This window comes from Kitasatospora sp. NPDC088264 (genome assembly GCF_040685715.1).
GTDB lineage: Bacteria > Actinomycetota > Actinomycetes > Streptomycetales > Streptomycetaceae > Kitasatospora.
This window is the reverse complement of sequence record NZ_JBFBIR010000067.1, coordinates 1-43,143: the sequence shown is the minus strand read 5'-3', so window position 1 is coordinate 43,143 and position 43,143 is coordinate 1. Positions and strand designations below refer to the sequence as shown.

47 protein-coding genes and 1 pseudogene are annotated in these 43,143 nt (G+C 72.5%); 27 read left to right on the top strand and 21 right to left on the bottom strand.

From position 1 onward, the window contains the following. The 7 genes and pseudogenes from AB0O82_RS33255 to AB0O82_RS33225 form a co-directional block, all read right to left on the bottom strand. Positions 1 to 107: pseudogene (locus tag AB0O82_RS33255) on the bottom strand (ABC transporter permease); the annotation flags it as partial. Between the two features lie 30 nt (positions 108 to 137). Continuing rightward, positions 138 to 4,565: an LPXTG cell wall anchor domain-containing protein gene (locus tag AB0O82_RS33250; RefSeq protein WP_363587892.1), complete on the bottom strand. Its 4,428-nt coding sequence runs from the start codon at positions 4,563 to 4,565 to the stop codon at positions 138 to 140. Between the two features lie 435 nt (positions 4,566 to 5,000). Next, positions 5,001 to 5,234, bottom strand: coding sequence for a hypothetical protein (locus AB0O82_RS33245; RefSeq protein WP_363587890.1), 234 nt, complete (start codon positions 5,232 to 5,234; stop codon positions 5,001 to 5,003). An 80-nt stretch (positions 5,235 to 5,314) separates the two neighbouring features. Then, complete coding sequence (locus AB0O82_RS33240) at positions 5,315 to 5,845, bottom strand: AAA family ATPase (RefSeq protein WP_363587888.1); 531 nt, start codon at positions 5,843 to 5,845, stop codon at positions 5,315 to 5,317. A gap of 30 nt (positions 5,846 to 5,875) precedes the next feature. Continuing rightward, positions 5,876 to 6,511: an AAA family ATPase gene (locus AB0O82_RS33235; RefSeq protein WP_363587886.1), complete on the bottom strand. Its 636-nt coding sequence runs from the start codon at positions 6,509 to 6,511 to the stop codon at positions 5,876 to 5,878. A 226-nt stretch (positions 6,512 to 6,737) separates the two neighbouring features. Beyond that, a complete protein-coding gene (locus AB0O82_RS33230) occupies positions 6,738 to 7,277 on the bottom strand; it encodes a DUF6328 family protein (protein WP_363587884.1) in 540 nt (179 codons plus the stop codon). Further along, a complete protein-coding gene (locus tag AB0O82_RS33225; protein ID WP_363587882.1) occupies positions 7,274 to 7,846 on the bottom strand; it encodes a MarR family transcriptional regulator in 573 nt (190 codons plus the stop codon). The genes AB0O82_RS33230 and AB0O82_RS33225 overlap by 4 nt, the downstream gene beginning before the upstream one ends. A gap of 48 nt (positions 7,847 to 7,894) precedes the next feature. Between AB0O82_RS33225 and AB0O82_RS33220 the strand changes: the two genes are divergently transcribed. The 6 genes from AB0O82_RS33220 (at position 7,895) to AB0O82_RS33195 (ending at position 13,996) form a co-directional block, all read left to right on the top strand. Beyond that, positions 7,895 to 8,797: an EamA family transporter gene (locus tag AB0O82_RS33220; protein ID WP_363587880.1), complete on the top strand. Its 903-nt coding sequence runs from the start codon at positions 7,895 to 7,897 to the stop codon at positions 8,795 to 8,797. A gap of 251 nt (positions 8,798 to 9,048) precedes the next feature. Then, entirely contained in the window at positions 9,049 to 9,945 is an 897-nt protein-coding gene (locus tag AB0O82_RS33215) for a neutral zinc metallopeptidase (protein WP_363587878.1), read from the top strand. Positions 9,946 to 10,091: 146 nt separating this feature from the next. Next, positions 10,092 to 10,466: a hypothetical protein gene (locus AB0O82_RS33210; protein WP_363587876.1), complete on the top strand. Its 375-nt coding sequence runs from the start codon at positions 10,092 to 10,094 to the stop codon at positions 10,464 to 10,466. Positions 10,467 to 10,778: 312 nt separating this feature from the next. Then, positions 10,779 to 11,873 (top strand): substrate-binding domain-containing protein, encoded by a 1,095-nt coding sequence (locus tag AB0O82_RS33205; RefSeq protein WP_363587874.1) that lies wholly within the window; start codon positions 10,779 to 10,781, stop codon positions 11,871 to 11,873. 57 nt (positions 11,874 to 11,930) lie between these two features. After that, on the top strand, positions 11,931 to 12,716 hold the full coding sequence (locus AB0O82_RS33200; protein ID WP_363587872.1) for an ATP-binding cassette domain-containing protein: 786 nt from the start codon (positions 11,931 to 11,933) through the stop codon (positions 12,714 to 12,716). After that, positions 12,713 to 13,996, top strand: a complete 1,284-nt coding sequence (locus AB0O82_RS33195; RefSeq protein WP_363587870.1) for a sugar ABC transporter permease — start codon at positions 12,713 to 12,715, stop codon at positions 13,994 to 13,996. The genes AB0O82_RS33200 and AB0O82_RS33195 overlap by 4 nt, the downstream gene beginning before the upstream one ends. A 128-nt stretch (positions 13,997 to 14,124) precedes the next feature. Here AB0O82_RS33195 and AB0O82_RS33190 read toward each other — a convergent pair whose 3' ends face one another. The 5 genes from AB0O82_RS33190 to AB0O82_RS33170 all read right to left on the bottom strand — a co-directional run bounded on the left by AB0O82_RS33190 (position 14,125) and on the right by AB0O82_RS33170 (position 17,152). After that, entirely contained in the window at positions 14,125 to 14,973 is an 849-nt protein-coding gene (locus AB0O82_RS33190) for a helix-turn-helix transcriptional regulator (protein ID WP_363587868.1), read from the bottom strand. A gap of 37 nt (positions 14,974 to 15,010) precedes the next feature. After that, complete coding sequence (locus AB0O82_RS33185) at positions 15,011 to 15,529, bottom strand: DUF6879 family protein (RefSeq protein WP_363587866.1); 519 nt, start codon at positions 15,527 to 15,529, stop codon at positions 15,011 to 15,013. Between the two features lie 344 nt (positions 15,530 to 15,873). Beyond that, entirely contained in the window at positions 15,874 to 16,443 is a 570-nt protein-coding gene (locus tag AB0O82_RS33180; protein WP_363587864.1) for a hypothetical protein, read from the bottom strand. Positions 16,444 to 16,457: 14 nt separating this feature from the next. Then, the gene (locus AB0O82_RS33175) at positions 16,458 to 16,700 is read right to left on the bottom strand and encodes an ATP-binding protein (protein ID WP_363587862.1); all 243 of its coding nucleotides are present in this window, start codon (positions 16,698 to 16,700) and stop codon (positions 16,458 to 16,460) included. A gap of 20 nt (positions 16,701 to 16,720) precedes the next feature. Further along, complete coding sequence (locus tag AB0O82_RS33170; RefSeq protein WP_363587860.1) at positions 16,721 to 17,152, bottom strand: ATP-binding protein; 432 nt, start codon at positions 17,150 to 17,152, stop codon at positions 16,721 to 16,723. Between the two features lie 308 nt (positions 17,153 to 17,460). On the opposite strand from AB0O82_RS33170, the gene AB0O82_RS33165 reads away from it, so the two are divergent. From AB0O82_RS33165 to AB0O82_RS33150, 4 genes are all read left to right on the top strand, one after another. Then, a complete protein-coding gene (locus AB0O82_RS33165) occupies positions 17,461 to 18,726 on the top strand; it encodes a helix-turn-helix transcriptional regulator (protein ID WP_363587858.1) in 1,266 nt (421 codons plus the stop codon). After that, positions 18,723 to 19,253 carry a GNAT family N-acetyltransferase gene (locus tag AB0O82_RS33160; RefSeq protein WP_363587856.1) on the top strand — a complete coding sequence of 177 codons (531 nt, stop codon included), beginning with the start codon at positions 18,723 to 18,725 and terminating at the stop codon, positions 19,251 to 19,253. The genes AB0O82_RS33165 and AB0O82_RS33160 overlap by 4 nt, the downstream gene beginning before the upstream one ends. 23 nt (positions 19,254 to 19,276) lie before the next feature. After that, the gene (locus AB0O82_RS33155) at positions 19,277 to 19,720 is read left to right on the top strand and encodes an ASCH domain-containing protein (protein WP_363587854.1); all 444 of its coding nucleotides are present in this window, start codon (positions 19,277 to 19,279) and stop codon (positions 19,718 to 19,720) included. Between the two features lie 263 nt (positions 19,721 to 19,983). Then, positions 19,984 to 20,808, top strand: a complete 825-nt coding sequence (locus tag AB0O82_RS33150; protein ID WP_363587852.1) for a S41 family peptidase — start codon at positions 19,984 to 19,986, stop codon at positions 20,806 to 20,808. A gap of 152 nt (positions 20,809 to 20,960) precedes the next feature. Here AB0O82_RS33150 and AB0O82_RS33145 read toward each other — a convergent pair whose 3' ends face one another. Continuing rightward, on the bottom strand, positions 20,961 to 22,598 hold the full coding sequence (locus AB0O82_RS33145) for an alkaline phosphatase D family protein (RefSeq protein ID WP_363587850.1): 1,638 nt from the start codon (positions 22,596 to 22,598) through the stop codon (positions 20,961 to 20,963). A gap of 509 nt (positions 22,599 to 23,107) precedes the next feature. Here AB0O82_RS33145 and AB0O82_RS33140 point away from each other — a divergent pair. After that, the gene (locus AB0O82_RS33140; protein ID WP_363587849.1) at positions 23,108 to 23,563 is read left to right on the top strand and encodes a hypothetical protein; all 456 of its coding nucleotides are present in this window, start codon (positions 23,108 to 23,110) and stop codon (positions 23,561 to 23,563) included. A gap of 119 nt (positions 23,564 to 23,682) precedes the next feature. Here the strand turns inward: AB0O82_RS33140 and AB0O82_RS33135 are convergent, their stop codons facing one another. Next, positions 23,683 to 24,678, bottom strand: coding sequence for a helix-turn-helix transcriptional regulator (locus tag AB0O82_RS33135; protein ID WP_363587847.1), 996 nt, complete (start codon positions 24,676 to 24,678; stop codon positions 23,683 to 23,685). Positions 24,679 to 24,852: 174 nt separating this feature from the next. Here AB0O82_RS33135 and AB0O82_RS33130 point away from each other — a divergent pair, with 174 nt between their 5' ends. From AB0O82_RS33130 to AB0O82_RS33090, 9 genes are all read left to right on the top strand, one after another. Beyond that, the gene (locus tag AB0O82_RS33130) at positions 24,853 to 25,167 is read left to right on the top strand and encodes a hypothetical protein (protein ID WP_363587845.1); all 315 of its coding nucleotides are present in this window, start codon (positions 24,853 to 24,855) and stop codon (positions 25,165 to 25,167) included. A 195-nt stretch (positions 25,168 to 25,362) separates the two neighbouring features. Next, complete coding sequence (locus AB0O82_RS33125) at positions 25,363 to 25,614, top strand: hypothetical protein (RefSeq protein ID WP_363587843.1); 252 nt, start codon at positions 25,363 to 25,365, stop codon at positions 25,612 to 25,614. Positions 25,615 to 25,798: 184 nt separating this feature from the next. Continuing rightward, a complete protein-coding gene (locus tag AB0O82_RS33120; RefSeq protein ID WP_363587841.1) occupies positions 25,799 to 27,565 on the top strand; it encodes a hypothetical protein in 1,767 nt (588 codons plus the stop codon). A 145-nt stretch (positions 27,566 to 27,710) separates the two neighbouring features. Next, positions 27,711 to 29,141: a transglycosylase family protein gene (locus tag AB0O82_RS33115; RefSeq protein ID WP_363587839.1), complete on the top strand. Its 1,431-nt coding sequence runs from the start codon at positions 27,711 to 27,713 to the stop codon at positions 29,139 to 29,141. Positions 29,142 to 29,467: 326 nt separating this feature from the next. Continuing rightward, positions 29,468 to 30,664 (top strand): Cmx/CmrA family chloramphenicol efflux MFS transporter, encoded by a 1,197-nt coding sequence (locus AB0O82_RS33110; RefSeq protein WP_363587896.1) that lies wholly within the window; start codon positions 29,468 to 29,470, stop codon positions 30,662 to 30,664. Positions 30,665 to 30,962: 298 nt separating this feature from the next. Further along, positions 30,963 to 31,832, top strand: coding sequence for a sphingomyelin phosphodiesterase (locus AB0O82_RS33105; protein WP_363587837.1), 870 nt, complete (start codon positions 30,963 to 30,965; stop codon positions 31,830 to 31,832). Between the two features lie 82 nt (positions 31,833 to 31,914). Then, the gene (locus AB0O82_RS33100; protein ID WP_363587835.1) at positions 31,915 to 33,078 is read left to right on the top strand and encodes a hypothetical protein; all 1,164 of its coding nucleotides are present in this window, start codon (positions 31,915 to 31,917) and stop codon (positions 33,076 to 33,078) included. A gap of 259 nt (positions 33,079 to 33,337) precedes the next feature. After that, positions 33,338 to 33,877, top strand: a complete 540-nt coding sequence (locus tag AB0O82_RS33095; protein WP_363587833.1) for a hypothetical protein — start codon at positions 33,338 to 33,340, stop codon at positions 33,875 to 33,877. 81 nt (positions 33,878 to 33,958) lie between these two features. Beyond that, positions 33,959 to 34,690, top strand: coding sequence for a 2OG-Fe(II) oxygenase (locus AB0O82_RS33090; RefSeq protein WP_363587831.1), 732 nt, complete (start codon positions 33,959 to 33,961; stop codon positions 34,688 to 34,690). Between the two features lie 13 nt (positions 34,691 to 34,703). Here the strand turns inward: AB0O82_RS33090 and AB0O82_RS33085 are convergent, their stop codons facing one another. Continuing rightward, a complete protein-coding gene (locus AB0O82_RS33085; RefSeq protein WP_363587829.1) occupies positions 34,704 to 35,276 on the bottom strand; it encodes an SMI1/KNR4 family protein in 573 nt (190 codons plus the stop codon). 163 nt (positions 35,277 to 35,439) lie between these two features. On the opposite strand from AB0O82_RS33085, the gene AB0O82_RS33080 reads away from it, so the two are divergent. Together AB0O82_RS33080 and AB0O82_RS33075 are read left to right on the top strand one after the other, a co-directional pair. Further along, positions 35,440 to 36,180 (top strand): hypothetical protein, encoded by a 741-nt coding sequence (locus tag AB0O82_RS33080; protein WP_363587827.1) that lies wholly within the window; start codon positions 35,440 to 35,442, stop codon positions 36,178 to 36,180. 132 nt (positions 36,181 to 36,312) lie between these two features. Beyond that, on the top strand, positions 36,313 to 36,639 hold the full coding sequence (locus tag AB0O82_RS33075) for a hypothetical protein (RefSeq protein ID WP_363587825.1): 327 nt from the start codon (positions 36,313 to 36,315) through the stop codon (positions 36,637 to 36,639). Positions 36,640 to 36,688: 49 nt separating this feature from the next. Here the strand turns inward: AB0O82_RS33075 and AB0O82_RS33070 are convergent, their stop codons facing one another. Next, a complete protein-coding gene (locus AB0O82_RS33070) occupies positions 36,689 to 37,432 on the bottom strand; it encodes a class I SAM-dependent methyltransferase (protein ID WP_363587823.1) in 744 nt (247 codons plus the stop codon). A 262-nt stretch (positions 37,433 to 37,694) separates the two neighbouring features. On the opposite strand from AB0O82_RS33070, the gene AB0O82_RS33065 reads away from it, so the two are divergent. Continuing rightward, complete coding sequence (locus tag AB0O82_RS33065) at positions 37,695 to 38,009, top strand: hypothetical protein (protein ID WP_363587821.1); 315 nt, start codon at positions 37,695 to 37,697, stop codon at positions 38,007 to 38,009. Here AB0O82_RS33065 and AB0O82_RS33060 read toward each other — a convergent pair. Continuing rightward, entirely contained in the window at positions 37,993 to 38,484 is a 492-nt protein-coding gene (locus AB0O82_RS33060) for a GPI anchored serine-threonine rich family protein (protein ID WP_363587819.1), read from the bottom strand. The two genes, AB0O82_RS33065 and AB0O82_RS33060, sit on opposite strands and share 17 nt — an antisense overlap. Positions 38,485 to 38,724: 240 nt before the next feature. Between AB0O82_RS33060 and AB0O82_RS33055 the strand changes: the two genes are divergently transcribed. Beyond that, positions 38,725 to 38,997 carry a hypothetical protein gene (locus AB0O82_RS33055; protein ID WP_363587817.1) on the top strand — a complete coding sequence of 91 codons (273 nt, stop codon included), beginning with the start codon at positions 38,725 to 38,727 and terminating at the stop codon, positions 38,995 to 38,997. A gap of 133 nt (positions 38,998 to 39,130) precedes the next feature. Here the strand turns inward: AB0O82_RS33055 and cynR are convergent, their stop codons facing one another. After that, positions 39,131 to 40,039 carry a transcriptional regulator CynR gene (gene cynR, locus AB0O82_RS33050; protein WP_363587815.1) on the bottom strand — a complete coding sequence of 303 codons (909 nt, stop codon included), beginning with the start codon at positions 40,037 to 40,039 and terminating at the stop codon, positions 39,131 to 39,133. A gap of 123 nt (positions 40,040 to 40,162) precedes the next feature. Between cynR and AB0O82_RS33045 the strand changes: the two genes are divergently transcribed. From AB0O82_RS33045 to AB0O82_RS33035, 3 genes are all read left to right on the top strand, one after another. Further along, positions 40,163 to 40,777, top strand: a complete 615-nt coding sequence (locus tag AB0O82_RS33045; RefSeq protein WP_363587813.1) for a carbonic anhydrase — start codon at positions 40,163 to 40,165, stop codon at positions 40,775 to 40,777. A gap of 90 nt (positions 40,778 to 40,867) precedes the next feature. Continuing rightward, on the top strand, positions 40,868 to 41,338 hold the full coding sequence (gene cynS / locus AB0O82_RS33040; RefSeq protein ID WP_350881326.1) for a cyanase: 471 nt from the start codon (positions 40,868 to 40,870) through the stop codon (positions 41,336 to 41,338). A gap of 77 nt (positions 41,339 to 41,415) precedes the next feature. Beyond that, a complete protein-coding gene (locus AB0O82_RS33035) occupies positions 41,416 to 41,916 on the top strand; it encodes a nucleoside deaminase (protein ID WP_363587894.1) in 501 nt (166 codons plus the stop codon). A gap of 126 nt (positions 41,917 to 42,042) precedes the next feature. Here the strand turns inward: AB0O82_RS33035 and AB0O82_RS33030 are convergent, their stop codons facing one another. The 3 genes from AB0O82_RS33030 to AB0O82_RS33020 form a co-directional block, all read right to left on the bottom strand. After that, positions 42,043 to 42,234, bottom strand: a complete 192-nt coding sequence (locus tag AB0O82_RS33030; protein WP_363587811.1) for a DUF397 domain-containing protein — start codon at positions 42,232 to 42,234, stop codon at positions 42,043 to 42,045. 69 nt (positions 42,235 to 42,303) lie between these two features. Continuing rightward, positions 42,304 to 42,516, bottom strand: coding sequence for a DUF397 domain-containing protein (locus AB0O82_RS33025; protein ID WP_363587809.1), 213 nt, complete (start codon positions 42,514 to 42,516; stop codon positions 42,304 to 42,306). Next, positions 42,500 to 43,143: DUF5753 domain-containing protein (locus AB0O82_RS33020; protein WP_363587807.1), on the bottom strand; the 644-nt coding region annotated here is incomplete at its 5' end. The genes AB0O82_RS33020 and AB0O82_RS33025, both read right to left, overlap by 17 nt.

Genomic DNA, 43,143 nt, shown 5'->3' with positions numbered 1-43,143 from the left:
GCCATCGGCAGGAAGATCATCGCGGTGGTGGCCGAGCGGCCGCGGAAGCGGTAGCGGGCCAGTGCGAAGGCGACCATGGTGCCGAGCACGGTGGCCGGAGCCCATGCTCCGGGGACCGCCGCCGTCAGCCGCCGTTGCTAGCCGCGACGACGGGTGCGGCGCGTCACCAGCGCCAGCCCACCGCCGAGGAGCAGGAGACTCCCCGCCAGCCCGGCCAGGTGGGTGTTCGCGCCGGTGCTCGGCAGGTGGCCGTGCGGCGGCTTCGCGGTCACCGTCGCGCTGGACGGCGGGGAGGTCACCGGCGGACCGGACGGCGGAGTGCCCGTCGCCGTCGAGGTATTGGTGATCTTCCCGCTGTTCAGGTCGGCCTGCGTGACGGTGTAGGTGGCGGTGCAGGTCACGGACGCGCCCGGTGCGAGCGAGGCGGCGCCGGCCGGGCAGGTCACCACGGGAGCGGTGCCGCTGCCGGAGAACGCCGTCTCGTTCACCGTCACGTCGGTCAGTGTGACGTTCCCGGTGTTGGTCACCAGGAAGCTGTAGTCGACGGTCTGACCCGCGGCCGTGACCGTGGTCGGGGAAGCCGACTTCACCACGGTGAGCGCCGGGGCCGGGGTGTTCGGGACGCTGGTCGAGGACGGCGGGGACGTCACGGGCGGGCCGGTGGGCGGAGTGCCCGTCGCTGTTGCCGTGTTGGCGACCTTGCCGCCGTCCAGGTCGGCCTGCGTGACGGTGTAGCTGGCGGTGCAGGTCACGGACGCGCCCGGTGCGAGCGAGGCCGCGCCCGCCGGGCAGGTCACCACGGGAGCGGTGCCGCTGCCGGAGAACGCCGTCTCGTTCACGGTGACGTTGGTCAGGGTGACGTTGCCGGTGTTGGTCACCAGGAAGGAGTAGTGCAGCACCTGGCCGACGGCGGTCAGTTCCGTCGCATCCACCGACTTGACGATGGTGAGCGCCGGGTTGGGGGTCGTCGTGACGGTTGCGCTGGAGGGCGGTGAGGTCACCGGGGGGCCGGTGGGCGGTGTGCCGGTGGCCGTCGCGGTGTCCGTGATGCTGCCTGCGTTGAGATCAGCCTGTGTGACGGTGTAGCTGGCGGTGCAGGTCACGGACGCGCCGGGCGCGAGGGAGGCGGCGCCTGCCGGGCAGGTGATCACGGGCGGGGTGCCGGTGCCGGAGAACGCGGTCTCGTTCACGGTGACGTTGGTCAGGGTCACGTTCCCGGTGTTCGTCACCAGGAAGCTGTAGTCCACGACCTGCCCGACGGTCGAAACCGTGGTCGGCGAGGCGGACTTGACGATGGTGAGCGCCGGGGCCGGGGTGTTCGGGACGCTGGTCGAGGACGGCGGGGACGTCACCGGCGGGCCGGTGGGCGGGGTACCTGTCGCCGTCGCCGTGTTGGTGACCTTCCCACTGTCGACATCCGCCTGCGTGACGGTGTAGCTGGCGGTGCAGGTCACGGACGCGCCGGGCGCGAGGGAGGCGGCGCCTGCCGGGCAGGTGATCACGGGCGGGGTGCCGGTGCCGGAGAACGCGGTCTCGTTCACGGTGACGTTGGTCAGGGTGACGTTGCCGGTGTTGGTCACCAGGAAGGAGTAGTGCAGCACCTGGCCGGCACCGGTCAGTTCCGTCGCATCCACCGACTTCAGGATGGTGAGCGCCGGGTTGGACGTCGCGGTGACGGTTGCACTGGAGGGCGGTGAGGTCACCGGCGGGCCGGTGGGCGGTGTGCCGGTGGCCGTCGCGGTGTCCGTGATGCTGCCCGCGTTGATGTCGGCCTGCGTCACCGCATAGCTCGCAGTACACGTCACCGACGCGCCGGGCGCCAGCGAGGCCGCGCCGGCCGGGCACGTCACCACCGGTGGGGTGCCGGTGCCGGAGAACGCGGTCTCGTTCACCGTCACGTTGGTGAGGGTGACGTTGCCGGTGTTGGTCACGAGGAAGCTGTAGTCCACGACCTGCCCGACGGTCGAAACCGTGGTCGGGGACGCGGTCTTCATGATCGTGATCGCCGGAGCCGGTGTCGCGGTGACGGTTGCGCTGGAGGGCGGTGAGGTCACCGGCGGGCCGGTGGGCGGAGTGCCCGTCGCCGTTGCCGTGTTGGTGATCGAGCCCGCGTTGATGTCGGCCTGCGTCACCGTGTAGGGGGCGGTGCAGGTCACCGACGCGCCGGGGGCGAGGGAGGCGGCGCCGGCCGGGCAGGTGATCACGGGCGGGGTGCCGGTGCCGGAGAACGCGGTCTCGTTCACCGTCACGTTGGTGAGGGTGACGTTGCCGGTGTTGGTGACCAGGAAGCTGTAGTCGACGGTCTGCCCGACGGCGGTGACCGTGGTCGGGGACGCGGTCTTCACGATCGTGAGCGAGGGCGTCGCGGGGACCGGGGTGTTGGTGAAGGTGCAGAGCACCATCGGGCTGTTCTTGCCCTCCACCGTGGGCGGGAACGGCAGGTTGAAGGTGGTCGCTCCGGTGCCCGAGGCGACCGGGGCGTTGCCGTTGGCGGTGTCGACGCAGTCGTAGGCGGTGGTGTAGTTGGCGAGGCTGCCGGAGGCGGCGGTCTCGGTCAGCGTGTAGGTGGTCCCCGACACGGCGATGACCGGGCCGGCGGGGGGTGTCTGGACGCCGGTGCTGGTGCCGGTCGTGGTGGCGGTGTTGCCCTGGGTGATGCCGCCGCCGGTGATCGCCAGGCCGAACTGGTCGTTCGAGGTGGTCGACTCGGCGAACCGGCCGACGATGTTCTTCTGCAGGGCCAGGGTCGGGTTGGTGGAGCAGGCGCCGAGGTCCACGGACAGGAAGGCGTTGTTGGAGTACGGCGTGGGCCCGGCCGTGATCGCGCCGGTGTTCGGGTTGAGCTGCTCCAGGTAGGTGGTGCTCCCCGAGGCGAACTCGATGTAGAGGTTTCCGGCGTTGTCGAAGGCCGCCCCGTTGAACGAGTTGCCGTTCGGGTTGGGCAGGGTGCTCAGCACCGTGTCGGTCAGCGGCACACCGGTGGCCGACCCCGTGGTGGGGATCGGCCCGGCCACCCGACCGATGGCGGCGTCGGTGCCGACGGAGGAGAGGACGTAGAGGTTGCCGGCCGCGTCGAAGGTGATGTCGCCGTTGGGGCCGGAGGCTCCGGTGACCGGCAGGTCGAACGTGGCGATCACGCCGGGGATCGCGGTGTTGGTGACGGTGTTGAAGCCGTAGAGGGTGGCCACGCCGGGTGTGGTCGCCGTGCCGGGTTCGAAGCTGGCGTAGTAGTAGATGCCGTTGGCCGGGTTCACCGCGCCGGCGACGAAGGAGTCGGTGGTGGCGCCGGCGGATCCGGTGTAGGTGGTCCAGGCCCCGGTGGCCGCGTTGTAGCCGTACACGTTGACGGACCCGGCGACGGTCGGGGTCTGGTCGACCACGTAGGCGGCGGTGCCGCCGTCGGTGATTCCGAGGGCGTTGGTGAAGCCCGACCCGGCGGGGAGCGTGCTGACCGTCGTCGCGGTCACGCTGGATCCGCCGACGGTGCCGGCGGCCAGGGCGAGCAGGGTGCCGGTCGCGGCGGTGGAGGAGCCGCGCTGGATGGCGTAGATCGTGTTGCCCGTGCAGTCCAGGGGGTCGCCGGGTGCCCGGGGCAAGCGGCCGAGCGGGGCGGCGCTGCTCGGGCCGGCCGGTCCGGCCGCTGCGGATGGCGTGGTCTCCGGGGACGGCGTGGTCTCCGGGGACGGGGCTCCTGGAGCGCTGCTCTGGCCGGTGGGCGTCGAGGCCGCTGACGGGTCGGCCTTCGCCGTCGTGGCGCCGGCGCCGGGATCCTTCCACTCCAGCACGACGAGGCCGTTGCCGCCGTCGCCGCTGTGGCCGCCGCCCTTGGCCGCGTCGGCGCCGGTGTTGGCGTCGGTATCGGCGCCGTTGACGTCCGTGATGGACGGCGCGAAGCCGCCGAAGGCCGCCCCGGTGACGTACTGGCGCTCGGTCACGTGAGGGGCAAGGCCTTGCGGCCCGTCTTCAGGACCGGCCCCGGCAGCACCGGCGCCGCTCGCGGTCGCGGTCTCAGTCGCGCTCGTGGCCGTGCCGCCGTCGGCTGCCAGCAGGGTGTCCGCGGGGGTGTGGGACTGGCCCGACCGGATGGTGGAGGCGCCGCCGTTGCGGGCCGCCGGGGAGTCTGCGGCGTCGTCGGGGTGCGAGCGCCCGCCCTGACCCGGTACCACCGTCAGTCGCTGTCCGGCCGTCACTTCCAGCAGCGCGGTCGCGTAGGCGCCGGCGGCGCCCGGCCGGTTCGCGTGCTCGCGGCCGGCCGCGGCGGTGTCGCCGTCGGCGGCCGCACCCGCGCCCCAGGCCTTCGCCCTGATCGAGGAGACCCCGGTGGGGACGGTGAAGTCCTGGTCGCTTCCGGTGTAGGCGAAGGACAGGCAGTCGGTGTAGCCGGCATCCGCCGGGCACGCCTGAGCCGCGTGCGCGGCGGGGGCGGCCAGCAGCGGGACGAGCGGCACCGGCGCCAGCATCAGCACGGCCGCGAGTACTCCGGACCAGCCGCGCCGATTCGGGGCGGCTCTCCCCGGTGCCTCGAAGGCTCGGGCCAAGCCCCAGCGGCGTCTGACTTCGGGCATCGGGGACTCCCCAGGGTGTTCACGGGACGCGTGGATGGCGGCATAAATACGCCATAAGGTGACGAAACGACTATGCCGTATACACCATCCGGGCCGATTCGGCACGCGGGGGAAGTCATCCCGGCGGCCCACAGGGACGGGCCGGCAATAGCGGACGGACCGTCAAGGTGCGGCCGTCGGAGTGACGGCCGGTACTGCGGCGATCGTGGCGGCCCCCGCCCGCCCCTGGGGCTCCACCCGCCGACGGACGGTCGGGCGCAGTGGGCCCGGCGAGGCCGCCTTGCGTGCGAGACCCGCTGGGCGCGCCCGTGTTGTGCGGAACTCACCTTCTGCCAGCAGGAGTTGATCCGACCGGATCGAGGAGCGCCGAGCATGGCGGAGGGCCGGGGCGGTACCCGGTGCCTCCCGAACGGCCTTGGCAGGGGCGGGCCCTGTTCACGGGACGAGCACCGGGCGCTCGCGCAGGCCGCCGGCGGCGAGGCGGGTGCGGGCGTCGGCGGCGCGGGCCAGGCGCAGGGTGAGGCGGCCGTCGGCGGTGATCCACGCGTTGGCCACGCGGATGCCGCGGATGCCGCGGATGCCGCGGATGCCGCGGATGCCGCGGATGCCGCGCAGGCCCGCCGGCCGGCTGCCGCCGGCCACCGCGACGAAGGCGCCGCGGCGGCGCACCGCGCCGAGGGTGGCGGCGCCGAGCGGGGCGGCGCAGTTGGCCGGCCGGGGCTGTTCGCAGCCGGAGAATTGATGGTTCGTCAGTCGCCGGGTCCGGTGGCGAAGGCGGCGATGTCGGCCAGCGGCGGGCGGTAGCCGTGGGTGGTGTCCACGTGCAGGTGCGGCGCCGGCAGGGACGGCGGGGTGAAGTCGTCCAGCAGGTTGCCCGGGCCGGGCGGGGCGGCGAGGAGCGTGCGGTCGGCGTGCGCGGCGCGGTGCGGGTGCGTCGTCAGGCGGGTGCGGATCCGGGCGCGGGCCACTGCCGGGTCCACCCGGCAGTGCACGATGCGCAGTTCGGCGTGTTCGGCCAGCGGGCTCAGGCCGGGCCGCCACAGCCGGTCCTGGTACGCGGCCTCCGCCACCACGCTCACCCCCGCGCGCACCAGGACCTCCAGGACGTCGAAGAACGCCGCGCGCACCGCCTCGTCGGGGTTCCCGGCCCGGGTGCCCGCGTGCACCAGGCCCTCCTTCAGCTCGTCCCGGCACACCGCCGGGCAGCCGAGGGCCTGTGCCAGCGCGTGGGCCAGCGTCGTCTTCCCGCTGCCCGGCCCGCCGCTCACCACGATCAGCATCTCGGACCCCTTTCGTCAGGCCAGGTCAGGTCAGGTCAGGGCGCGGAGCAGGCGGTCGGCGAGGGTGGGGTAGGGGCGGCAGTCCAGGACGGGCAGGTGGTGGGTGCGGGCCTGGTCGGCGAGCCAGTGGGAGTAGCGGGCGCTGACGGCGGCGCGGCGCTCCTGCGGGCCGCAGTCGGGTTCCCGCTGGGCGTAGTTGGCGCTGATGCCGGCCGCGTCGCCCTCGTGCAGGAACACGGCGCGCACGACGCGGCCCTGTCCGGCGGCCTCGGCGGCGGCGCGGGCGGCGGCGGCCGGGGTGAGGTAGTCGCCTTCGACGATCGCGGGCACGTCGACGGTGAGGCGGTTGCGCACCACGCCGAGCAGGGCGTCGTCCAGGGCGCGGGCGGTGGCGATCTGCAGTTCCAGGACGCGGTCGGCGGGCAGCGCGTCGGGGTCGTCGAGCCCGTCGAAGTGGTGCAGGCCGGGGTGGCCCTCGGCGGTGGTGGCGGCGTGCAGGGCGGCGGCGACGTCGTCGAACTCGACCACGAACGCGCCGCTGTGCCGGGCGAGTTCGGCGGCGGCGCGGCTCTTGCCGAGGCCGGAGGCGCCGCCGAGCAGCAGGACGTCCCAGGTGGGGGCGCTGCCGTTGCCGTCCCTGCTGCCGTTGTTGTCGTTGCTGTGCATCCGGGCACGGTACCCGCCGCGCGGGGTGGGGCGGTAAGCGGTTTCGGGGGCGGGCGGGCTCTGAGGGGTGAGGGAGATGTGGGACTTCCTCGCCTGGCCCCCGGCGCCCGACAGCCGGCCCCGGCCCGGTCCCGTCCGTCACCCGCGCCGCGCCCGCCCCCGGTGCGGCGCGGGTGACGGGAAGCGGGCGCACTGTCCCCGGTGGTGCCGGCCGCCGGGCGCCGGTTCAGTCGTCGTGCAGCGGGCGGCGCACTGCCCAGGGCAGGACGAACCACAGCCCGGCGAAGATCAGCGCGACGACGGAGGTGATGGCCAGGGCCGTGGCGGTCCCGAGCACGACGTCCAGGACGAGCAGCACGGCGCCGGTGAGCGCGCAGGCGAGCAGCATCAGGCCCAGCTGGGCGATGTGGGCGGAGACCTTGACGATCCGCGCCTTGCCGGGGTGGCGGAACAGCCCGCGGTGCAGCGCCACCGGGGTGGCGAACACGGCCGAGGAGATGACGGCCAGCAGCAGGGTGGTGACGTAGACGTCCTGCTGGCCGTCGGTGAGGGTGGCGAAGCGCGGGGTGAAGGCGACCCCGAGCAGGAACGCGAACACGATCTGCACGCCGGTCTGCAGCACCCGCAGCTCCTGCAGCAGTTCCACCAGCCGCCGGTCGGCCCGGGCCCCCGGGCTCTCCGGGCTGCCGGACGGCGACGGCTGGGGCGGCTGGGGCTGCGGTCCGGGCTCGGGTTCGGGCTGGGACGGCGGCGGAGTGCTGGTCATGCGTCACATTCTGCTGGCCCGCCGCCCGGTGCGGTGCCGTCCAGGCGGTGCTGCCAGACGGTGAGGAGGGTCTGCAGGGCGGCGGCCTCCTCGGGGGACAGGAGGGCGAGCAGGCGGTGCTCGTTGCGCATGTGGGCGGTGAACGCTTCGTCGATCAGCCGCAGGCCGGCGTCGGTGAGGGCGACGAGGCGCCCGCGCCGGTCGCCCTCGGCGAGGCGGCGGGTGACCAGCCCGGCGCGTTCGAGGCGGTCGATCCGTTTGGTCATCGCGCCGGTGGTGACCATGGTGTGGGCGGCGAGCTCCCCGGGGGCCCGCTCGTAGGGGGCGCCGGCCCGGCGCAGCGCGGCCAGGACGTCGAACTCGCCCTCGCCGAGGCCGTAGCGGGAGTAGACCAGGGCGAGTTCGCCGGTCAGCCGGGCGGCGAGGCGGTGCAGGCGGCCGATGACGGCCAGCGGGGAGACGTCGAGGTCGGGGCGTTCGCGCCGCCACTGGGCCTGGATCAGCGCCACGTGGTCGGCGTCCGCGCCCGGCGGGGAGGGCGTCCGGGGGTGCTGCTGGTGGTGCTCCATGGGGCCATCCTACCGCCAGTACCTTCCCGGGAAGGTATATTGCCTTCCATGGAAGCCAATCTGCGGTGGGTGCTGCTGGCCGCGGTCGCGCCGCTCGCCTGGGGCGCCAACTACTACGTCACCCACGCCTACCTGCCCGCCGACCGGCCCCTGTGGGGCGCGGCCCTGCGCGCCCTGCCCGCCGGACTGGTCCTGCTCGCCCTGTCCCGCCGCCGCCCGCACGGGCCCTGGTGGTGGCGCAGCGCCCTGCTCGGACTGCTGAACACCGCGGTGTTCTTCGTCCTGCTCTACCTCGCCTCCCAACTGCTGCCCACCAGCACCGCCGCCACCGTCATGGCCGCCTCCCCGCTGGCGATGCTGCTCACCGCCTGGGCGCTGGCCGGGCAGCGCCCGCACCGCGCCCACCTGGTCGGCGCGGTGGTGGGCCTGGGCGGGGTGGCGCTGACGCTGCTCGGCGCGGGCGGCACGGTCAGCGGGGCGGGGCTGGCGGCGTCGGTGGCGGCGATGCTGGTCTCCTGCGTCGGCTACGTGCTGGCCGCCCGCTGGCGCGAGGGCGCGGCCCCACTGGCCGTCACCTCCTGGCAGCTGACCGCCGGCGGCCTGATGCTGCTGCCCCTGGCCGCCGCCGTGGAGGGCGCGCCCCCGGCGATGGACGCCCGCACGCTCCCGGCCTTCGGCTACGTCGCCCTGGTGGCCACCGCCCTCGCCTTCGCCCTCTGGTTCGCGGGCCTGCGCCACCTGCCGGCCGGCACGGTCGGGCTGCTCGGCCTGCTCAACCCGCTCGCCGGCGTCCTGCTGGGCGCCGGCCTCGCGGGGGAGGGGCTCGGCGCGCGCCAGGTGTGCGGGCTGGCCCTGGTCCTGGCCGGCGTCCTGCTCGGCCGCCCCCGCGGGCCCGCCCGCCCTGCCGAAGCCTCAGTCGTGGCCAAATCTATGACCCGCGTCAAGAATTGACGGACCGACAGTCCAACAGTCGGGCCAGGTGATGGTCCAGGACGGCGCGCGCGGCCTCGGGGGAGCGGTGCCCGATCGCCGCGGCCACGGCCACGGCCGCAGTCGCCGCCCGGCCCCGCCCCGTCCTGACCGGCCCCTGGCGCCCGCGCCCCGCTGCGCCGCGCCGGCGCCCGCTGCCCGTAGGCTGGGCGGGCCGTCACCGGCACAGACCGTCACCAGTACTGACAAACACGACAGAAGCGGGCAGGGGCATGCAGTTCGACGACCAGGGCGACCTCGACACCTCGCAGGTGGACGACCGGCGCGGGATCCCGGGCGGGAAGGTCGCCATCGGCGGCGGGGCGGTGGGCCTGATCGTCGTACTGTTCGCGGTCGTCCTGGGCGTGGACCCCCAGTTGCTGGGCCTGTCCTCCGGCGGCGGCTCCACCACCTCCAGCGGCGCGCACACCGCCGGCGAGGTGCAGCAGGCCTGCAAGACCGGCGCGGACGCCAACCGGCGCCAGGACTGCCGGATCGTGGCGGTCACCAACAGCGTGCAGGAGTTCTGGCGCGCCGAACTGCCCAAGCGCACGGGCACCGCGTACCGCAACGCCGAGACGGTGCTGTTCACCGGTCAGGTCTCCACCGCCTGCGGCCCGGCGACCTCCGCCGTCGGCCCGTTCTACTGCCCCGGTGACCGGAAGGCCTACTTCGACCTCGGCTTCTTCAACGAGCTCTCGGCCCGCTTCGGCGCCAAGGGCGGGCCCTTCGCCGAGTCCTACGTCGTCGCCCACGAGTACGGCCACCACATCCAGAACCTCCTCGGCACCATGCAGAAGGTGGGCAGCGACCGCCAGGGCGCCAACAGCGCCTCCGTGAAGCTGGAACTCCAGGCCGACTGCTACGCCGGGGTGTGGGCGCACCACGCCACCACCACCCCGCAGCCCTCCACCGGGCGGCCGCTGATCGCCTCCCTCACCGACCAGGACATCGCCCAGGGCCTGGACGCGGCCGCGGCCGTCGGCGACGACCGGATCCAGAAGCAGGCCACCGGCCGGGTCAACCCGGAGAGCTGGACCCACGGCTCCTCCGACCAGCGCAAGACCTGGTTCACCACCGGTTACCGCACCGGCGACCTCGCCCAGTGCGACACCTTCGGCAAGCTCTAGCCCGGTGAGCCGGCGAACCGGCTCCCGGAGTGCGGCGGCGCGCCCCTGTCAGATGTCAGGGACCGCCGCCGCGCCCGCGTTCCTAGGCTGCTGAGCACCGGCCGGACCCCACGTCAGGCCGCTCACCAGCCAAGGGAGAACCATCCATGCGCAGGATCACCCACGCCGTCGCCGCCCTCGCCCTCGCGACCGCGGCCCTGACCACCCTGACCACCCTGGGCGCCGGCAGCGCCGGCGCCGCCGACGGCTCCTGGGCGGGCTGTCCGTACGGGGCGGTCTGCGTCTACCCGCAGAACCAGAACCCGGCCTCGGCCCCGAGCGAGGTGTACTGGAGCTACGGCGCGCACAACCTGAGCAACCAGTACGGCAACCACTGGGTCCTCAACAACCAGTCCGGCGGCGCCCACGCCCACCTGTGCCGGGGCTCGGGTGGCGGCAGCTGCGTCTACGACATCCCGGCGCAGAACGGCGTCTGGTACGACCTGGGCCCGATCAACTCGATCACCCTCGACCGCCCCTGACGCGTCGTTCCTGACGCACCGGTACCACCTCCGCACGGGGGCGCCCGCCGCACGGGGGACGGCGGGCGCCCCGCCTTCCTGACGCTCCGACAGGTTGATCGACTCTTGAACGGCGGGCCCCGCAACGGGCGCCGCCGTTCCGTCATTTGGAGCTTCCTCCAGGTTTCAACTCCCCGTCAGTGTTCATGAAGATAACGAGTAGAGGCGCATCGCCCGCAGTCTGAATTTACTTATTGACGTCATGTACGCGTTCAGGTTTAACTCCCCCCACCCCGCCGCAGAGCCGCGGCGACGTCAGGGAGAGGCACCCCCATGAACGCAGCACTGCGTCGCGTCCTCATCGCCACCACCGGCATCTCACTGGCCCTGTCCATGGCCGCCTGCGGCAAGGCGGGCGGCGACAAGAAGGACGCGGCCGCTTCCGGAGACGGCAAGTCCATCGGGCTGCTCCTACCCGAGAACGCCTCCTCCACCCGCTACGAATCCTTCGACCGCCCCTTCGTCGAGGCCAAGGTGGCCGCCCTGTGCGCGGACTGCAAGGTCCTGTACAACAACGCCGAGGGCAGCGCCGCCAAGCAGAAGCAGCAGTTCGACACCCTCCTCGCCCAGGGCGTGAAGGTGATCATCCTGGACCCCTTCAACGCCAAGTCCACCCAGGGCTGGGTCCAGGAGGCCGCCGCCAAGGGCGTCAAGGTCGTCGCCTACGACCGCCTGGCCACCGGACCGGTCGCCGCCTACGCCTCCTTCGACAACGAGAAGGTCGGCGAACTCCAGGGCCAGGCCCTCGTCGACGCCCTCGGCCCGCAGGCCGCCGACGCCAACGTCGCCATGATCAACGGCGACGAGGCCGACCCCAACGCCGCCGACTTCAAGACCGGCGCCCACAAGATCCTCGACGCCAAGGTCAAGAAGATCGTCTACGAGCAGTCCGGCCAGTGGGACGCCACCGTCGCCGGCCAGAAGATCGGCGCCGCCGTCACCCAGCTCGGCAAGAACGGCTTCCAGGCCGTCTACTCCGCCAACGACGGCATGGCCGGCGCCATCATCACCCAGCTCCAGGGCGCCGGCATCAAGGTCCCCGTCGGCGGCCAGGACGCCGGCCTCGACGCGATCCAGCGCATCGTCAACGGCGACCAGGCCTTCACCATCTACAAGGCCTACCGCCCGCTCGCCGACTCCGCCGCCGAACTGGCCGTCGCCCTCCTCAAGGGCAAGGACGTCAAGGCCGTCGCCACCGCCACCGTCGACAGCGCCACCGACAAGGCCATCCCCGCCAAGTTCCTGGACGCCAAGGTCGTCACCAAGGCCAACATCGCCACCACGGTCGTCGCCGACGGCCTCTACAAGGTCTCCGACATCTGCACCGCCGACTACGCCGCCGCCTGCGCCGCCGCCGGCCTCAAGTAGCCCGGCCCCGCCCAGCTCGACCCGGGTCCAAGTCCACCACCGCAGAAGAAGGTTCATGTGACAGGCGCACCCGTCCTCCAGCTGCGCTCGGTCTCCAAGCGCTTCGGTGCCGTCCAGGCCCTCACCGATGTCGGCCTCGACGTGCACACCGGTGAAGTCCTCGCCCTCGTCGGAGACAACGGCGCCGGCAAGTCCACCCTCGTCAAGACCATCGCGGGCGTCCACCCCGTCGACGAGGGCACCATCACCTGGCACGGCGAGCCCGTGCGCCTGACCCGCCCCCAGGACGCCCAGGCCCTCGGCATCGCCACCGTCTACCAGGACCTCGCCCTGTGCGACAACCTCGACGTCATCGCGAACCTGTTCCTCGGCCGCGAGAAACGCCGCCGAGGGCTCCTGGACGAGGTCGCCATGGAGCAGCACGCCCGCGAACTCCTCGACACCCTCGCCATCCGCATCCCCGACGTGCGCACCCCCGTCGCCGCGCTCTCCGGCGGCCAGCGCCAGGTCGTCGCCATCGCCCGCGCCCTGGTCGGCGAGCCCGCCCTCGTCATCCTGGACGAGCCCACCGCCGCCCTCGGCGTCGAACAGACCGCCCAGGTCCTCGACCTCGTCGAGCGGCTGCGCGAACGCGGCCTGGCCGTCGTCCTCGTCAGCCACAACATGGCCGACGTGCGGGCCGTCGCCGACACCGTCGCCGTCCTGCGGCTGGGCCGCAACAACGGCGTCTTCCCCGTCGCCGGCACCACCCAGGAGCAGATCGTCTCCGCCATCACCGGAGCCACCGACAACGCCCACGCCCGGCGCCAGGCCCGCCACACCGAGGAGGAGGACGCCGCATGACCACGCCCAGCACCCCCGCCGACACCCCCGCGGCCCCCGGCACCGACCCCGTGGCCCCCGGCGCCGACCCCCGCCTGCACACCCGGGCCGCCGGCCCCGCCGGCTACCTGGACGCCGCCCGCCGGCGCCTGGCCGCCGGCGAGCTCGGCTCCCTGCCCGTCGTCGTCGGCCTCATCCTGATCGCCGTCATCTTCCAGTCCGTCACCGGCCACTTCCTCCAGGCCGACAACCTCACCAACATCACCCGCTTCATCGCCGGCCCCGGCCTCATCGCGGTGGGCGTCGTCTTCGTCCTCATCCTCGGCGAGATCGACCTCTCCCTGGGCTCCGTCGCCGGCGCCAGCGCCGCCCTCGCCGCCGTCCTCGCCGTGCGCCAGGGCGTCGCCGAATGGCTCGCCGTGCTCGCCGCCCTCGCCGCGGCCACCGTCATGGGCCTGCTGCACGGCCTCTTCTTCGCCCGCGTCGGCGTCCCCGCCTTCGTCGTCACCCTCGCCGGCATGCTCACCTGGAGCGGTCTGCAGGAGTACGTCCTGGGCGACCTCGGCACCGTCAACAACCGCCACGGCGGCCTCATCGCCACCCTCGACACCACCTTCCTCGGCGATGGCGACATCGCCTACGCCTGGGCCCTGGCGGTCCTCGCCCCCGCCCTCTACCTGCTTGCCCACCTGCGCACCGCCCGCCGGCGCACCGCCGCCGGTCTCACCGCCCGCCCCACCGCCGACACCGTGGTGCGCACCGGCGCCCTGGCCGTGCTCACCCTCGCCACCGCCTACGCCCTCAACCAGGACCGCGGCCTGCCGCTGCCGCTGGTCGTGCTGGTGGGCGTCGTCGTCCTCACCGACTTCGTCCTGCGCCGCACCTCCTACGGGCGCCAGATCTTCGCGGTCGGCGGCGGCGTGGAGGCCGCCCGGCGCGCCGGCGTCAACGTGGCCCGGGTGCGGATCTCCGTCTTCATGCTGTCCGCGTTCCTGGCCGGCCTGGGCGGGTTGTTCTACGCCTCCCAGCAGGGCTCCGCCGACAAGCAACTGGGCGGCGGCAACGTCCTGATGAGCGCGATCGCCGCCGCCGTCATCGGCGGCACCAGCCTCTTCGGCGGCCGCGGCAAGACCTGGTCCGCGCTGCTGGGCATCCTGGTGATCCAGTCCATCACCACCGGCCTGGACATGGTCCACGCCGCCCAGGCCATCCAGTACATGATCACCGGCGCCGTCCTGCTCGCCGCCGTCGTCCTGGACTCCCTCTCCCGCCGCACCCGCACCACCGCCGCCCGCACCTAGCCAAGCCGAAAGACCCGGGCCCCCGTTTCCTGGCCTGGCGCCCCGCCGCATCGCGGGGCGCCAGGCCAGGAAACGCGCGGCCGCCCCGCCCGAGGAGCCCGGCGCCGGCGAGGCCCCCGCGCACGGATTCACCCGAGGGCGGCTATTGCCGACGTGATGAGCGCACGCGCCCGGGCACCGTAGACCGCGAGGCGCTGCAACTCGCCGAACGCCCGGGTGTAGTCAGCGATCTCGCGGGGCCGGGTGACGTTGACCTCAGCTGTCAACGTCTCCACGACAGCATGCCGATCGTCGTACAGGTAGAACGCTTCGAGGGGCCACATGCCGCGCTGTGCGGTGGACGGGATGACCCCCAGCGACAGCGATGCCAGCGGCATCACCGCCAGCAGATGGCCTAGTTGACCGGCCATGGTCTCCGCGTCACCGATCCGGGAGCGGAGCACCCATTCCTCCATCAGCACAGCGAACCTGTGCCTGCCCTCGTTCAGGAGCCGTCCTCTCGCCACCCGTGCGGCAACGGCGTCGGCCACGTCATCAGGGGTCCCCTGGAACTCCGTGATGGAGTGCATCAGGGCGGTTGCGTACCCGGGCGTCTGGAGGAAGCCGGGAACGACATTGGAGACGTACGTCCGGCACAACTCCGCCCGCTCGTGGAGCGTGTAGAAGTCCTCCTGCACCTGGCGCATCCCTGCGCGGTGCAGCCGACGCCACTCCATGTACATCGACTCGACCGCTCTCGACGTGGCGATCAGGTCGTCCGACTGGTCAGCCGCTGTGCAAGCAGTGCACCATGCCCGAATGTCGGAGTCAGACGGAGGGGTTCGCGCACTCTGGATGCGGGAGACCTTCGAAGGGTTCCACCCGCACCGGAACGCCAGCTGTCTACCCGTCAGGCCGGCATCCTTGCGGAGATCGACAAGGCGGTTGGCAAGGGCAAGACGCGCCGCTTGCGCGCTTGATGACGGAGACGTCGGCATAGGTCTGGCGGTCCGGTGCTCGCAGGGTAAGGGCGGGTCAGACGCTGTACTCGTCGTGCGGGGTGCCACGCTCCCACACAGCCTCGAACGCAGAGGAGACGAGATGAACCGTCGCGGAGTCCTCGGAGAAGGCGAACCCGGGCTCGGCCCAGTCGCCGTACCCCGTGAAGAAGTGGAACAGCACCAGCTTGTCGTCGATCAGCCAGAAGTCGTTCCCCGGCAGCGCGATGTTCGACGTCTGACTCCTCGGCAGCCACCGAACCAGTTCTCCGGCCGCCAGGTTCATCGGGGTAACCGCGTGCTCCCACCGGATGTAGTCGGTCACCGGCTCGGACACGATCCGGGCCCGCCGCATGACCACGCCACGACCGACCGTCTCGCGGACGAGTCCCAGCCACTCGGGCCACCACGACGCTTCGGGGTCCAGCTCGATCTCGCCGGTGCGGGCGAATCGATCGATCTCCTCCGCCTCGTCCTCGACCCACACGGTAGGCGAGCCTCCGCCGCCTGTGCTGGGGTCGATGCCCACAAAACCTAGTGCCATGACGATCTCCAACGTCTGTGGAGTTGCAGGGACGTGCACCACCGTCAGCCCTGCGAGTCAGAAGCACAACCCCGCATGCACGAAATTGCACGAACCCGGGCAGAGCCACACCTCTGACACCCCTCCACGCAAGAGGAGCCGGACTTGTCCAACGGCCGGCGGGCCCTTGGGCCTGTTGGATTCCAACAGGCCCAGAACGCACGAAAGGCCCCTAGAAACCGCCGTGTGGTGCCGAGGCGAGTGGAAGTGGAGGGTGTCGGCGGATGGCGGCCCTGAGGTCCGGCTGACCTGGACGAGCCGACCGCGCTGCGCAGGAAGTCGGCGGGCCCGACTTCCTGCGCACGGTGGGGTGTTGCTCAGGAGCGGGTGGTTCGGGCGGCGCGGTCTCGGCAGTGGGCGAGGGCGTGCTTGATGCGGATGTCTGCGGTGGGGGCGGCGACGAGGAGTTCGCCGGCGTCGACGAGGGCGGTCCAGTAGTGGGCGGGGTCGCCGACGGTAGGGCGGGGGCGGGCGGCGGTGAGGGAGAGGTAGGCGGCGGTGAGGTTCCCGGTGGTGAACCAGCGGGCCAGGCCGTGCTGGTGGCCGGCGCGGATGCCACCCATGGCGTCGATGGCGGCCAGGAAGAGGTCGACAACGGCGAGTTCGGTGGCGTCGAGGGGCTTGGGGATGTCGAAGACGCCGAGGGCTTCGAGGAGTTCGCCGGTGTCGGCCTCGGAGCCGGGGCGGGGGTTGGCGAGGAGGGCGTCGTAGCAGTCGTCGAGGCGGAGTTGGGTGTCGGTGAGGGGGATGCCGAGGGCCAGACAGACGGCGCGGGCGGAGGGCAGCGGCTTGCGGGTGCGGCGGGAGAGGAGGGCGTAGGTCTCGGCAGGGGTCCTGCCGCGGGAGAGGACGTGTCGGGCGAGGGCGGTCAGGGAGGGCTGGTGCATGGGGAGTCGGTCTTTCAGACGGTGGTGAGGGAGGAGGGGGCGATGCGGGCCCAGACGAACTTGCCGATGCTGCCAGGGCGGTTGGCGCAGCCCCAGTGTTCGGCGAGTTCGTCGACGAGGAACTGGCCGCGTCCGTGTTCGTCGTCCGGGGCGACCGCCCGGACGGTGAGTGGCTGGTGCTGGCGTCGTGGACCTCGATGCAGGTCGAGGCAGGTGGGGCGCCCGGCCACCAGCAGGACCTTCATGGTGTTTCCCACCGGATCGTGCTGCTGCCGGTTCACTGTGTGGTCCTGAGCTTGAGGTCGGCGTGGACGGTCTTGCCGTCGGACATGAGGGCGGCGCCCCAGTGGCCCCGGGTGAGCTTGTGTACGAGGTCGAGGCCCCGGCCGCCCTCGGCGTTCGGACCGGCGTCGACCCTCACAGGCAGGATCCGGCAGCCGTCGGTCACCCCGATCCGCACGTCCCTGCCGGTGATCGAGACGATCTCGACGCTCATCGTGAGCTGGCAGCCGGTCTTACTGGCGTTGCCGACGAGCTCGGAGACGATCAGTTCGGCGTCGTCGGCCAGGTCCTCCAAGCCCCACTTGACCAGCACTGTCCGGACCAGGTGGCGGGCTGTCGAAGCCGATTCGGGTCGGTAGGGCAGGTGGACGGCCTGCCGCCTCTCGCCGCCCACCAGGGCCGGGGTGGGGGCAATGGTCGTGTTCACGCCGCCTTCCATCGCCGAAGAGCGAGCAGACGGACAACGTGCGAGGGCCTACCAGTGGCGATCACGGCGCGACTCCGGAAAGAGAGCTGGTGATGGGAGGTTTGGCCGGCGCCAGGCCCACGTGGGAAGCGGCCCGGTGCCGGGCATCCGCCCCGAGGGGCGGGCGGCTTGCATCCAGTGAACGGTCATCACGAGACGGGTGGTGAGGCAAAGTCGGCGGCGTTCTGGTCGGATCCCAGCCGGAAAACTTGACCGTCCCATTGCCTGGTCGCCTGCACGGCAGGTGATGGCGCGGCTACGTTGACTCCATGGTGGTCAACGTCCAGCTCCGTCACCGGATGGCCGAACGCCGCATGACGAAGGTCGAGTTAGCCCGCGAAGTGAACCTGGAGATCGAGATCCTCACCGGGCGGCTCGGCACCGTATCAGAGCGCACAGTGCACAACTGGCTGAGCGGTTCGACCCGGTGGCCACCGGAGAAGATTCGCCGCGCGCTCAAGGCAGTATTCGGCTGTACGCCCGAAGAGCTGGGCTTCGTCCCGACCGGGAGGGCCCGCACCACACCGGAGGAAGACGTGAGGCGACGCGACTTCATAGCGGCGGCCGGCGGTACGGCGGTCACCGTACTCACCCCTACCCCTGCAGCGTCGGCAGGTAGCCGCATCGGCATCACCGACGTGCAGAACCTGCAACGGCGCTTTACTGAGGTCATCGCCAGCGACCACCGTCACGGCGGCCGGCTCAGCATCGAGTCCAAGGCCGCATCGCTCGCCGACGAGGCCCTCGAACTGCAGAAGAACGGCATCGCGACCCAGCGGATCCGGGCCCAGCTGTACGCCAGCGCGGCGGCCTTCATGTCCTCGGCGATGTGGGCCGCGATCGACGGCCGCCGCTTCGATGCCGCACTCGAACACCACCGGAAGGCCGCCTCCCTGGCTGCTATGTCCGGAGACTCCGGCATCCAGTTCCGGATCTGGTCCCACGCGGGAAGTATGTACCGGCATCTGGGACAGGTGGGCGACGCTCTGGCAGCCAACGACGTGGCCCGCAGCCTGCCGATCGCCCGCCGCGACCCGCTGTTCGCCTCCCTCGGGCACGCCCGCCACGCGGCCATCCACGGCCTGACAGGCGACTCCAACGCGGTCCGCCGTTCGCTCGGACACGCACAGGACGCTCTCGACCGGGTGGACCAGGCAGCCACCCGACCGGTGTGGATAACCGCCTTCTACGATCAGTCCGAGCTCGACTCCCTCGCCCTCGCCGCCCACCTGGCGGCCGGGAACTGGGAGGACGCCGAAGCACGAGCCCACCGCAGCATCGCCCAGCGGCGCGACGCCATGCGGCGGTCCATCGCGATCACCACCGTCCGCCTCGCCAGGGCCCAGCTCGGTCAGGGGGACCTGGAGCCTGCGGTCGCCACGGCGATGTCCGTGCCGACCGCAGGCTCCACCCACCCCCGTGTCAAGCGCATGCTGGCGGCCTTCGGCACCAACCTGCATGAGCGGGCGCCCGGCAGCACATCGGACAGGACCTGGACCGCGTACACTCACGACACTTGGAGGACCACCGCGTGACCGTCGAACTCCGCCACCACACTGCGTTGGCGCCCGAGGCCCGACAGGATCTGCTGGACGTCTACGCCGACGTGCGCGGCCCGCTGCTGCACCTGCCGAACTACCGTGTCGCCGCATTCACCGAACGCCTTGACCGGCATACCGCCGAGCCCGGCTTCGAACTCGTCCTCGGCTACGACGGTGAACTGCCGGTCGGATACGTCTACGGCAACACCGTCGAGGCCGGCGACCGGTACTGGAAGCGCATGACCGATCAGCTTCCCGACGGCTGGACCGACACGCCGACCCTGGCCATCAAGGAGATCGGCGTGCGCACGCCCTGGCGTGGCACCGGCACCGCCCGTCGCATCCACGACGCACTGCTGGCCAACCGCACCGAAGGCCGAGTCACGCTGATGGTGAACCCGCTCGCCGGGGACGGGAAGGTCCAGCGTCTCTACGAGACCTGGGGCTACCAGGCGTTCAACGCCCAGCAGCCATCACCGGAATCGCCTCGATTGACGGCGATGATCCGTCCGACCCGCTGAACTCCGCGACGGCGACCCTGCGCGTGAGGCCGTCGAGCACGGGCAAGCCCTCGCCGCCCGGCGATCGCGCGGGCGCCTGGCCGCCCTGCCCCTTCCCTCTTCGGCATGGAAGCGGAACACCACCCCATGCCGGACCAGGAACGCGTCATCAGGATCCGCCGCCCTATCTCGACCTGATCGCCGGCGGCACCAAGACCGTCGAGGTGCGCGTCGGCTACCCGAGCATGCGAAAGATCCATCCGGGGCAGCTGCTCGTCTTCGAGTCCGGGGACGCCCGCTACCGCACCCGGGTCACCGAGGTGGTGGAGTACCCGGGCTTCGACGCGATGCTCGACGCCGAGGACCTGGAGGCGATCGGATCCGAGGGGGTGAGCCGGGCCGAACTCCTCGCCGCCTATCGCGAGATCCACCCGCTGGAGAAGGAGCGGCTCGGCGTCCTCGCGATCCACCTGCGGCTCGCCCCGTAGCCGGGGAGCGACCGCGCTGCGCGGGAAGTCGGCGGGGCCGACTTCCTGTGCGCGGAACGGGTTTTCAGGTGCGGGTGGTGTGGGTGGCTTGGGTGCGGCAGTGGGTGAGGGCGGGTTTGAGGCGGGGGCCGGGGGAGGGGGTGGCGGTGAGGAGTTCGCTGAGAAACCGCTGGGCATCGGTTCGGCCTTGACCTACGATCGCGCGAATGATCACTCATGGAGCGATACTCGACACCGCCCTCGCCCGGATCACCGCTGGTTACGTGTTCCCCGAGAAGACGGCGGCCATGGAAGTGGCGATCCGGAACCGGCTGGCGGAAGGCGCTTATGAGGGCCTGGACGAGCGGGGGCTGTGCGAGCGGGTCACGGAGGACTTGCAGGGGGTGTGTCCGGACAAGCACCTGCGGCTGCTGTGGAGCGAGGAGCCGCAGTCGATGGACGAGGAGCCGGAGGACGTCGCCCGGGCCCGGTTCGAGCGGTACGCCCGGGAGAAGAACTACGGCATCCGGCGGGCAGAGCAGCTCGACGGCAACATCGGCTACCTCGATCTGCGCATGATTCCCCCGGCCGGGGTGGGCGGTCCCGCGATCGCCGCCGCGATGCAACTGGTCGCTTCCACCGAGGCGTTGGTCATCGACCTGCGGCAGTGCAGCGGCGGTTCACCGGAGGGTGTGCAGCTGTGGTGCAGCTACTTCTTCGCTGACGACGAGGTGCACCTCAACGACATCTACGACCGGGCTACCGACTCCACCCGCCAGTACTGGACCCTCGGGCACCTCGCCGCGCCGCGCTATTCGGACCGTCCGGTGGCGGTGCTGACCAGCGACTTCACGTTCTCCGGTGGGGAGGAGCTGTCGTACAACCTGAAGGTGCTCAAGCGTGCGACGCTGGTCGGGCAGACGACGCGTGGTGGCGCCCACCCGACGGCCCGTATTCCTGTCGCGCCGCATGTGACGGTGACCGTGCCGGCGGCCCGCTCGATCAACCCGGTCACCGGCACCAACTGGGAGGGCGTTGGCGTGGAGCCGGACGTGGCGGTTGCCGCTGAGGATGCGCTGGAGAAGGCACTGGAACACCTTCGCGCGTAGTCGAGTCCCCCGGCTGCTCAGTCCTGAGCAGCCGGGGGGCCTATCGAGGCAACTGGTGCGGCGCGGTCACGCTCAAGGCTCAGCCACCACGTGGTCCCGCCGCCCCCGTGAGCGGCGGGACCCAAGGGGTGGCGGGACCAGGGGGTGGCGGGTCAGGCGGGGCGGATGCCCGGGTTGCCGGCCTCGGTGACGAAGGAGGCGGCGGTGGTGACGGTGCCGCCGGGGCGGGTGATGTGGGAGACGGCCCGGTAGTCGGCGCGCACCTGGTGGCGGTCCAGGGTGAGCGTGGTGTAGCCGCGCCGCCCGTCGTAGAACTTCATGTGCGGGTTGGCCGACATCAGGTTCTGCCAGTTGGACGGCCGCTCCTCGCCGTCGCCGTCGCTGCTGATCGAGGTGCCGACGAACTCCACGCCCACGGTGCGCGAGTCCGGCTTGTCGAAGTCGCGCTTGACGTCCAGGGCGTAGGCGACGTGGACGTCACCGGTGAGCAGCACCAGGTTCTCCACCCCGGCCCGGTCGACGGCGGCCAGGAAGCGCTCGCGGGCGGCCGGGTAGCCGTCCCAGGCGTCCATGGAGAGCTTGGAGCGCTCGGCGGTGGTGTTCTTGCGGCGGGAGAAGACGACCTGCTGCGGCACGACGTTCCAGGTCGCCCGGGAGCGGCGCAGGCCCTCGGCGAACCAGCGCTCCTGGGCGGCGCCCATCAGGGTGCGCCGCGGGTCCTCGGACTCCGGGGTGGGGTACTGCCAGCCGTCGCCGTTGGCCTGGTCGTCGCGGTACTGGCGGGTGTCGAGGATGTCGAACTGCGCCAACTGCCCGAAGTGGACGCGCCGGTAGAGGGTGAGCTCGGTGCCGCGCGGCTGCGGCATCCGCAGCGGCATGTTCTCCCAGTACGCGCGGTAGGCGGCGGCGCGGCGGGCGATGAACGGCGCCGGGTCCTGGCCCTTCTCGGGGATGCCGGCCGCGTAGTTGTTCTCCACCTCGTGGTCGTCCCAGGTGACGTACCAGGGGTGGGCGGCGTGCGCGGCCTGGAGGTCGGGGTCGTTCTTGTAGAGGGAGTAGCGCAGCCGGTAGTCCTCCAGCGTGGCCGTCTCGTGGTCGAACAGCGCCGGCAGGGTGCGGTCGGTGTACTTGCGGTCGCCGCCCGCCGCGTCGATGCCGTACTCGTAGATGTAGTCGCCGACGTGGAACACCGCGGCCAGGTCCTCGTCGGCGAGGTGGCGGTAGGCGGTGAAGTAGCCGTCCTCGTAGGCCTGGCAGGACACCAGTCCGAAGCGGACGGCGTCCAGCCTGCGCCCGCGCTCCGGCGCGGTGCGGGTGCGCCCCACGGGGCTGCTCCAGGTGCCGACGGTGAAGCGGTACCAGTACACCCGGTCCGCGTCGAGGCCGTCGACGTCCACGTGCACCGCGTAGTTGAACTCGGCGTGCGCGCGGGCGCTGCCGCGCCGCACCACCTTACGGAACCGCTCGTCGCGGGCCAGCTCCCAGCCCACCCGCACCGAACCGGTGGGCGGCAGGCCGGCGCCGGGCTCCAGCGGGCGCGGCGCCAGGCGGGTCCACAGCACGACGGATCCGGGCAGCGGGTCGCCGGAGGCCACGCCGAGGGTGAACGGGTCGCCGGTGATGGCGCGCGGGCCGAACTCGGCGTCCTCGGCGTGCGCGGACGGCAGGTTGACGGTGAACGCCAGCGCGGCGGCGGCCGAGGTGACGGTGAGGAAGCGGCGCCGGTCCAGCCGCGCGGCGGCCTCGCGCAGCTGCTGGTCGGGGGAGGGGCGGTCGGCAGGGCGGGTCATGGGGTGAAGGCCTTTCGCTGCTCGGCGGTGTGCGAAGGAATTCGAGTGGACCGCGCCGTACGCCAGGGGTCGGAATTCCGGCAGCCGAGTGATCATCTGATGGGGGATCAGTGAAGGTCCGACAAATCCCCCGGATGGACGGAAACGGACGCGCGTAGCGCCACCCGCGCGACCGGTCCACTTGGCCCGCGGCCGCAGGCCCTCCCGCCCCCGACCGGGCCCGCCACCGGCCCCGGCCCGCCCGCAGGCCCCGCACCGCGGCCGCCCGGCAAAGCCCCGAACCCGTACGAGGGGACGGCTGCTCCGTACCCGGAACGGGCCGCGCGACGAGAGCCACCCCCACTGCACACAGGCGCTGGCAAAGTCAAGAAAAACCACCCGAACGGGGGGGTCCACTTCTACGCCGGAGGGCGGTCGTGATGTACAACACGCTGGCACCCCAAGCGAGTTGACTGATAGGAATCACCCCGGGGGACCCGACCATCAGCTCACACCTCTGGGAGGGAACCATGAAGAACCGCTTCGTACGTCGTGCGGGTGTTGTGGTGGCCGGCCTCGCCGTCCTGACAGTCGGCTTCGGCAGCACGGCGGCCATGGCGGCCGCCCCGGCCCCTGCCCTGGCCCCGGTCGCAGTGGTCCAGAACGTCACGCCCGCCATCACGGCCGTGCAGACCTGGACCTACGTCACCGGCCCGCTGGAGACCACGCTCACCCTCGACACGACCGCCCGCTCCGCGTCCATCGTGGTGTACGCGAACGTGCCGCTCCTCGGCAAGGTCAAGGTCGGCAGCGCCTCCGGCAGCCTGACCGAAGGCATCACCTTCCACCTGGGCCTGTCGCCGTTCGTCAACGGCACGCAGAGGTTCTACCTGGTCGGCGACGACGTGCACCTGTACTACGACTTCGACGCGCTCGGCAAGCACTACACGGGCGACGTCAAGCTCGGCACGCTCCCGCCGTTCTAGCAGCCCCGCTCCACACCTCCGGCGCCGCCCGCCGCCCCCGCGACCCGGGGGCGGCGGGCGGACCCACACCCGCACCAGCCGCCCGGCCCCCGCCACGGCCACCCGCGCGAACGCCGGCCCTACAACTGCTGCGGCAGCCAGCCGTTCTGCACCGCCCGCATCCCGAACTCGAAACGACTGCGCGCACCCAGGCGCTCCATCAGATCCGTCGCCACCCGCCGCGCCGTCCGCGACGAAACCCCCAGCCGCTTGGCGATCGCCTCGTCCGTCAGCCCCTGCGCCAGCAACCGCACCACCGTCGCCTCCTGCGCACTGAGCCCGCCCTCGTCCCGCACCGCCGACGGCCCCAGCTCCCGCGCCTGACCCCACACGTGCTCGAACAGCGCGCACAGCGCCACCAGCGTCCCGTGACCGGTCAGCACGACCGCCCCCGCACGGGTGTCCTCCCCGCTCACCGGGATCAGCGCCGTCGCCCGATCGAAGATGATCATCCGGGTCGGCAGCTCCGGCACCGTCCGCACCTCCCCGCCCAGCTCCGCCAACCAGCCCACGTACGCCACCGTCGGCTGGCTGTTGCGCACACTGTCCAGGTACACCGTCCGCATCCGCACCCCCCGGTCCAGCAGATCCCGGTCATGCGGCCGGGACGCCTCGATGCTCTCCGGAGAATGCCCGCCACCCGGCGCGAAGGTCATGATCTCCGCCGTCAGGCCACGGGCCAGCGACGCGATCCGGTCCCGGATCTGGTCCAGGCCCACCAACTGCTCCACCCCCGCGTGCGAGGCGGCCGGCCGCAGATCCGCGTACTCCGCGATCAACTGCGCGGCCGCCGCCCGGGACGCCTCGATCCGCAGCTGCTGCGCCGCCAGATCCGCCTGCTGGCGGGCCATCAGCAACTCCATGCCGACCTGCGGCGACACCGCACGCAGCTCGCCCTCCCGCTCGTAGGAGGGCCGGATCAGCGCCAGCTCGCTCAGCAGGTCCAGACAGCGCCGGACCTCCTCCTCGCTGCGCCCGAGCCGCTCCGCCAGCGCCCGCACCCCGTCGCCGGGATGCGCGAGCATGCTGCGGTAGACGCTCTCCGACACGGCATCCAGCCCGAGTGCGGTCAGCATGCCTCGTTACCCCCCGGTGTGTAAGGCCTGAATCGCCAATCGCTGCGTACGCGATCATCGCACGCGAGTGCGAGAGGGGGCCAGCAAGCGGTCCTGGACGGTTCCGGACACCGCCGGAACCGTCCAGGTTGATCCTCTATGCCGGGATGTCGACGGTTCGGCAGAGTCCGTTCCATGTACCTGATTCACGCCGAGATCCAGGCCCCGGCCCCGGCCTCGGGAGCAGCGCTCGCGCCCGACACCGCCGGGGTGCTGCTGGCGAGCGCGCGGCCCCAGGAGCGCATCGAACACGTCGCCGTGCACGAGGGCGCCGGGCCCGGCGCCGTCCTCGGCGTCTACCTGGTCGCCGGCCGGCTGAGCGCCGCCGAGACCGTCGTCGACGCGTTCTGCCGGCGCGCGGTCGAGACCGTCCCCGCGCTGCGCGGCTGGACGCTCACCCGCGTCGGCGCCCCGCTCGTCGCGCCGTTCTACGAGCGCCTGCTGGACTGATCCGGCCCGGCTGGACGGATCCGGACGCTGCCGCTTCCGTCCACCGGAGAACCCTTCCACCCGCCCTGAACTGCGACGAAGCTAGTACTCGCCAGCAGGGCCCACCGCCCGGAGGCAAACCGGCCGAGCGTCTACCGCGGGACGCGACACCGGACTCACCGCCACCCGTCCAGTTCTCGAAAGAGGTCAACTCCCATGCTTCGCACCCCGCTCGCCAAGGCCGCCGCGGTCGCCGCCCTCGCCCTCGCCGCCGCCCTGCCGATCGCCGGCCAGGCCTCGGCGAACACCATCTGGGACAGCCCCGCCCCGGCCCCGGCCGCCACGACGGCGAACACCATCTGGGACGCCCCGGCCCCCGCCCCGGCCGCCACGACGGCGAACACCATCTGGGACGCCCCGGCCCCCGCGCCGGCCACCGTGACCCCGGCGAACACCATCTGGGACTGACCCGCCCCGCGCCGGCCACCGCCGTGAACACCCTCCGGGACTGACCCGCCCCGCCGCCGCCCGAGGCCACCCGACCGCTGCTCCTGCAGGGTAGCTGTCCGCCTCCCTCCGGGCCACGCCCCCCGACTTCCCGTGCCCGCACCGGGCGCCCACCGCCGCTCTCACCCCGTCAGGACGTGTCGTCGTGCCCTCCGCGCTCTCCAAGCTCGCCCGCGTCACCCTCGCCGCCTCCATCGCCGCCTCCGGCGCGATAGCCGCCACGGCCGTCACCACCACCGCGGCCCACGCCGCCGCCTCGTCCACCGTCGGCGGCCAGATCACCCGGTCGGAGATCCTCTCCCGCGCCCAGTACTGGTTCAACCAGAACCCGGGCCTCACCTACAACCAGGGCGCGACCTTCCCCGACTCCAGCGGCCGCTACTACCGCAAGGACTGCTCCGGCTACGTCTCCATGGCCTGGCACCTGGGCTACAGCGCCACCACCCAGTCCATCGCCACCGACGAGAGCTACGAGATCCCGCGCAGCGACCTGCGCCCCGGGGACGTCCTCAACAGCTTCTACGACCACGTCCTGCTCTTCGAGAAGTGGGACGACCCCGGCCACACGACCTTCTCCTACTACTCCTTCGGCTCCACCCCGGTGAAGCACATCGCCGGCGCCTCCATCAACGCCGCGAAGTTCGACTCGCACCCCAACGGGGACTACAAGGCGCGGCGCTACAAGAACGTCGTCGAGGACGTCAGCACCTCCCCGTCCTCGCTGCCCTCCGGCACGCTGGTCAAGTCCCCGAACGGCGCCTCGGTCAAGGTCATCATCAACGGCGCGGGCCTGCCGGTCGCCGGCTCCGACGTCGCCGCCGACGGCTACGACCTGAGCAAGATCGTCCAGGTCGACGACGGTGCCTTCAACGCCCTGCCCACCGTGCCGCCGCCCGGCACCGTGGTCCACGACCAGGCCGGCGGCTCCTCCCGCTACGTCGTGGTCGGCGGCGCGGCACTGTTCATCTCCGGCGCGGACTGGACCGCCGACGGCTACAACACCCGCGCCGACATGGGCGTCCCGTCCAGCTGGCTGCAGGGCGCGATCAACACCGGCCCGGCCACCGGACTCGTCGTGATGGACCAGTCCGGCACCGACGCCGGCCGCTACGTCGTCGTCAACGGCACCGCCATGCACATCTCCGCCGCCGAGTGGACCGCCGACGGCTACAACACCCAGTCCCTGATGGGCGTGCCCAGCGACTGGCTGAAGGCCGCCATCGCCAAGCCCATGCCCAACGGCACCGTCCTGATGGACCAGTCCGGCACCGACCCCAGCCGCTACGTCGTCGTCAACGGCGCCGCCGTGCACATCTCCGCCTCCGAGTGGACCGCCGACGGCTACAACCTCCAGTCCCTGATGGGCGTGCCCGGCGAGTGGCTCAACACCACGGCCAAGAAGACCGTCCCGGACGGCACCCTGATCAAGGGCCAGGCCGGCACCGACCCGTCGATCTACGTGATGGCCAACAACTCCGCACTGCCGATGACCAGCGCCGAGTTCACCACCGTCTACGCCAACCAGCCGGTCCTGGGCGTCCCGGAGGAATGGGAGGCCGCCGAGGTCGCTCGCCCGCTCGCCAACGGCACCCTGATCACCGACGCCGCCGGCACCGACTCCACCGTCTACGTGATGGCCGGCGGCCTGGCCGTCCCGCTCACCTACGCCGACTTCACCGGCTACGGCTACGACAAGCTGCCGCTGCGCGGCGTTCCCGGCAGCTGGGAGCAGTCGGCCGCCGCCAAGAGCGCCCCCGCCGACGGCACCCTGCTCCAGTCCTCCGACGGCCCCACCGTCTGGCAGGTCGTCAACGGCGGCAGCAAGAAGGCGGCCGCACCCGGCTCCTACAACGCCGCCGACGTGGTGAAGGTCCCGACCGCGCTGACCGCCAAGCTCCCCACCGTCGCCTGACGCACCCACCCCGCCAGGGCGGCCCGGCCACCGCAGGCCGGGCCGCCCCGCGCCCGCACGCACCGCACCTGCACACACGTACCGCGCCCGCACGCACCCGCTCGTCCGACCAGCCAACCCGCATCTGCCCAGGGGGACTTCCGTCATGACCGCCGCCGCCCGCAAGACACCGGCCCTCGCCGCCGCCACCGTCCTGCTCGCCCTGGCCGCCCCGCTCGCCCTCGGCGGCCAGGCCTCCGCGGCCTCGGTGTCCACCTGGGACAAGGTCGCCCAGTGCGAGAGCGGCGGCAACTGGAGCATCGACACCAACAACGGCTACTTCGGCGGCCTCCAGTTCTCCCAGAGCACCTGGCTCGCCTACGGCGGCAGCCAGTACGCCCCCTACGCCAACCGGGCGACCAAGCAGCAGCAGATCCTGATCGCCGAGAAGGTCCTCGCCGGGCAGGGCCAGGGCGCCTGGCCGCACTGCGGCCCGGCGGCCAACCTGGGCGCCGACCACGCCAACCCCTACCCGGCCGGCACCTCCTACCCCGACCCGGCGTCGCTGCCCACCGGCACGCTCGTCAAGTCGCCCAACGGCTCCTCGGTCAAGATCCTGATCAGCGGCGCGGGCCTGCCGGTCGCCGGCTCCGACGTCGCCCCCGACGGCTACGACCTGAGCAAGATCGTCCTGGTGGACGACGCCCGCTTCAACGCCCTGCCCACCACCCCGCCCGAGGGCACCGTCGTCCACGACCAGGCCGGCGGCTCCTCCCGCTACGTCGTCGTCGCCGGCGCGGCGCTGTCCATCTCCGGCGCGGACTGGACGGCGGCCGGCTACAACACCCGCCCCGACATGGGCGTCCCCACCGCCTGGCTGCAGAACGCGCTCACCAACACCCTCCCGACCGGCCTCGTCGTCCACGACCAGGCCGGCGGCAACGCCCGCTACGTCGTCGTCTCCGGCGCCGCCCTGCCCATCTCCGGCGCCGAATGGACCGCCGACGGCTACAACACCCGCGCCGACATGGGCGTCCCCGGCGCCTGGCTCGCCTCCGCCACCCAGGCCACCGTCCCGAACGGCACCGTCGTCAACGGCCAGGCCGGCACCGACCCGTCGATGTACGTCATGGTCAACGGCACCGCCCTGCACATCTCCGGCAGCGAGTGGACCGCCGACGGCTACAACACCAAGACCCTGATGGGCGTGCCCGAGGCCTGGCTGCAGGGCGCCGTCGCCAAGCCCCTGAAGAACGGCACGGTCCTCACCGACGCCGCCGGCACCGACTCCACCGTCTACGTGATGGCCGGCGGCCTGGCGGTCTCCCTGACCTACGCCGACTTCACCGCCATGGGCTACGACAAGCAGCCGCTCATGGGCGTCCCCGGCACCTGGCTGGGCGCGGCCGCCGCCAAGAGCGCCCCCGCCGACGGCACCCTGCTGCTCTCGCCCGACAGCCCCACCGTCTGGCTGGTCGCGGGCGGCGGCAAGAAGGCCCTCACCGCAGCCGACTTCGGCCCCGGCAAGTACAGCCTCGCCGACGTGGTCAACGTCCCGACCGCGCTGACCGCCAAGCTCCCGACCGCCACCGCGTAACCCCGGCCCCCGACCACCCCGAGCCGCCCGGCCACACCCGCCGGGCGGCACGGGCGCGCCCCGGAGACGCCCGAAACCCGCGTGCCCCACCGGACACCGCTCCGGTAGCCTGCAGACCATGTCGAGCCCCGAGGCATCCAGGGTGGGGGCTTTCGGTCACGCGCCGTCAGCCCCCTGAACCCCCGAGCCGCGCACCCCGCCCTCCCGCCGCACCCCGCAGCCGGACGGGCACGCCCTCAGGCCCCGGGCGCTGACCGCGGTGACGAGACGCCGACCTCCCGCGCATCTCCTCACTCCGGAGCCCTCAGATGTCCCCGACACGCCCGATGCCCCTCCCGCTGTACCTCCTCGCCCTGGCCGTCTTCGCCATGGGCACCTCCGAGTTCATGCTCGCCGGCCTCCTGCCCGACCTCGCCGCCGACCTCGGCGTGAGCGTCGGGGCGGCCGGCCTGCTCGGCCCCGCCTTCGCCGCCGGAATGGCCCTCGGCGCCCCACTGATGGCCGCCCTCGCCCGCACCTGGCCCGCCCGCACCAGCCTCCTCGGCCTCCTCCTCGCCTTCGCCGCCGCCCACGCCGCGGGCGCCATCACCACCAGCCTCCCGCTCCTGTGCGCCACCCGCGTCGCCGCCGCCCTCGCCTGCGCAGGCTTCCTCGCCGTCGCCCTGACCACCGCCGCCACCCTGGTCGCCCCCGACCGCAAGGGCCGCGCCCTGGCCGTCCTGCTCTCCGGCACCACGCTCGCCACCATCGCCGGCGTCCCGGCAGGCGCCGCCCTCGGCACCCTGCTCGGCTGGCGCGCCACCTTCTGGGCCGTCGCCGCCCTCTGCCTGCCCGCCGCCGCCGGCCTCCTGCGCGGCATCCCGGCCGCACCCGCCCGACACGACAGCGCCCCGCATGACACCGCCCCGCATGACACCGCCGAACCGGCGCTGCGCACCGAACTCGCCCAACTGCGCCGCCCCCGTCTGCTCCTGGTCATGGCGCTCGGCGCCCTGGTGAACGCCGCGACCTTCGCCGGCTTCACCTTCCTCGCCCCCGTCGTCACCGACACCGCCGAACTGGGCCGGCTCTGGATCCCCGTCGCCCTGGTGCTCTTCGGCGCCGGCTCCCTGCTCGGCGTCACCACCGCCGGACGCCTCGCCGACCACCGCCCCCGCCTGCTCCTCGCGGCCGGCGGCCCGCTGCTGCTCGCCGGCTGGCCCGCCCTCGCCGTCCTGGCCGAGGAGCCGGCCGCGCTGCTGGCCCTGGTGTTCGTGCAGGGCGCGCTGTCGTTCGCACTGGGCACCACCCTGATCACCCGGGTCCTCTACGAGGCGGCCGCCGCCCCCACCATGGCCGGCTCGTACGCGACCGCGGCCCTCAACGTCGGCGCCGCCACCGGACCGCTGGTCGCCGCCCCCACCCTGGGATCCAGCGCCGGGCCGCTGGGCCCACTGTGGGCGAGCGCCCTGCTCGTCCTGCTCGCGCTGTTCGCCGCTGTCCCGCTGCGCGGGGTGGTCGCCCCCCGCCACGGCGGTGCGTAACAGGCCCCGGGCCGCACCTCGCGGCAGCTGCGCCGTGGGGAGTCGGCGTGGCCGACTCCCCACGGCGGCCGTACGCCCCGTCGGTGGGCACGGCCCCGGCGCGGCACCATCCGTGTACGCCCCTTCACGTCCTGCCGTGAGCCGGTGATGCCTCCCCGCGCCCCCGTTGCGTCCGCCGGGGCACCGGCGCGTCGACGCCGGCGGGCGCGGGCCGACCCCCTTGACTTGGGGGGCGGGGCGCCCCGGACCGGTTCCGCCGTGTGTGCGCCCCGCGCCCGCCGGTTCGGAGAGGACGGCCTTGAAGGTTCTGACGCACAACGTGATGTTCCTGTCCTGGCTGACGCAGAAGAGCGAGGGCGACTGGAACAATGCGGCGCGCTCGCGGCTGATCGCCGAGTCCGCGTACGTCGCGGACCACGACGTGCTGGTCTTCCAGGAACTCTTCGACCCCGGCCCCTCCGAGGAACTGATGCAGGGCCTGGAGGACCGGGGGTACCGCCACCGCACGCCGGTGGTCGGGGTGGACGAGTCGGGCTGGGCCGCCACGCACGGCCGGCAGATCTCCCCGCTGCACGCCCGCGGCGGGGTCGCGATCGTCAGCAGGTGGCCCATCCTGCGGATGGAGCAGTACGTCTACGAGGTGGCCTGCGGCTGGGACGCCGAGGCCGCCAAGGGCTTCGCCTACGCCGTACTGGAGGTCGCCGGCCGGCGCGTGCACGTGGTGGGCACCCACCTGCAGTCCGACGACGGCGCCTGCCTGACCGGCCAGGCGAGGATCATGCGCCGCTCCCAGCTGCGCGACATCGACGTCTTCCTGACGGACCGCCGCATCCCGGCGCACGAGCCGGTGATCGTCGCCGGGGACTTCAACACCGACCGCCACTCGCCCGACTTCCAGGACGTCCTGGGCTTCGGGAACCTCCACGAGGCGGGCCCCCGGACCGGCTGGAAGTACTCCTTCGACACCATCGCCAACGACGCCGCCCTGCACCGCCACCCGGCCGACCCCGCCGAGGACACGGACCACGTCCTGCTCCGCAAGGGCCACGCCCCGCCGTGCGACGCCTGGACGAGCGAGGTCCTGAAGACCGCCTCGCCGAGCTGGGAGGCGGGCGGCCGGGCCTTCACCGACTACAGCGACCACTACCCGGTGACCGCGGGCCGCTGAGCCCGGGCCGGCCCCCGGACGGCCGCCCGCGGACCGGCACGCCCGCCCGGCAAGCGCGAGCCGTCCGACAGGAGGAGCGGATATGAGCTACTCGGCACCACAGCAGTTCGGCGAACTCACCTTCGTCTTCAGCACCGGCGAGACCAGACCGCCCGAGGGCTACCACGCCCTGTGCAGCGTCATCCCCGACAACGCCCCGATGACCTGGGTGAGGGGGAGCACCGGCGGCTCGGCCGCGCTGGCCGAGCCCAAGCAGTGGCGCAAGGTCACCGACTCCGACGGGGTGCTGCGCGGCCTGGTGCCGGTGGCCCCTCCCGGGTACCGGGCGCTGAGCGCGCTGTGGTCCTCGGACACGGTCCACGGGCCCCATGACGTCCTGCGCGACCTCGGCGGCGCGGCCTTCGTCGCCCAGGGCGACCTGCGCTGCGTGAAGGAGGAGATCGGCGGACGCCCCTACGTGGCCGTCGGCGCCTGGCGCGGGCGCGGCGGCCTGGAGATCCCCGAGACCGTCCGCCCCGAGACGATCCCCGGCGGCACGGGCTGCCTGCTGACCCCCGGCATCGCGACCTGGATCTCCTACTTCGACGGCGACTACGAGGGGGAGGACCCCGGCGACGTCCACGTGCTGGACGTGCCGATGCGGCAGGTCCGGCAGGGGACGGCGAAGGGCCCGGCCGTCACGGACGGAGGCGACGTGCCCGAGCGGACCGAGCCGGTCGTCGACCGGGAGGTGCTCCTCCCGTGCACCGCCGTCCTCGACCGGGGCGCGTCCACGGAGTGGATCCTGCGCAACTCGCCGACGTACACGGTGCGGCGCAAGCGGTTCTACACCCGGGTCGCGGTCACCGACCTGCGGGAGGACCCGGGCCCGGGCACGGTCGGCGCCACCGTCCCGTGGGGGGTGGACGAGGCGCAGGCGCAGGCCTGCCGCGAAGCCGTCGGCCTGTCCGTGGGGTTCGAGGCGGGCGTCGAGACCGAGGGCTTCGGCGCCAGGGCGGGCGCCTCCCTCAGCCGCGAACTCGGCTACGACAGCACGCGTTTCGTCGCCGCCATGACCCAGGAGCGGCAGGAGGTCCGCGCCCCCGCGCCGGGCCTGCACCTCACCGCGCTGTACGTCGAGAGCCACCGCATCGAGGTCGTCCGCAACGACCCGGACCACACGCTCCCCTCGGACCGGGCGGGCCTGACGTTCAACGCCCACGCGTCCTGGACGGCGCCCACCTACCCGCCGCGCCCGGCCCGCTGAGGGGCCGGCGCCCCGCGGCGGCCGGCCCCGCTGCGCACCGGCCGGTGCGCCCCGACCGCCGCTGTCACCGCGCCGTTGACTGTTCATCAGATCTTGCGAACTCGTGGTCGTCGGCTGGTTGGGCCGGCCGGGCGGTGGCTACGCTCGGCCGTGTCGTCCGATGGGGGGCGGCACCCGTCGCGTGCCGCACGCGCCCGGCCCTCGTGGCCCTCGGGCGTCGGAGCGGAGCACGCGCGGGCGGTTCCCACGGGAGTGGATCATGAGCTCTGTTGGTCGCAAGACCGTCGCGGTGATGGCCGCGGCCTTGGCCTCGCTGGGCGCGGGGAGCGCGGTCACCGCGTCCGCGGCCGCCTCGCCGGCCCCGCCGTGCAGCGGGGCGGAGTGCCCCAGCCTCAAGCCGACCAGGCTCTCGGCCAGTCAGGCGAGCCTGAACGTCACCCAGATGCAGCTGGAGAACATCCACGCGATGGCCTCGGACGCGGTGACCGGGGAGCCCATCCGCGGCGCCCGGATCGTGTTCGCCACCGTGGGCGGCCGGACGCTGGGCGCGGCCTACACCGACTACGACGGCATCGCGGCGATCACCGCCCCCGAGAACCTGGGCCCCGGCACCCTGCAGGAACTGCTGGGCGGCTACGAGGCCGCGATGGTCGGCGACGGAGTCCACGCCCCGGCCGGCGCCCACGGGGCCATCACCATCGGCACCGACCAGGGCCCCGGCGTCCCGGGCAACCCGTGTGCCGTGTGCAGCGACCGCGGGCTCAAGCAGGACGTGGTCCCCGTGGACTGGAGCCGGTAGGGGCGCGGGTGCGGCACCGGCCGGTGCGGCCCCGGGCGTGAGCGCGCCCGGGGCCGCGGGACGATGAGAGGGCGGGACACCATGACGGAGCCGGACACCAGGACAGAGCCGGACATCATGACAGGGCCGCACACCGTGACGGAGCGGCCGTCGCCGGTGAGTACGGACGCGATCTGGCGGCTCCCGGTGACGGTCTGCCGCATCACCGGGCTCCTGGGCGAGCGGACGGCCGGCGCCCTGCTGGAACGCGCCGTCGCGCTCGCCCGCGCCGGCGACGCGTTGCAGCCCTCCCTGATCGGGGACCGGGAGCTGGTCCCCGGCTTCCGCCGCTCCCGTTCGTGCCGGGAGTTCGCCGCGCCCGAACTGCTGGCGGCCATCGACGAGGTGCTGGAGGCGGTCGAGCACACCCTGGGCGTCTCCTGCCGCAACACCGAGCCCGACTACACCCTCAACGTGCACAACGACGGCGACTTCTACCGGCCGCACCAGGACACCAGCGCCGAGTTCTCCCCCCGGCGCCTGCTCACCTTCGTCTACTACCTGCACGGCACGCCCCGGCCGTTCGGCGGCGGCGCACTGCGCGTGTTCGACGCCGCCCTGCCGCTGTACGGCGGGACGACGGGCGAGTGGGAGAAGCGCACCTGGCGGGACTGGGAGCCCGAGCACGACAGCATCGTGTTCTTCCGCCCCACCGCCTGGCACGAGGTGCGCCCGGTGAGGTGCCCGTCCCGGCGGCCCGAGGACAGCCGCTTCGCCGTCAACGGCTGGCTGTGCAGCCCCGATCCGGCGCGCCGGGGGAGCGGGGCGCTCTGACGGGGCTGCGCCCTCAGTCCTTCAGCATCACCAGCGGCAGGCCGCCGTTGCTCCACGCGCCGCCTGTCTCGTCGACCTGGTAGCGGTCGGCCTCCAGGTCGGCGGCGAAGGCCTCCAGGAACTCCCGCAGGCCGGCGGCCTCGTAGCCGGCCCGCCAGCCCTCGTGCGACCAGTCGATGATCTGGCCGCGGCGCTGCGGGGCGGGCGGGTCCAGGTCGATGCAGATCACGTCGCCGTTGCCGATGCCGATGAAGGGGATCCACCCGGCGGACCAGGCGACGTCCCGGCGGATCACGCTGTCCTCCTCCCGCTCGTCCCAGGGCGGATCCCCGGCGTCGGCGGACCGCTCGCGCCAGTCGTCCACCATCGCGTCGAGCGAGTGGAGCTCGGTGTGCAGACCGATCAGGACCCCCGGCAGGCCGTCGTGGCAGCGGTAGGAGTCCCGGACGTCCGGCGGGAGTTCCACCCCCATCGCGGCCTCCGCCGCCCGGATCTGCTCGTCGGTGGCGCCGGGCGGCATCGCGGCCGCCAACCTCGGGGCGATCCGCCCGAGCACGGCCTCGATCCGCGCCCACAGCTGCCGCATCGGGAACTCCCCTCCGTTGTGACGAGGACCGGAACGTAGCACCCGTCACCGACAGTCGGTCGGCGGGCCCGGGCCCCGGGGCTGATTGTCGGAGCCTCCTGGTAGGAAGGGGCTGATCGTCAGCCGACCGACCGCCGACGCGTGGTCACCGAAGGAGGCCCGGATGCCCGTGGAGGACACCGCCGTGCGCGAGGACGTCATGACGGCCGGGGAGGGCCTGCGGATCTACCCCGACCCGGCGGACGTCTTCGTCGCCGACCAGGCCGAGCTGGCCCGGCACCTGCACCCGCTGGTCTCGATCGACCTGGCCCGGGTCAACCCCGCCTGGCAGGGGTGGATCCACCTGCTGAGCCCGCTGGAGCCGTCGGAGGGCCTCATCGGTGACCACACCTCGGCCTTCCACACGGGGCTCCAGGCCCCCAACTGGCTCGGCTTCACGCTGGAGGGCGACCGCTTCCGCCTGGCCGGCGACCTGCGCTACTTCGCCCGGGCGGCGGGCCCGGACGAAGTCCCCGACCCCTGGCCGGGGTTCCACGCCGGCCTCGCCGAGCACTGCGAACGCCAGGAGCGCAGCTACCGGGCGCACCGCGACAGCTTCCGCCGCGAGGGCAGGCTCGTCCTGCTCGGCGACGACGGCCTGCCGCACCCCGGCTGCACCGGCGAGATGGCCCTCCTGGACCAGCTCGGCGGCTACGCCGAATCCGCCGGCAACTGGATCGAGACCGACCTGTTCCCGCTCGACTACGACGGCGACCGCACCTGGCCCGTCGGCCCGTCCGGCCGCCGCTTCGAGTTCGTGGCGGCGGTGCCCGGCTGGCACTACCGCGGCAGCGGCGCCGACTGGATCATGCTGTTCTTCGAACCCGTCGACCGCCTCGCCCTGTTGACCTTCGACTGGAGCTGAGACGCAGCGATGCCAGCGGACGACCGACCGGGCGGCCGAGGCGGCCGAGGCGGCCAGAGCGGTCAAGGTGCGGCAGGCGCCCGAGCGGCGGCGCAGGACTTCTTCGACGCGATGCGCCGGTGGGAGGAGTGGATGGCCTCCTGCCGGCACGACACCACGGGCGACGAGCAACTGGCGGCGGTGAAGGCGGTGTTCGCCAGGCACCTGGCGGCCAGGGCGCTGGCCCGGCACCAGTCGCGCTACGACCTGCTGTGCTTCGGCACGCCGCCGGAGTTCGAGGCGCCGATCCTGCGCGTCGAACAGGAGACGCCGGGCAGGTGCTGGGTGTACGTGCCGGAAGGGTTGATCGGCGGCGAGGCCCGCTACGCGATGGTGCGCGAGGGCGGTGCGTGGAAGGCCGCGTTCAAGGAGACCGACGTCGCCCTGACGGGCCGGTGGAGGAGGTGGCCGGATCTCTGACACCCGACCGGATCTCTGACACCCGACCGGGCCGGCCGCTCCCGGCCGCTCAGGCGCGGCAGCGCAGCAGTTCCAGCGGCGGGTTGGCGAGGAGGTCGGCCCAGAAGTCCTCGCCGAACTCGCGTAGGCCGGCCTCGGACACCTGTAGCGGGACCCACTCGGCGTCGCTGAACCCGGCCGCCCGCAGGCACTGCTCGTAGACCTCGCGGCGCGGGGCCGCGCCCACGATGCTGATCGGCTGCGGGTCGAGGAGGGCCGTGATCCGCACCCGCGGCCCCGTCTCGCTCTCCTCGCCGGTCGGTTCGCAGCGGAACCCGTACGTGTCCAGGGACGGGCAGTCGAACCGGTAGTCGGGCTTCTGGGTGAGCACGAAGAACTCCCCGCCCGGCACCAGGCCCCGGTGGATGTTGCGGCACATCCGCTCCATCGCCGCGACGTCCTCGGCGTAGTTGAGGCACTGCACTCCCAGCGCGATGTCGAAGCGCCGGTCGAGGGGCCGCAGTTCGGCCACGTCGCCGACCTCGTAGCGCACACCCAGCGGGTCGCGCTGCTCGATCCTGCGCGCGGCGGTGACCATCTCGGCGGAGATGTCGACGCCGAGGACGTCCGTGGCGCCGCGCCGCTTGAACTCCCTGCTGTAGAAGCCGGTGCCGCACGCCAGGTCGAGGACCGACCGGCCGTCCACGTCCCCGACCAGGCCCAGGAAGCTCGGCACCTCCCCGTAGCGGATCAACGGCAGGGACTTGAACCCCTCGAACGCCTCGCCGATCCCGTCGTACTGCTGCACGCCCACGTGCCGCCCCTCCTGTGTGCCGCCCGCCGGGTCGCGGCCGTGGCGGAAAGTCTCCTCCGCCCCGCCGGGCCGCCGTACTGGCAGATGGCACAAAGAAGTTGGCCGGTGGATCGGGGGCGAACCCTCCTATCGCCCAACACCGCTCTTCGGGGACGGGGAAACGCCGTCGAAGGGCCATTCGAGTGACGTCCCGCGTCCTCGCGTGTCCGAACGGCCACACTGGCAGCGCTGAGGAAGCCCGCCGTTCAAAGGAGACGAGTCCGTGAAGAGCCTCGGAAGGACGCTGGTCACCGTCGGTGCCGCTGCGGTTCTGTGCATCGCAGTCCCGGCCAACGCCCAAGCCGCGGAGGGGACTTTCACCTACATCAGCAACAACCAGGAGCACACGCTGGAGAACCCCGAGGGCGACCGGTGCTACGACCTCGGCCGCCGTGTCACCGAGCTGTACAACGACACCGACGCGGAGGCGACCGTCTACCTCGGCGCCGGCTGCCGGGACGAGATCAAGACCATCAGGTCGGGTGGTTCGAGCACCCAGAGCGGCATCGGCTCGGTCAGTTTCACCGACGACGAGTAGCCGGCGCACCCGGCGGCGGGGCGGCCCGTCCGTCCGACGTGATCGTGAAGGGCTCGGACCAGTTGCCGGAATCACCGGACAGGACGACCCGGTAGTCGTCTCCAGGGGGGACGTCCGGCACGGTCACCTCCATCCGTCCCAGCAGGATGTCGAAGTCACGGGCGAGGACCCGGTCGAGGAGGGTGACGCCGCCCGCGCGCAAGGCGATGGACCCCGTGCGGTTGGTGATCTGCGCCGGCGGATCCGAGACGTCCCAGGTGACTTCGACCCGCTCGCCGACCCGCCAGACCGCCCCCGCACGAGGGGAGAGAACGCGCGGCACGTAGACGTCGCGCCGGGACGTGCGCTCGGCGGAGTGGGCGGCCACCGCCGGACCGGTGGCCTGTGCCTGTGCCGGCACCGTGGCGAGCAGGCTCGGCATGGCGGCGGCGGCCAGTGCCACCACGCCCAGGACGGGTCCGTTCCAGATCCTCATGGCCCCAGTGTCTCGGTTCGGCCCGGAGTGAGCGCACGGACGGGCGCCGCTTCCCTCGATCGGGGGAACGGCCGTCGGCGACGGAGGGCCCGTGAGGGGGGCGTGGCCCGAGGTCCGAGGGCGGCAAGCGGCCCGTCAGCCGCGTGACGGGGCGTGCGGTGCGGGCGCCACGGCCCCTTTCCCGGTGCAGGTCGGTCGCCTACGGTGGGTCACCCCGAAGACGAGGAGCGGAGGTTCCCTGTGGCGGACGAGGTGACGACGCAGTACCGCAGCTATGCCTGGGAGGACGAGCACGGCGTCAAGTACGTGGCCGCCTACCCGGGCGACGAGGAGGCCGACGAGGAGCGCAAGGCCGAGCTGCGGGCGTTGGGCGCCCGCGTGTCGGCGGACCTGGTGGCCGAACAGGAGGCCGAGCGGGAAGCCCAGCGGGAAGCCCGGCGGCCGAGGGCCGGGCGGGTGGCCGGGCGTGCAGGGCCGGCGCTGCGGCTGATCCGTGGTGAAGGCTCGTCCTGAGTGCGTGACCGGGCCCGCCGGCGCGCAGAGCGCCGGCAGGGCGGCCGGAGTGGGAAGTCGGCCGGGCCGACTTCCCACTCCGCGGTCGTCGGGGTGGTCTTCTCCCGGGCGGGGCCGCCGGGCGCGACCCGCTTCAGGCCGGGCCGTCGGGGGTGTGGTCGAAGGTGTGGGCCCGGTGTCGGGCGAGGTCGCCGAAGGAGCGGGCGGCGGCGCTCTGGTAGGCGGTGTCCCGGCGGAGCAGGGCGACGGCGCGCGAGGGGAGCGGCGGGTCGACCGGGACGGAGCGCAGGTGGGGGTGTTCGCGGGTGGTGGCGTCGGGTAGCACGGTGGCGAGGCCGGTGCGTTGGACGATCGCGACGAGCGCGCTGACGGAATTGGCCTCGATGGCGATCCGCGGCCGGACCCGGTGGTCGGAGAGGAACCGGTCGATGTGCTGCCGGGTCGCGAAGTCACCGCTGAGCAGGGCGAGTTGCTGGTCGCCCAGTTCGCGGACCGGGAGCGGGCCCGAGTGGGCCGCGTACGGGTGGTCGGAGGCGACGACGAGGCCGAGGCGCTCGGTGAACAGGGTGGTGGCGGTGATGGCCGGCAGGTGCGCTCCGCCGAAGGCGATGCCGAGGTCGAGCTGGTCGGCGGCCAGCTCGGACTCGATGCGTTCCTGTGCCATCTCGCGGACGTCCAGGCTGATCCCGGGGTGGCGCGCGTGGAAGTCCCCGATGAGCGGCCCGGTCAGGTAGGCGGTGAAGGTCGGGGTCACGGCCAGGCGCAGGGTGCCGCGTGAGAGGTCCTTGACGTCCCGCACCGCGCGCTCGGCCGCCGCGAGGTCGCGCAGGGCCCGGCGCGCGTAGTGGGCGTAGGCCTGGCCGGCGTCGGTGAGGCGCACGGTGCGCCCGGAGCGGTCGAGGAGCTGCACGTGCAGCGAGCCCTCCAGCTGCTTGATCTGCTGCGAGAGGGTCGGCTGCGAGACGTGCAGGGCTTCGGCGGCGCGGGTGAAGTTGGCGTGCTCGGCCACGGCGAGCAGGTACCGGAGGTGGCGCAGTTCCATGAGCCAACTATAGGCAGTACTGATGGCAATGATGGCTACCGCGTCTTGGACACTATAGGACCAGGTCATGCATCGTTGAGGTCATCGGCAGGCACCAACGGTCGTCGAAGAAGGAGTGACCTCATGAACGAGATGGCGCAGGGTTTCCAGCGGTTCAGCCGGGAGGTGTTCCCGACCCGGGCGGCACTGTTCAAGAGGCTCGCCACCACCCATCAGCCGACCGCGCTGTTCATCGGCTGCTCGGATGCCCGGGTCGTGCCGGAGCTGATCACCCAGACCGATCCGGGCGAGCTGTTCGTCATCCGCACCGCCGGCAACCTCGTGCCCCCGTACACCCGGGGCGCGGACGGTGTCGCGGCGAGCATCGAGTACGCGGTCGGCGTGCTCGGGGTCACGGACGTGATCGTCTGCGGGCACTCCGCGTGCGGCGCGATGACCGCCCTCGCCTCCGGCGGCGACCTCACCGGCCTGCCTGCCGTCGCCACCTGGCTGCACCACGCGGACGTCGCCAAGGCCCGCACCGACGCGGCCGAGCACCCGGCCGGCGCGGAGCGGGTCGCCGCCCTGGTGAAGGACAACGTCCTCGCCCAGCTGGCCAACCTGAAGACCCACCCGTCGGTGGCCAAGGCCCTGGTGCAGGGCAGGGTGACCCTGCACGGCTGGGTCTACGACATCGGATCCGGCTCCGCCGAGACGCTCGACACCGACAGCGGACGGTTCGTCGCCCTGGCGGGCTGACCACCGCGTCCCCTCCGACCACTCCCTCCCACCATCCCCAGACCAGGTCCGGGCACCCGCCCCGGACCCCATCCCCGAAAGGCCCACCCCATGGTGCACGCGCAGTTCGACCAGACCGCCCGTCAGCAGCTCGCCCTGGAGGTCGTCGACGCCAAGACCCGCAAGGACCTCACCTGGCAGGAGCTCGCCGACACGACCGGCCTGTCCGTCGCTTTCGTCACCGCCGCCCTGCTCGGCCAGCACGCCCTGCCCGCCGACGCGGCCAAGGCCGTCACCGAGCTCCTGGGCCTGGACGAGGACGCGGCCCGGCTGCTCCAGACCATCCCGCTGCGCGGCAGCATCCCCGGCGGCATCCCCACCGACCCGACCATCTACCGCTTCTACGAGATGCTCCAGGTCTACGGCACCACCCTCAAGGCCCTGGTCCACGAGCAGCTCGGCGACGGCATCATCAGCGCCATCAACTTCAAGCTCGACGTCAAGACCGTCGAGGACCCCGAGGGCGGCCACCGCGCCGTCATCACCCTGGACGGCAAGTACCTGCCCACCAAGCCGTTCTGATCCCCGGGCGGGCCGGGGTGGACCCGACAGGTCCCCCGGCCCGCCGCCCCACCCCCGACCAGCAGGGAACCGCCACCGTGGACTTCGCCCAGCACACCATCGACCTCGCCCGCCGCAACGTCGCCGAAGGCGGGCGCCCGTTCGCCACCGTCATCGTCAAGGACGGCGAGATCCTCGCCGAGAGTCCGAACAAGGTCGCCCAGACCGGCGACCCCACCGCGCACGCCGAGATCCTCGCCATCCGCGACGCCTGCACGAGGCTCGGCACCGAGCACCTGACCGGCACCACCATCTACGTCCTCGCCCACCCCTGCCCGATGTGCCTGGGCTCGCTCTACTACTGCAGCCCTGACGAGGTCGTCTTCCTCACCACCCGCGACGACTACGAACCGCACTACGTCGACGACCGCAAGTACTTCGAACTCGCCACCTTCTACACCGAGTTCGCCAAGAACTGGGACGAGCGCCGGCTGCCGATGCGCTACCTGCCCAGCGACGCGGCCATCGACGTCTACCGGGCGTGGCGCGAGCGCAACGGCGGCGAACGCCGCGTCGCTGGCGCGCCCGTCGCGGCCTGACGAGGGCGCGAACGATGCCCGAGCCGATCGAGAAGGCCGCGTGGATCCGGCTGGAGAACGGCCGGGTCCTCGCCGCAGTCGGCTTCCTCCTCCGCAGGCCACGGGTCAGTTCGCCGAGAGGCGGGTCTACCGGGCGTCGAACTCGTCGGCGCGGACGGCGGTGACGAAGGCCTGCCAGGCGGGGGAGGGGAAGAGGAGGGCGGGCCCGTCGGGGTCCTTGGAGTCGCGGACGGGCTGCACGCCGGTGAAGCCGTCGGCTACCTCGATGCACTGACCGCCACTGCCGCTGTGCGAACTCTTGCGCCAGGTGGTGTCCATCGCGGTTGCCTCCTGTGGGTGGAGTGGGAAGTCGGTGGGGATGACTTCCCACTCCGGCGTCAGATAGGCCTAGTTGGAGTCGAACTCGCCGGTACGGGTGGCGGTGACGAAGGCCTGCCAGGCGGCGGAGGAGAAGAGAAGGGCCGGGCCCTCGGGGTCCTTGGAGTCGCGGACGGGCATGAGGCCGGTGAAGCCGTCGGCGACCTCGACGCAGCCGTTCTGCCCGCCGCTGTACGTGCTTTTACGCCAGCCGGCGCTAGCCAGGTCAACGTCCATCCTCATAGTCCTTCCGTACCGCACGGATCATCTTCACGGATGCGGCCTGATTCAGTGCCCCGATCTGCAGCCGATCGTAGTCCCTGGCTAGCGGAAGGACAGCGTTGATATCGCGGTCGAGGTACCCGCGCAGCTCGGTTTCTGTGTATCCGAGCAGTTTGCGGTCCGGCATGGTCAGCAACGTCACGTGTGAGCTGAAAGGCCGGTCCTCACCCAAAGAATACGGGGCTACCTGGAGGAGGATGTTCGGGTTTGCGGCCAACTCATCGAGGTGCCGCAGTTGTTCGATCATCACCTCTGTTCCTCCGACAGTCCGACGCAGGCAACTCTCGTCGAGAACCGCATGAAGGAGAGGCGGAGGGGTGCGGTTCAGGAATTGCTGGCGCGTCATGAGGAAGTTCACTCGCTCCTCGGCCTGCTCGGGGGTGGCGTTGCCACGCCGGACGTTGCCCGCTTCCCAAGCGCTGGCGTAGGCAGGGGTTTGCAGCAGGCCAGACACGATGTCGATCGAGAACAGCCTGACCTCGGCGGCACGGTTCTCGTAGTTGGCGTACTCGGGGAAGCCCGGGACCAGGGCAGTGTGCTTGAGCTGCCAGTACATCAGCAGCAGGGTCCCGCCGGTCTGCAGGACTT

Coding starts and splice junctions, on each gene's coding strand:
- AB0O82_RS33250 (WP_363587892.1), bottom strand. CDS start 4,565: ATGCCCGAAGTCAGACGCCGCTGGGGCTTGGCCCGAGCCTTCGAGGCA.
- AB0O82_RS33240 (WP_363587888.1), bottom strand. CDS start 5,845: ATGCTGATCGTGGTGAGCGGCGGGCCGGGCAGCGGGAAGACGACGCTG.
- AB0O82_RS33235 (WP_363587886.1), bottom strand. CDS start 6,511: ATGCACAGCAACGACAACAACGGCAGCAGGGACGGCAACGGCAGCGCC.
- AB0O82_RS33230 (WP_363587884.1), bottom strand. CDS start 7,277: ATGACCAGCACTCCGCCGCCGTCCCAGCCCGAACCCGAGCCCGGACCG.
- AB0O82_RS33225 (WP_363587882.1), bottom strand. CDS start 7,846: ATGGAGCACCACCAGCAGCACCCCCGGACGCCCTCCCCGCCGGGCGCG.
- AB0O82_RS33220 (WP_363587880.1), top strand. CDS start 7,895: ATGGAAGCCAATCTGCGGTGGGTGCTGCTGGCCGCGGTCGCGCCGCTC.
- AB0O82_RS33215 (WP_363587878.1), top strand. CDS start 9,049: ATGCAGTTCGACGACCAGGGCGACCTCGACACCTCGCAGGTGGACGAC.
- AB0O82_RS33210 (WP_363587876.1), top strand. CDS start 10,092: ATGCGCAGGATCACCCACGCCGTCGCCGCCCTCGCCCTCGCGACCGCG.
- AB0O82_RS33205 (WP_363587874.1), top strand. CDS start 10,779: ATGAACGCAGCACTGCGTCGCGTCCTCATCGCCACCACCGGCATCTCA.
- AB0O82_RS33195 (WP_363587870.1), top strand. CDS start 12,713: ATGACCACGCCCAGCACCCCCGCCGACACCCCCGCGGCCCCCGGCACC.
- AB0O82_RS33190 (WP_363587868.1), bottom strand. CDS start 14,973: ATGCCGACGTCTCCGTCATCAAGCGCGCAAGCGGCGCGTCTTGCCCTT.
- AB0O82_RS33180 (WP_363587864.1), bottom strand. CDS start 16,443: ATGCACCAGCCCTCCCTGACCGCCCTCGCCCGACACGTCCTCTCCCGC.
- AB0O82_RS33165 (WP_363587858.1), top strand. CDS start 17,461: ATGGTGGTCAACGTCCAGCTCCGTCACCGGATGGCCGAACGCCGCATG.
- AB0O82_RS33145 (WP_363587850.1), bottom strand. CDS start 22,598: ATGACCCGCCCTGCCGACCGCCCCTCCCCCGACCAGCAGCTGCGCGAG.
- AB0O82_RS33140 (WP_363587849.1), top strand. CDS start 23,108: ATGAAGAACCGCTTCGTACGTCGTGCGGGTGTTGTGGTGGCCGGCCTC.
- AB0O82_RS33135 (WP_363587847.1), bottom strand. CDS start 24,678: ATGCTGACCGCACTCGGGCTGGATGCCGTGTCGGAGAGCGTCTACCGC.
- AB0O82_RS33130 (WP_363587845.1), top strand. CDS start 24,853: ATGTACCTGATTCACGCCGAGATCCAGGCCCCGGCCCCGGCCTCGGGA.
- AB0O82_RS33125 (WP_363587843.1), top strand. CDS start 25,363: ATGCTTCGCACCCCGCTCGCCAAGGCCGCCGCGGTCGCCGCCCTCGCC.
- AB0O82_RS33115 (WP_363587839.1), top strand. CDS start 27,711: ATGACCGCCGCCGCCCGCAAGACACCGGCCCTCGCCGCCGCCACCGTC.
- AB0O82_RS33110 (WP_363587896.1), top strand. CDS start 29,468: ATGCCCCTCCCGCTGTACCTCCTCGCCCTGGCCGTCTTCGCCATGGGC.
- AB0O82_RS33100 (WP_363587835.1), top strand. CDS start 31,915: ATGAGCTACTCGGCACCACAGCAGTTCGGCGAACTCACCTTCGTCTTC.
- AB0O82_RS33095 (WP_363587833.1), top strand. CDS start 33,338: ATGAGCTCTGTTGGTCGCAAGACCGTCGCGGTGATGGCCGCGGCCTTG.
- AB0O82_RS33090 (WP_363587831.1), top strand. CDS start 33,959: ATGACGGAGCCGGACACCAGGACAGAGCCGGACATCATGACAGGGCCG.
- AB0O82_RS33085 (WP_363587829.1), bottom strand. CDS start 35,276: ATGCGGCAGCTGTGGGCGCGGATCGAGGCCGTGCTCGGGCGGATCGCC.
- AB0O82_RS33080 (WP_363587827.1), top strand. CDS start 35,440: ATGCCCGTGGAGGACACCGCCGTGCGCGAGGACGTCATGACGGCCGGG.
- AB0O82_RS33075 (WP_363587825.1), top strand. CDS start 36,313: ATGGCCTCCTGCCGGCACGACACCACGGGCGACGAGCAACTGGCGGCG.
- AB0O82_RS33060 (WP_363587819.1), bottom strand. CDS start 38,484: ATGAGGATCTGGAACGGACCCGTCCTGGGCGTGGTGGCACTGGCCGCC.
- cynR (WP_363587815.1), bottom strand. CDS start 40,039: ATGGAACTGCGCCACCTCCGGTACCTGCTCGCCGTGGCCGAGCACGCC.
- AB0O82_RS33045 (WP_363587813.1), top strand. CDS start 40,163: ATGAACGAGATGGCGCAGGGTTTCCAGCGGTTCAGCCGGGAGGTGTTC.
- cynS (WP_350881326.1), top strand. CDS start 40,868: ATGGTGCACGCGCAGTTCGACCAGACCGCCCGTCAGCAGCTCGCCCTG.
- AB0O82_RS33030 (WP_363587811.1), bottom strand. CDS start 42,234: ATGGACACCACCTGGCGCAAGAGTTCGCACAGCGGCAGTGGCGGTCAG.
- AB0O82_RS33025 (WP_363587809.1), bottom strand. CDS start 42,516: ATGAGGATGGACGTTGACCTGGCTAGCGCCGGCTGGCGTAAAAGCACG.